This window comes from Aggregicoccus sp. 17bor-14, assembly GCF_009659535.1.
GTDB lineage: Bacteria > Myxococcota > Myxococcia > Myxococcales > Myxococcaceae > Aggregicoccus.
Genome location: NZ_VJZZ01000008.1, coordinates 1 through 55,986, shown reverse-complemented (window position 1 = coordinate 55,986; position 55,986 = coordinate 1). Strand labels below are relative to the sequence as shown.

Below are 55,986 nucleotides of genomic sequence, written 5' to 3'. Positions count from 1 at the left end.
GCGCGGCCCGCGTCCAGCGCGCACAGCATGCCGAGCCCCACGGCGTCTCCGTGCGAGAGGCGGAAGGCGCTGAGGCTCTCCAGCACGTGGCCGAAGGAGTGGCCGAAGTTGAGCACGCGCCGCAGGCCCGACTGCTCGTAGGGGTCCTGCGCGCAGACGCTCTCCTTGAGCCGGCGCGCGTCGCGCACCAGCGCGGGCAGGGCAGGCGGGCGGCGCAGGTAGCGCGCGAAGAGGGCGGCGTCGAGGCAGACCACCATCTTCCAGGCCTCGATGGCCCCCTCGCGCCGCTGGGCATCCGTCAGCGTGGTGAACAGCTCCGGGCACACCCAGGCCTCGTCCGCGTAGTGGAAGACGCCCGCGGGGTTCTTCACCACACGCCCGCGCACCGTGAGGTCCACCGCGCCCTTGCCACCGAGGCTGCTGTCCACCGCCGCGAGCAGCGTGCTCGGCACCTGCACCAGGCGCACGCCGCGCTTGAGCAGGTGCGCGGCGACCGTGCTCACGTCCCCCACGGTGCCGCCGCCGATGGCGAGCAGCGTGCCGGAGCGGGGCAGGGTGAGGCCCGCGGCGAGCACCTGCTCCAGCGCACGGAAGCTCTTCGCGCCCTCGCCGCCGGTGAGCGGCACGACCGCGCGGGGCTCCCGCGCGCGCAGGGCCGTCATGAGCGCGGGATGCAGGCGCGCCACCTTGCGGTCCACCACGACGAGGCTGCCCTCGGGCAGCGCGCGCGCGAGCCGGGGAAAGGGGCCCCAGCGGTCCTCGGCGGGGCGGTAGGCGCCAGGCGGGAGCGGGCTCATGCGTGGTGCGGGCGGGCGTCGAGGTGGAGGTGCAGGTCCGCGAGCACGAGGGAGGCCATCGCCTCGAGCACCGGGACGGCGCGCGGCAGGATGCAGGGGTCGTGACGGCCCGCCTTGGCGTGGTCCAGCAGCGTCGCAGGCGGCTTGAAGAGCACCCGCAGCTCCACCGGCTCTCCGTTGGCGAGCCCGCCCTGGATGCCGCCGTAGGTGTCCTTCCCGGAGTGGAAGACGGTGCCCGGCTGCTCGAGGCGGGTCATCAAGTCGGGCGGCCCCCAGAGCACGCCCGTCACCGCGCCCACGCTGCCCATGGCGTGCGCGAGCAGGCTCTTGAGCTTGCTGAAGATGGGCTCGCCGAGCCCCACGGGCAGCCCCTCGATGCGCAAGTCGATGGCGCCGCCGAGGCTGTCACCCGCCTGCTTCGCGGCGAGGATGCGCGCGGCCATCTGCTCGGCGGCCACCGGGTCGGGGCAGCGCGTCGCGTGCGCATCCACCTGGGCGCGCGTGAGCCCCACCGAGGGGGGCGCTGCGGCGAGCGGGCCCACCTGGCTCACCCACGCCACGGTGCGCAAGGAGGGCAGCGCCTGCGCGAGGTAGGCCTCCGCCACCGCGCCGCCGATGACGCGGCAGAGGGTCTCCCGGCCGCTGGTGCGCCCGCCACCGCGGTGATCGCGGTGCTTGAAGCGCTCGCGCCACACGGCATCCGCGTGGCCCGGCCGATCCTGCGCCTTGAGTGCGTCGTAGTCCTGCGAGCGCTGGTTCTGGTTGCGCACGATGGCGGCAAGCGGCGTGCCCAGGGTGCGCCCCTCGAAGACGCCCGAGAGGATCTCCACCTGGTCCGCCTCGGCGCGCGCCGTGGTGAGGGCCGACTGACCGGGGCGGCGCCGGTCGAGCGCGCGCTGGATGTCGGCCGTCTCGAGCGGCACTCCGGCGGGGCAGCCGTCCACCACGGCGCCCAGCGCCACGCCGTGGCTCTCGCCGAAGGTGGTGAGGCGGAAGAGGGTACCCAGCGTGTTCATGTGGCGGTCTCCCAGAGGCTGCGCTGCCGGCGGGCCTGCGCGACGAACCAGGCCGCGCCCAGGGGCACGGGCTCCCCGCCGCGGCGGCGGATCTCCGCGGCGATGCGCCGGCCCGGAGCACCGTAGGCGATCACCGCCACGCGCGCTCCCTCGAAGCGCAGGCCCGGGGGAACCTCCACGCGCTCGGGCCAGGTCCACACGCCCGCGCCGCGCAGGGGCGCGTCCACGTCCGCGCGCCGCAGCACCCGCAGTGCCGTCCCGACCTCTGGGGCCACCGCGCGCAGCGCCGCGCTCGCCCCGCCGTCTCCGAGCACGAAGGCCTCGGAGACGCGCAGCCGCTGCAGCACCTCGCGGGCGCCCTCGTGGTCCGTGTTGAAGGCCTCCCAGCGCTCGCCGCGGCGCACCAGCGTGTTCACCGCCTCGAGCGCGCTGCCCGCGTGCCGCGCGAGGTGCTTCTTGAAGGGGCTGGTGATGGCGAAGCCCGCGTAGTGGGGCCGCAGCGCGTCCACCAGCGCCTCCACGTCCGCGTCCTCCGGAAGGTCGATGCGATCGAAGGGCTGGCGGTGGATGCGCGGCGAGCGGGAGTGCGCGATGCCGGTGCCGAGGATGCCGCGGCGAAGGCCACCGGCGCCGCGCGCGCTCTCGCGCACCACGTCCTCGAGCAGGCGCTGCCCCACCGCGGCGCTCCAGGCGCCGCCCGCCGCCACGTAGTCGAGCGTGTTGTGCACCGCGAGCACCGCGCGCACCGGCAGGGCGAGCGGCCCCATCGCGAGCACCGTCACCCGGCCCTCGCCGAAGCGGGCCACGAGCCGGGCTTGCGTCTCGAGCAGCTCGGGTAAGCGCGAAGGAGCGCCGAGGGGCTCCACGTGCTTCACCTGCGCCCCGGGCGGCAGCGGGCGCGCCCAGAGCTGCAGCGCCTCCTCCGTCATGAGCGGACGCTCCGCGTGGTGCGAGGCGAGCAGCTGCGGCCCGCCTGCCTCCAGCGCCCCCTCCACCGGGAGGTCCACGAGCCGTGCGGCCTGAAGCCAGCGCGGTGGCACGGGCGCGCCGCGCTCGGACACGAGCAGGGGCAGCACGCGGGCGAGGGCGCCCGCGTCCACGTCCGCATCGTGGTGCAGGTCCGTGCGCAGCTCGAGCAGCTGTGCGCCGCGGCGGCGCGCCTCCTCGGCGAAGAGGCGGGCCGCCTCTGCGCGCACCGAGGGAGGAAGGGTGACGACGCGGCAGGAGCTCACGCGGACCTCGGGGGCAGCAGCGCGCGCAGCAGGTGCACGAGCGGGACGGTGGGCACGCGCGCGTGCAGCGCCTCGCGCTCGGCCCAGACGCGGGAAATCTCCTCCTCGAGGCTCAGCTCGGGACGCAGCCGCGGCCGCTCGCGGTCCGCCAGGAGGCGCTCGCGGTAGGTCTCCGCGCTCAGGGGCACCAGCACCGTGAAGGTGCCGGCGAGCGCGTCCGGGTGGTGCGAGAGGAAGCCCCCGCCCAGCGCCACGAGCGAGCCGGGCGGAAGCTGCGCGAAGGCGGCGCGCTCGGCGGCGCGGAAACCCGCCACGTCCTCGCGCACCCAGTCGCGCAGCGCGCGGCCGTGCTGGCGCGCGAGCTCGGCATCCAGGTCCACGCCCGGGCGCCCGGTGAGGGCCGAGAGCAGCGGCAGCAGCCGCGTCTTGCCCGCGGCGCGGTGGCCGGCGATGGCCAGGGTCTGGGTGGCGGCGGGCGCGAGCGCGGCGCCTGGCCGGGCGAGCTCCTCGCGCAGCGCGGGCGCGAGCCGCGGGTCCACCGCGTCGAGCACCGCGCTCACGAGGTGCGCGACGTCCCCGGAGAGGGAAGGGGGAGGCCCCTCAGCGCACCGTGCCGACATACACGTAGGCCGTCCCGAACGTGAGCGGGTGCGCCGCACGCTTGCGGTAGGCCCCCGAGCGGTCCATCAGCTCGAGGAACTTCTCGCCCGCGGGGAAGGCGGCGGCCGTGCGCGGCAGGTACTCGTAGGCGGCGCGGTTGCCGGTGATCAGGCCGCCCACGAAGGGCATCAGCACCTTGCTGTAGAAGCGGAAGAGGCCGCCGAAGAGCCCGCGCGGCTGGCCGAACTCCAGCACCACCACGCGCCCGCCCGGCTTCACCACCCGGGCCATCTCCTTGAGGCACTTCACCGGGTCATCCACGTTGCGGATGCCGAAGGAGATGGAGGCCACGTCGAAGGTGGCGTCCGCGTACTGGCGCAGGTCCATCGCGTCGGCGACCGCGAACTCGATCTCCAGCCCCTCGCGCGAGGCCTTCGCCGGCGCGCTGTCGAGCATCTCGGGGCAGAAGTCCGTGCCCACCACGCGCCCGTCGCCGCCCACGGTGTGCTTGAAGGCGATGGCCAGGTCACCCGTGCCGGTGGCGCAGTCGAGCACCGCGTCGCCCGGCTTCGCGCCCGAGAGCTGGATGGCCTTGCGGCGCCACAGGCGGTGGATGCCGAAAGACAGGACCTCGTTCGTCACGTCGTAGCGCGTGGCGATGGAGGAGAACATCTGGCGCACTTCGGTGCTCATCGGGCTCCCGCTGCGTGGGCCGGCTGCACCGGCCGCGTGAGGTGTCGGTTCATCGCCGCGAGGATGGGCGGCAGCCGCCGCATCACGGCGTCGAAGCGCTCGGGGGTGAGGGCCTGGTGGCCGTCACACAGGGCCTGCTCGGGGCGCGGGTGCACCTCGATGAGCAGCCCGTCCGCGCCCGCCGCCACGGCCGCCAGGGCCATGGGCAGGATGAGGTCCGCGTTGCCGGTCGCGTGCGAGGGGTCCACGATGACGGGCAGGTGCGTGCGCTGCTTGGCGAGCGCCACCGCCGCGAGATCCAGCGTGTTGCGCGTCTCGGTCTCGAAGGTGCGGATGCCGCGCTCGCACAGGATGACCTGCTCGTTGCCGCCCGCGAGCAGGTACTCCGCGGCGAGGAACCACTCCTGCACCGTGGCGGAGAGGCCGCGCTTCACCAGCACGGGCTTCCTCACCTTGCCCAGCGCCCGCAGCAGCGCGAAGTTCTGCATGTTGCGCGCGCCCACCTGCAGCACGTCCGCGTGCTCGAGCATCATCGGGATCTGCGCGGTGTCCATCACCTCGCTGATGACCGGGAGCCCGTTCTTGCGCCCCGCCTCGGCGAGGATGCGCAGGCCCGGCTCGCCCATGCCCTGGAACGCGTAGGGGCTGGTGCGCGGCTTGAAGACGCCGCCGCGCAGCAGGTGCGCGCCCGAGCGCGCCACCGCGGCGGCCGCCGTCTCGGTCTGCTCCACGCCCTCCACCGCACAGGGGCCCGCCATCACCACGAAGCCCGCGCCGCCGATCTCCAGCCCCTGCGTGCCCACGCGCACGCGGGTGTCCTCCGGATGGGCCTCGCGCCAGACGAGCCGCGGTCCCGGGTCGCGGACCTTGCCGCCCCCGCTCACCTGCGTGTCGTCTGCCCGCTTGCCGCTCACCGGTCGCTCCAGTTCAACGAGTTCAAGCCGTTTTGAACTCCGTGATGCATGTATAGCCGGATTGGAATAGAAGACAACCGATGGTGACGCGGGCCAGCCCGCCCATGAGGACCGCTGATGACGACGCACACTCCGCTTGACGGACGCCGCTACGTGGCCGGGACCCTGTCCCTGCCCGCGGTGGATCCGCTCGCGGGCGCGGACGTGCTGGGGCTGCCCTCGGTATACTGGGAGCGCCCGCTCGCGCAGGAGGCGGCCGCAGGGTGGGGCGAGGCAGCGGCCGTCGGCGCGGACGACGCCGCGGGCGCCCTGCGCGTGCTCGAGGCGCTCGCCTCGGATGGCGCGGTGCGCTGGCTGGGCGGTGCGGCCGAGGCGATGCCCGGTCCGTGGTTCGGCGGCATGCGCTTCGCGGCCTCGCAGGGGCCCGACTACGCGGGCGGCGCGCTGGGCTGGGACAGCTTCGGCCACGGGCGCTGGGTGCTGCCCGAGCTGCTGGTGTGGCGTGTGGAGGGCGGCCTGCGCGCCGCGGCCTTCGCCCCGGAGGACGCGGGCGGCGAGGACCGGGTGCGCTCGCGCCTCGAGCGCGTGCGCAATGCCTTTCCAGAGCGGTACCGGCACGCCAGAGAAGGCGCGCAGCACCTGCAGCTGCGCTCCTCGCGCGAGGGCTTCGAGGCGCGGGTGAGCCGGGCGCTCGAGGCCATCGGGTCGGGGGCGTTGCAGAAGGTGGTGATGGCGCGCGCCATCGACGCCCAGGCCGAGCAGCCCTTCTCTCTGGTGGACGTGCTCGCGCGGCTGCGCGAGCAGAACCCGCGCTGCGCGACCTTCCTGCTGCGCGCGCCGGGCGGCACCGCCTTCGTGGGGGCGACGCCCGAGACGCTGTGCCGCATGGAGGGCGCCCGCCTGAGCACCGAGGCGCTCGCGGGCTCGGCGTCGCCCGCGCAGGCGGGGGCGCTCGCGGGAAGCGACAAGGACCTGCGCGAGCACCGCTCGGTCGTGGACGGCATCCGCGAGGCGCTCGCGCCGCTGTCCAGCGCGGTGCACGCGGACGAAGCGCCCGCGCTGCTCGCGCTGAAGAACGTGGTGCACCTGCGTACGGGCATCGAGGCGGAGCTGAAGGAGGGTGTGGGCCCCGCGGCCCTGGTGTCCGCGCTGCACCCGACGCCCGCGGTGGGCGGCAGCCCTCGCGAGCGCGCGCTGCACTTCCTGCGCGAGCACGAGGCGCTGGATCGCGGCTGGTACGCGGGGCCGGTGGGCTGGGTGGGGCCGGGGCGCGCGCACCTGGTAGTGGCGCTGCGCTCGGCGCTGGTGGAGGGCGCGCGGGCGCGGCTCTTCGTGGGGGCGGGCATCGTGCGCGGCTCGGACCCCGCGGCCGAGTGGCGCGAGACGGAGATCAAGGGCGTGGCCATGCGGCGCGCGCTCGGAGAGGCGAATGTCTGACGCGAACCTGAATCAGCTCTGGGCCCGCGCGCTGGTGGAGGAGCTGGTGCGCGGCGGCGCGCGCGAGGCGGTGGTGTGCCCGGGCTCTCGGTCCACGCCGCTCGCGCTTGCCTGCGCGGAGGTGCCGGGGCTGCGGCTGTGGTCGGTCATCGACGAGCGCTCGGCGGGCTTCTTCGCTCTGGGCCTCGCGAAGGAGAGCGGTGCCCCGGCGCTGCTGGTCGCCACCAGCGGCACGGCGGGCGCACACTTCTACCCGGCCGTCATCGAGGCCGCGATGACGGGCGTGCCCCTGGTGGTGCTCACCGCGGACCGTCCGCTCGAGCTGCAGGGCTGGGGCGCACCGCAGACCATCCCGCAGGCGCGCCTCTTCGGAGACTTCGCGCGCGCGTACGCGGACGTGGGTCTGCCCGAGGCCACCACGGTCTCCCTCGCGCACCTGCGCGCCACGGCGGCGCGCGCGGTGGCCACCTCGCTGCGCGCCCCCCGCGGCGCCGTGCAGCTCAACGTCCCGCTGCGCGAGCCGCTCGCGCCGGTGCCCGAGCCCTTCGGCGAGGAGCGCCTCGCGCCGCTCGCCCGCGAGGGGAGGGGCGCTCAGCCCTTCGTGCGCATCCTGCAGTCCGCGCGCGCGCCGGACGCGGCCGCGCTCGCCGAGGTGCGTGCGCTCGTGGAGGCGAAGCCGCGCGGCGTCATCGTGTGCGGACCGCGCGATGCGGAGGACGGCTTTCGCGAGGCCATCGAAGTGCTGTCGCGCGCGAGCGGCTATCCGGTGCTCGCCGAGGCGAGCTCCCAGGTGCGCTTCGGCGGCAGCGGCGCTCCTGTGCTCTCGCTCTACGACGCGCTGCTGCGCCATCCGCCCTTTGCGCAGGCGCACCGTCCCGACGTGGTCCTGCGCTTCGGCGGAGGGCTCACGCCGAAAGTGCCGCAGGCCTGGCTGGACGCGTCGGGCGCGGACGTCGTGCTCTTCAGCGACGAGGGCGCGCTGGTGGACCCCGCGCACCGCGCCTCGCGCATCCTCGAGGGCTCCGCGGTGCTCGCCGCACGCGCGCTCGCGCAGGGCCTCTCGCGAGGCCTCGGGGCCTGGGCCTCCAGCTTCCAGCAGGCGGAGCGACGCGCCCTCGGCGCACTCGAGGCGGCGTTCGCCGCGCAGCAGGACCTGAGCGAGCCGCGGGTGGCGCGCGAGGTCGTGGCGGCGCTACCGGCCGGCGCCCAGCTCTTCATCTCCAGCAGCATGCCCATCCGGGACGTGGACGCCTTCGCGCCCGCCTCCGGCGCCGCGCTGCGCGTGCTCGCGAACCGCGGGGCGAACGGCATCGACGGCATCGTGTCCACGGCGCTCGGCGCAGCGGCTTCCTCCGGGCGGCCCACCGCGCTGCTCACCGGAGACCTCGCCTTCCTGCACGACGTGGGCGGACTGCTCACGGCGCGCCGCCAGGGCGTGTCGCTCACCGTCGTCGTGGTGAACAACGACGGCGGCGGCATCTTCAGCTTCCTGCCGCTCGCCGGCACCACCCGCCACTTCGAGCCGCTGTTCGGCACGCCGCACGGCGTGGACCTCGCGCACGCGGCGGCGCTGTACGGCGCCCGCTTCGAGCGCCCCGCCACGCCGGGCGCCCTGCGCGCCGCGGTGCAGGCGGGACTCGAGGGCGGGCTGCACCTGGTGGAGGTGCGCACCGAGCGCGGCGGCAACGTCGAGGCACACCGCGCGCTGTTCGCGAAGATGGCAGCCGCACTGGGAGACGGACCATGGGCGTGACGCTGGCGTACGAGACGTGGGGCGAGGGGACGCGGCCGCTGCTGCTGCTGCACGGCTTCACGGGCAACCGCAGCGCGTTCGATCACCTGCGCCCGCTGCTCGGCCCCTCCATTCGAGCCATCGCGGTGGACCTGCCCGGCCACGGCGAGACGCCGCTGCCCACCCGTACGGGGCGCGACGGCTTCATCGAGACGGTGGAGGCGCTGCTCGCGCTCGTCACGCGCCTGGGCCACCCCTCGGTGGACCTGCTGGGCTACTCGCAGGGCGCGCGGCTCGCGCTGGCCCTCGCGGTGCGGGCACCGGAGCGCTTCGGACGGCTCATCATGGAGAGCGGCTCGCCGGGCCTGCACCGTCGCCAGGAGCGCGCCGAGCGACGGCTCGCGGACGCGAAGCTCGCGGCCTTCATCCGCACCCAGGGCGTGGAGGCCTTCGTCGAGCGCTGGGAGGCGCTGCCGCTCTTCGACGGCTTGCGCCAGCTGCCGCCCGCGCTGCAGCAGGCTCTGCGCGCGCGCCGCGGCAGTGGCAACGCGGAGGGACTGGCGGGCGCGCTGGAGTGCCTCGGCCTCGGTGCGCAGCCGGACTACTGGCCCAGCCTGCACCGCCAGCGCTTGCCCACGCTGCTGCTCACGGGCGCGCAGGACGCGAAGTTCACGCAGATTGCCCGCCGCATGGCCGCGGACCTCCCGGTGGTGTGGCGCCACGCGCTCGCGGGCTGCGGCCACGCGCCGCACCTGGAGGCCCCCGAGGTGTACGCGCGCGAGGTGCTCTCCTTCCTGCAGACGCCCTGGTACGAAGCGCCGGCCGAGTTCGAACCGGCCGCCGTCAGCGTGCGCGCCTCCTAACCCCACAGCCCATGACCTCTTCCGCTCCCTCGATGCAGACGCTCTCCGCGAAGCCCCGCCCCACGCTCGGCACCTGGGTGATGGCCGCCCGGCCCAAGACGCTCACCGCTGCCGCCGCCCCCGTGGTGGTGGGCACCGGGCTCGCATTCGGCGAGGGCGTGGGCCACTGGCTTCCCGCGCTCGCGGCGCTGCTCGGTGCGATGCTGATCCAGATCGGCACCAACTTCACGAACGACTACTACGACTTCAAGAAGGGCGCGGACACGCACGAGCGGCTCGGGCCCACGCGCGTGACGCAGAGCGGGCTCATCGCACCTTCGACCGTGCTCGCCGCGGCGCTGGGCTGCTTCGCGCTCGCCATCGTCAGCGGCATCTACCTCGTCGTCATCGGCGGCTGGCCCATCGTGGCCATCGGCCTCGCCTCGGTGCTGTGCGGCTACGCGTACACGGGCGGGCCCTTCCCCCTCGCGTACAACGGGCTGGGGGACGTGTTCGTGTTCGTCTTCTTCGGCCTCGTGGCGGTGACGGGCACCTACTACGTGCAGGCGCTCTCCGTGAGCACCGCCGCGTGGTGGGCGGCGCTGCCGGTGGGCGCGCTGGGCACCTGCATCCTGGTCGCGAACAACCTGCGTGACGCGCGCACGGATGCGAAGGCGAACAAGCGCACGCTGATCGTGCGCTTCGGCATCCCGGCCGGGCGCGGCGAGTACGTGGCGCTGCTCCTGCTCGCCTTCCTCACGCCGGTGGCCATGCTCGCCCTGGGACTCGCGAGCCGCTGGGTGCTGCTGCCGCTGCTCTCGCTGCCTGCGGCCCTTCCACCCCTGCGGCTCGTCATGCGCGGCGAGGGCGGGGCGCTGGGCCCTGCGCTTGGCGGCAGTGCGCGCCTGCAGATGGTGTACAGCGTGCTCTTCGCCGTGGGCCTGTGCCTGAGGTGAGCCGGTGCGGCTGACGCGCCTCGAGCTCGCGCCGCTCGCGCTGGAGTTCCGCACGCCGCTGCGGACCGCGCGCGGTGCCTACGCGCGGCGCGAGGGCTTCGTCCTGCGCGTGCACGAGGTGGGAGGCGCGGTGGGGCAGGGGGAGGCGATGCCCCTGCCCGAGTTCGGCACCGAGTCGCTCGAGGCCTGTGGCCGCGCACTGCGCGAGGCGTGCGCGGCGCTCCAGGGCGCGAGCGTCGCGCCCGAGCTCGCGGCCATCACCGCGGCTCTCGGCACCGCGCTCCCCTCGGCGGCGCGCCACGCGCTGGAGCTCGCGCTGCTGGACCTCGGCGCCCAGGCCCGCGGCGAGTCCGTTGCGCGCTGGCTCTCGCCCACGGCGCGTGACGCAGTGGAGGTCAATGCGCTACTCGGCGCAAGCGAGCCAGGGGCGCTCGCTGCCGAGGCGCGCGACGCCGTGCAGCGCGGCTTTCGCACCCTCAAGGTGAAGGTCGGCCGCGCGGACGACGTCGCCCGTCTCTCGGTGGTGCGCGAGGCCGTGGGAAGCCGCGTGTGTCTGCGCGTCGACGCGAACGGGGCCTGGTCGGCGGACGAGGCCCTCGAGGCGCTCGCGGGCCTGCAGCCCCTGGGGCTCGAGCTGTGCGAACAGCCCGTGGCGGCGGATGACCTCGCGGGCTTCCGCAGAGTGGCGGCGGATTCCGCGTGCCGTCTCGCCGCGGACGAGTCCCTCGCCGTGCCCGACGCCCTCGAAGCACTGCTCGCCGAGCGCGTCGTGGATGTGCTGGTGCTCAAGCCAATGGTCCTCGGCGGACTTCTGCCGGCGCTCGCGCTCGCCCGGCGTGCATCCGCGCGGGGGCTCGAGGCGTACGTCACCAGCTCGCTCGACGGGGTGGTGGCGCGCGCCGGTGCAGCGCAGCTCGCCGCGGCACTCCCCTCCGGCGCGCTGGCCTCGGGGCTCGCGGTGGGTCACCTCTTCGTCGGCGAGCCCGTGCACGCCTATTCGCCCGTGCAGGGGCGTATCCCATTGCCGCCGGGCCCGGGGCTCGGACTGGAGCCGCCGCGGTGACGCCCACGCCCCACCTCTGTCCCATCCGCCAGGGCGCTGAGCGTCACCCCGAGGCCCTCGCGCTCAGCGCAGGCGCCCGGCGCTGGAGCTACGCGGCACTCGACGCCGACGTCGCGCAGTGGACGGCGCTGCTCGAGCGGCGCGGGGTGGGGGAGGGCGATCGCGTGGCAGTGCTCGCCGGCAGCCATCCGCTCGTCGTTCCGCTCTTCTTCGCGCTGGGGCGCCTGCGGGCGGTGGCGGCGCCGCTGAATGCGCGCCTCACCGCGAGCGAGCTCTCCCCGCTGCTGCAGCGCCTGCAGCCCCGGCTCACGCTGGCGCTCGAAGCACTGCGAGAGCGACTCCCCGGGGCCGAGTCGCTCGAGGCGCTCGCCGAGGAGGCGCGCGCCCTTCCGGGCTCTGCGCGCCGTGAAGCCCTGACGGACGATGCCGAGCGCGTCATCCTCTTCACCTCCGGCACCACGGGCGTGCCCAAGGGCGCGGTGCTCACGGAGGGAAACTTCCGCGCGGCCGCGCGCGCCTCGGCGGCGAACCTCGGCGCCCGGCCCGCGCCGCGCTGGCTGGGCCTGCTGCCGCTCTTCCACGTGGGCGGCCTCACCATGCTCACGCGCAGCGCCTACGCGGGCGGGGCGCTGCTCCTGCACGAGCGCTTCGACGCCGCGGCAGTGAACCGCGCCATCGACGAGGACGGGGCGAGCCACGCGAGCTTCGTGGCCACCACGCTGGAGAGGGTGCTCGACGCGCGCGGGGACCGACCCGTGCCGCCCAGCTTCCGGCTCGCGCTGCTGGGGGGAGGGCCGGTGCCCCCGCCGCTCGTGGCGCGCGCCCGCGCCGTCGGCCTGCTCGCGCTGCAGACCTACGGGCTGACCGAAGCCTGCGCCCAGGCGGCGACCGAGCGCCCGGACGAGGCCACGGGACAGAACGCGGGCCGGGCCCTGCCGGGGCTCGCCCTGCGCGTGGTGGGGGCGGACGGCGCCCCCCTGCCTGCCGGGGCAGAGGGGGAGATCGAGGTGCGCGGCCCTACCGTGATGAAGGGCTACTTCCGTCAGCCCGAGGCCACGCGCGAGGCCCTGCGCGACGGCTGGCTGCGCACGCGCGACGTGGGCGTGCTGGACTCCGAGGGGCGCCTCACGGTGCTCTCGCGGCGCACGGACCTGCTCGTGTGCGGCGGCGAGAACGTGTACCCGGCGGAGATCGAAGCGGTGCTCGCCGCGCACCCCGCGGTGCGCGAGGCGGCGGTGGGGGGCGTGCCGGACCCGCGCTGGGGCCAGGTGCCGGTGGCGGCGGTGGCCCTGCGCGAGGGGCACGCGTGGCCCGGCGCCGAGGCGCTCGAGGCCTTCTGCCGCGCGCGGCTCGCCGGCTACAAGGTGCCGCGCCGCTTCCTGCAGACGGGGGAGCTGCCGCGCAACGCGATGGGCAAGGTGGACCGGGTGGCGCTGCGCGCGCTGCTCGGCGCCTGAGCCGCCGGGCGCGATTTTCGGGCCCGCATTCGTTCCCTTCTCGACGCGTGGAAGCGATAAGCGCGGGCAAGGCGCACCCGGGCCAAACTCCTTGACGCAGGGAGTCCGGTTCCTGAGTATCCCCGCGCCTTCGAGAAACGCGACTCAAACACAGCCTCCAGGAGCTCCCGCGCATGGCGCCCAAGACCGGCGAGAAGATCACCCTGCAGAACGGCAAGCTGTCGGTGCCGGACCACCCGATCGTCCCCTTCATCGAGGGTGACGGCACCGGCCGCGACATCTGGCGCGCCTCCCAGATGGTGTTCGACGCCGCGGTGAAGAAGGCCTACGGCGGCAAGCGCCAGATCGCCTGGTACGAGGTGCTCGCGGGCGAGAAGGCCTTCAACCAGACGAAGAACTGGCTGCCGGACGAGACCGTCGAGGCGTTCCGCACCTACCTGGTGGGCATCAAGGGCCCGCTGACCACGCCGGTGGGCGGCGGCATCCGCTCGCTCAACGTGGCGCTGCGCCAGATGCTGGACCTCTACGTGTGCCTGCGCCCCGTGCGCTACTTCAAGGGCGTGCCCAGCCCGGTGAAGACCCCCGAGAAGGTGGACATGACCATCTTCCGCGAGAACACCGAGGACATCTACGCGGGCATCGAGTTCGAGGCGGGGAGCGAGCGCGCGGCGAAGGTGCTCGCGTTCCTGCAGAAGGAGTTCCCCAAGGACTACGCGAAGATCCGCTTCCCGCAGAACGTGGGCCTGGGCGTGAAGCCCGTCTCGAAGGAGGGCAGCGAGCGCCTCATCCGCGCCGCCATCGAGTACGCGGTGCTGCACAAGCGCAAGAGCGTCACGCTCGTGCACAAGGGCAACATCATGAAGTTCACCGAGGGCGCGTTCCGCCAGTGGGGCTACGAGCTCGCGGCGCGCGAGTTCGGCGACAAGGTCTACACCTGGGATCAGTGGGAGGCCACCAAGGCCGCCAAGGGTGAGGACGCGGCGAACGCCGAGCAGAAGGCGGCCGTCTCCGCGGGCAAGATCATCATCAAGGACTCCATCGCGGACATCACCCTGCAGCAGGTGCTCACCCGTCCGGACGAGTTCGATGTCATCGCCACGCTCAACCTCAACGGCGACTACCTCTCGGATGCGCTCGCCGCGCAGGTGGGCGGCATCGGCATCGCGCCGGGCGGCAACATCAACTACCTCACCGGCCACGCCGTCTTCGAGGCCACCCACGGCACCGCGCCGAAGTACGCGGACCAGGACAAGGTGAACCCGGGCTCCGTCATCCTCTCCGGGGACATGATGCTGCGGCACATGGGCTGGCACGAGGCGGCGGACCTGATCATCCAGGGCATGGACCGCGCCATCGCGGCGCGCACCGTGACCTACGACTTCGCGCGTCTGATGAAGTCGGACGGCAAGGGCGAGGTGCGCGAGGTGAAGTGCTCCGAGTTCGCGCAGGCCATCATCCAGCACATGTAGTCATTCCGGTACCCACACCCGAGGGACAACACATGCACCACAAGACCAAGAAGAAGATCGGCCTCATCGGCGGCGGACAGATCGGCGGCAACCTGGCGCTGCTCTCCGTGCAGAAGCAGCTCGGCGACGTGGTCCTCTACGACATCCCGGCCGCCGAGGGCATGGTCAAGGGCAAGGCCCTGGACATCAACCAGCTCTCCGCCGTGGACGGCTACGACGCGCGCGTGCTCGGCACCACGGACTGGAAGGACGTGGCCGGCTCGGACGTGATCATCATCACGGCGGGCGTCCCCCGGAAGCCGGGCATGAGCCGCGAGGACCTGCTCGAGATCAACCTCAAGATCATGCGGGACGTGGCGACCAACATCAAGCAGCACGCCCCGGACGCCTTCGTGATCAACATCGCGAACCCGCTCGACGCGATGGTGTACGCGCTGCACAAGATCTCCGGCCTGCCCAAGCACATGGTGGTGGGCATGGCGGGCGTGCTCGACACCAGCCGCTTCAAGTGCTTCGTGGCCGAGGCCCTGGGCTGCTCCATCCGTGACATCGAGGCGCTCGTCCTCGGCGGCCACGGCGACGACATGGTGCCCCTCATCCGCTACGCCACCGTGGGCGGCGTGCCCCTCACCGAGCTGCTCCCCAAGGAGAAGCTGGACCCCATCATCAAGCGCACCCGCGAGGGCGGCGCCGAGCTGGTGGGCCTGTACAAGACGGGCAGCGCCTACTTCGGCCCCGCGGCGAGCGCCATCGCCATGGCGGAGAGCTACCTGCTGGACCGCAAGCGTGTGCTGCCGGGCGCGGCCCTGCTCGAGGGCCAGTACGGCATCAACGGCTACTTCTTCGGCGTGCCGGTGACCATCGGCGGCCACGGCGTGGAGAAGATCCACGAGATCAAGCTCAACGCCGAGGAGAAGGCCGAGATGGAGAAGAGCTTCCAGTCGGTCAAGAAGACCGTGGACAGCGTGAAGCTCTAGTCCTCTCCGACCGGGGCTCCCGAGCGCTCGCTCGGGGCCACGGTGCGGTTCCAGGCCCCGGCCGCGCGCGGAATGAACCCCGCGTGGCCCGGGGCCTAATGTTGCAAATGGGGGGCACTAATCTCCCCCTGAACAGCCGTCTTTGCGGCAAAGTTCACCCAAGTTATCAAGCCTTTGTAGACCTGCGCGGCGAGGGCCGCCGCACAGGGCCCCGGGGGGCCAGACGCCGCGGGAGCAGGTGAGGGGACCTCCTCACCTGGGGGCGCGAGCGGCAGGCTCAGACCGCAGAAGGAGCGACACGCATGGCTGCAGCAGCGCGATTCACGGTGGTCGGCGGCGGACTCGCCGGACTGATGACGACCATCAAGCTGGCCGAGGCAGGGCACCACGTCGACGTGCTGTCGATCGTGCCGGTGAAGCGGTCCCACTCGGTGTGCGCGCAGGGCGGCATCAACGGCGCGGTGAACACCAAGGGTGAGGGCGACCACCCGGACATCCACGTGATGGACACGCTGCGCGGCGGCGACTTCCTCGCGGAGCAGGTGTCCGTGAAGGGCATGTGCTACGCGGCCCCCGGCATCATCTACATGCTGGACCGCATGGGCGTGACCTTCAACCGCACCAGCGAGGGCCTGCTCGACTTCCGCCGCTTCGGCGGCACCCTGCACCACCGCACCGCGTTCGCGGGCGCCACCACCGGCCAGCAGCTGCTCTACGCGCTGGACGAGCAGGTGCGCCGCTACGAGGCCGAGGGCAAGGTCACCAAGTACGAGTACTGGGAGTGGCTCGGCACGGTGAAGGACGAGGGCGGCCGCTGCATCGGCAGCGTGGCCATCGACCTGCGCACCATGGAGATCCGCACCTTCCCGGCGGAGGCCGTGTGCCTCGCCACCGGTGGCCCCGGCATCGTGTTCGGCCGCTCCACCAACTCCATCATCAACACCGGCACCGCGGCGGGCCGCGCCTACATGGAGGGCGCCGTCTACGCGAACGGCGAGTTCATCCAGGTGCACCCGACCTCCATCCCGGGCGAGGACAAGCTGCGCCTGATGAGCGAGAGCGTGCGCGGCGAGGGCGGCCGCGTCTGGGTGCCCAAGAAGAAGGCGGACCCGCGCAAGCCGGCGGACATCCCCGAGAGCGAGCGCTGGTACTTCCTCGAGGAGAAGTACCCCAAGTACAAGAACCTGGTGCCGCGCGACGTCGCGACCCGCGAGATCTTCGCGGTGTGCCGCGAGCTGGGCATGGGCATCAACGGCAAGGACGGCGTGTACCTGGACGTCACGCACATCCCGGCCAAGACCCTGGACGCCAAGATCAAGGGCGTCATGGAGATCTACGAGAAGTTCGTGGGCGATGACCCGCGCCACACCCCGATGGTCATCTTCCCGGGCATGCACTACTCGATGGGCGGCCTGCACGTCTCCTTCGAGGCGGACAGCAAGACCCAGACCCCGCTGGTGGGCAGCCCGAAGAACCAGTCCACCGCCATCCCGGGCCTCTACGCCACGGGCGAGGCGGACTACGCCTTCCACGGCGCGAACCGCCTGGGTGCGAACTCGCTGCTCTCCTGCATCTACTCGGGCCAGATCGGCGGGCCCGCCATGGCCGCCTACGCGTACAACAACGCGAAGAGCGCCACGGACGGCAACGAGCGCCACTTCCAGAGCGCGCAGAAGTACTGGAAGGAGCGCTTCGAGGGCATCCGCAAGATGAACGGCTCGGAGAACCCCTACGGCCTCGCCAAGGAGCTCGGCGAGCTCATGACCGAGAACTGCACGGTGGTTCGCTACAACGCGAAGCTCAAGAAGACCGTGGAGCAGATCCGCGAGCTGAAGGAGCGCTGGAGCCGCTGCAACGTGCTGGACACGGGCAACCTGGCCAACCGCTCGCTCTCCTTCACCAACCAGCTGTGGAACATGTTCGAGCTGGGCGAGGTGATCGCCAAGAGCGCGCTGCTGCGCGACGAGAGCCGCGGCGCCCACTACAAGCCGGACTTCCAGCTGCCCGAGCCCAAGACCAAGGACCCGCGCCAGGATCCGGCGTGGATGGAGCTGTGGAAGGCGCGCCACCAGAAGTGGGCGAAGACCACCATGGCCCGCCACGACGTCTCCGGCCCGCAGATCACCTACGACGAGATCCCGACCCCGGTCCTGGATCCCGAGCCGCGCTGGTACGCGTAAGCCACCCCTCTTAGGAAGCGAGAGCCAACCATGGACACTGCACAGGCGAGCGCCGTCACCACCAAGACCGTGACCTTCCGCATCTGGCGGCAGGAGGAGGGCAAGGAGGGGCGCTTCGACGAGTTCCGCATCCCGTATGCGAAGGGCGCGAACGTGATCTCCTGCCTCATGGAGATCCAGCGCAACCCCGTCACCACCGATGGCAAGCGCGTGCCGCCGGTGGTGTGGGACTCCGCGTGCCTCGAGGAGGTGTGCGGCAGCTGCGCGATGAACATCAACGGGCGCGTGCGCATGGCGTGCTCGGCCCTCATCGACAAGCTCGAGCAGCCCATCACGCTCGAGCCGATGAAGAAGTTCCCGGTGGTGCGCGACCTCGCCGTGGACCGCGAGCGCATGTTCGGCGCGCTCAAGCGGGTGAAGGGCTGGATCAACGTGGACGGCACCCACAACCTGGGGCCGGGCCCGCGCCAGAGCCCGAAGGATCAGTCCACGATGTACGTGCTCTCCACGTGCATGACCTGCGGCAGCTGCCTCGAGGCCTGCCCCCAGGTGACGCTGGACAACGACTTCATCGGCGCGGCCGCCATCAGCCAGGCGCGGCTCTTCAACATGCATCCCACCGGCAAGCTCAACGCCGAGGAGCGGGTGCGCGCGCTGATGGGCCCCGGCGGCATCCAGGAGTGCGGCAAGGCGCAGAACTGCGTGAAGGTCTGCCCGAAGGAGATCCCGCTCACCACCTCCATCTCGGTGATGAACCGCGAGGTGAGCAAGCAGCTCTTCAAGGACATCTTCTTCCAGGAAGGCGAGCAGAAGGCCTCGGCCGGTCCGGGCTAGGCGCTCGCGCTGCTGCAGTCCCCCGCGAGGAACGAGGGCCCCGCTCTCCGGCGTGTCGCCGGGGCGGGGCCTTCGCCTTTGCGGGCCTTCAAGATGCTTGCCATCGGGGCCGTATTGCGGGAGAGAGGGCCCCACGCGTAGGCGCCCCCTCCGTCGTGGCGGCGCCCCCCCCTCGATTCACCCGGAGCCCCGATGAAGATCCACGAGTACCAGGGCAAGGAACTCTTCAAGAAGTACGGTGTCCCCACGCCCAACGGCATCCTCGTCAGCTCGCCCGACGAGGCCGAGGCCGCGGCGAAGCAGCTCGGCACCGCCGTCACGGTGGTGAAGGCGCAGATCCACGCCGGTGGCCGCGGCAAGGGCGGCGGCGTGAAGCTGGCCAAGAGCCCCGCGCAGGCCAAGGAGCTGTTCGGCCAGATCATGGGCATGCAGCTCGTGACGCACCAGACCGGCCCCGCCGGCCAGAAGGTGCGCAAGATCTACATCGAGCAGGGCCTCGACATCGCGCGCGAGCTCTACCTCGGCCTCACCCTCGACCGCGCCACCAGCCGCATCACGTTCATGGCCAGCAGCGAGGGCGGCATGGACATCGAGGAGGTGGCGGAGAAGCACCCCGAGAAGATCCTCCGCGAGGCGGTGGACCCGGCGGTGGGCTACCAGGACTTCATCGGCCGCAAGCTCGCCTTCGGCCTGGGCCTCAGCGGCAACACGGTGAACAAGTTCACCCAGTTCTGCTCGGCGCTCTACCGCATGTACGTGGAGACGGACGCCTCCATCGTCGAGGTGAACCCGCTCGTGGTCCTCAAGGACGGCGGCGTGGTGGCGCTCGATGCGAAGGTGGACTTCGACGACAACGCCATGTACCGCCACCGCGACCTGGCCGAGTTCCGCGACATCAACGAGGAGGACCCCCGCGAGGCGGCCGCCAAGGAGCACGACCTCGCGTACATCGCGCTGGACGGCAACATCGGCTGCATGGTGAACGGCGCGGGCCTGGCCATGGCCACCATGGACACCATCAAGCTGGTGGGCGGCGCGCCCGCGAACTTCCTGGACGTGGGCGGCGGCGCGACGAAGGAGAAGGTGACGGCGGCCTTCAAGCTCATCCTCGCGGACCCCGCGGTGAAGGCGGTGCTCGTCAACATCTTCGGCGGCATCATGAAGTGCGACGTGATCGCCGAGGGCGTGATCGCGGCGGCGAAGGAAGTGCAGCTCAAGATCCCGCTCGTCGTGCGGCTCGAGGGCACGAACGTGAAGGAGGGCAAGGCGCTGCTGAGCAACTCCGGCCTCGCCATCACCCCCGCGGACAACCTGCGCCAGGCGGCCGAGAAGGCCGTGGCCGCGGTCAAGGGCTCGAAGTAATCGCCCGCGCTCCCTTCCCAACCCTTTCGACTCACCCCAGGTAGACCATGAGCATCCTCGTCAACCAAGACACCAAGGTCATCGTCCACGGCATCACGGGCTCGGCCGGCTCCTTCCACGCGAAGCAGATGCTGGAGTACGGCACGAAGATCGTGGCCGGCATGACCCCCGGCAAGGGCGGCACCACCTTCGAGAACAAGGTCCCCGTCTTCAACACCGTCAGCGAGGCGGTGAAGCAGACCGGCGCCAACACCAGCTGCATCTTCGTGCCCCCGGCCTTCGCCGCGGACTCGATCATGGAGGCCGCCGACGCGGGCGTGTCCCTGATCATCACCATCACCGAGGGCATCCCGGTGAACGACATGGTGCGCGCGAAGCGCTACCTCGCCGGCAAGAACGTGCGCCTGGTGGGCCCCAACTGCCCCGGCGTCATCACCCCCGGCGCCAAGTGCAAGATCGGCATCATGCCGGGCTTCATCCACAAGCCGGGCCGCATCGGCGTGGTGAGCCGCTCCGGCACGCTCACCTACGAGGCGGTGTACCAGCTCACGCAGCTGGGGCTCGGCCAGTCCACCGCGGTGGGCATCGGCGGTGACCCGGTGAACGGCACCGACTTCGTGGACGTGCTCAAGCTCTTCAACGCGGACCCCGAGACCGACGCGGTCATCATGATCGGCGAGATCGGCGGCAGCGCGGAGGAGGCGGGCGCCGAGTACATCGCGAAGGAGTTCACCAAGCCGGTGGCGGGCTTCATCGCCGGTGGCAGCGCCCCTCCGGGCAAGCGCATGGGCCACGCGGGCGCCATCATCTCGGGCGGCAAGGGCACCGCCGCCGAGAAGATCAAGGCGATGGAGGCCGCGGGCGTGGTGATGGCCGCGAGCCCCACCGAGCTCGGGACCACCCTGCAGGAGGCCGTGAAGCGCGGCCCCGCGAAGCGCCGCTAAGTCACTTCACCACCCACTACACAGGAGCCACACGAACATGGCCATTGAGCGCACGCTGTCGATCATCAAGCCGGACGGTCTCGAGAAGGGCGTCATCGGCAAGATCATCTCCCGCTTCGAGGAGAAGGGTCTCAAGCCCGTTGCCATCCGCCTGCAGCAGCTCTCGCAGAAGGAGGCCGAGGGCTTCTACGCGGTGCACAAGGAGCGCCCCTTCTTCAAGGACCTGGTGTCCTTCATGATCTCCGGCCCCGTGGTCCTCATGGTGCTCGAGGGCGAGGGCGCGGTGCTCAAGAACCGCGACATCATGGGCGCGACCAACCCTGCGAACGCCGCCCCCGGCACCATCCGCAAGGACTTCGCCACCAGCATCGACAAGAACACCGTGCACGGCTCGGACAGCCTGGAGAACGCGAAGATCGAGGTCGCGTACTTCTTCCGCGAGACCGAGATCCAGACCTACACGGTCCAGAAGTAGGCCCGTCCCTCCGGCCTGCGCGGCCCGGCCGCTCCGCTCCCCGCCAGGCGGGGGGCAGAGGCCGGGCCGCCGCCGTTTCAGTGCGCGGAGGGCAGGGGGCTTTGACGCCCGCCTCCCGCTGTGGGAAGCCTCTCCGTCACCTCGCCGTTAAGACTCCCGCGATGTCGCTCACCCTTCCTGACACCACGCCCATCCCCGCCCCGCCGCCGGCCAAGCGGGTGGACGTGTCTGCGCTCTCGCTCGAGGCGCTCACCCGCTACCTCACCGAGGAGCTGGGCGAGCGTCCCTTCCGCGCGGCGCAGCTGTTCCGCTGGATGCACCAGCGCGGGGCGGTGAGCTTCGAGGAGATGACGGACCTGTCCAAGGTGCTGCGCGAGAAGCTCAAGGAGCACGCGCAGATTGCCCCGCTCGTGAAGGACCTCGAGCAGCGCAGCGTGGACGGCACCATCAAGTTCCGCTTCAAGACGCACGACGGGCGCTACATCGAGAGCGTGTACATGCCCTCGGAGGACCGGCGCACCCTGTGCGTGAGCACGCAGGTGGGCTGCGCGATGGCGTGCACCTTCTGCATGACGGGCACCATGGGGCTCAAGCGCAACCTGACGGCTGGCGAGATCGTCGCCCAGGTGCACGCGGTGAACCGCGCGGTGCGCGAGGAGGAGGGGCACGAGACCTTCCGCCCCCTCTCGAACCTCGTCTTCATGGGCATGGGCGAGCCCCTGCACAACTTCGAGAACCTCAAGACGGCGCTCTCCATCCTGAAGCACAAGGAGGGGCCGAACTTCAGCCACCGGCACATCACCGTGAGCACGGTGGGCCTGGTGCCGATGATCGAGCGCTTCGGCGCCGAGACGGACGTGAAGCTCGCCATCAGCCTCAACGCGAGCACCGACGAGCAGCGCAGCAAGAGCATGCCGGTCAACCGCAAGTGGAACATCGCGGCGCTCATGGACGCCTGCCGCAAGTTCCCCCTGCGCCAGGGCCGGCGCATCACCTTCGAGTACGTGCTCATCAAGGGCTTCAACGACGCGGACGAGGACGCGCACCGGCTGGTGAAGCTGCTCGCAGGCATCCCGGCGAAGGTGAACCTCATCCCGTACAACGCGAACCCCGGCCTGGGCGTGGACGGGCAGCCCTTCGAGAGCACCCCGGAGCAGCGCGCCGAGGAGTTCCGCGCCATCCTCTCCGACGGCCACGTGGCGGCCTACATCCGCCGCAACCGGGGCCGAGACATTGCCGGCGCCTGCGGGCAGCTGGCCAACCGGGGTGATCAGAGCCCCACAGCACAGACCCAAGCACCCGTTGTTACTTGACAATCCGGGCGGCGCCGAATATGGACGCTGCCCCTTTCCCCAACTGGTTGGAGCAGACCATGGCCGTTGTTCTCCGTCTTGCCCGCGCGGGCGCCAAGAAGATGCCGTACTACCACGTGGTTGCGACCGACTCGCGCAACCCCCGCGACGGTAAGTTCATCGAGGCGGTCGGTGCGTACGACCCGAACCAGACCCCCGCGAAGGTGGAGTTCGACTACGACCGCCTCGAGTACTGGCTCAAGACGGGCGCGACCCCCTCCGAGACGGTGGCGGACCTCATCAAGCGCACGCCGAAGACGCAGACCCCGGCCTAACTCCCGCCCGGACTTCCGGACGTGGAGAGGCTTCTCACCTACCTGGCGCAGGCCCTGGTCGACAAACCCGACCAGGTGAGCCTCCGTGTGTCCGACGTGGAGGGTGCCCGGCTCTATGAGCTGCGGGTGGCCCCCGAGGACATCGGCAAGGTCATCGGCCGTGATGGGCGCACCGTGGGCGCCCTCCGGACGCTGCTCGGCGCCGCGGCCCAGAAGGACGGGCAGAAGGTGCGGCTGGAGATCGCGGACGACCGGCGCCCCGGCGGGGCTCCCGGTGCTGCTCCGGGCTCGCCGCCGTCCCCGGGTCCGGGCTCGGATTCAGGCTCGTGAGCCGCACGCCGGCGCCGCACCTCGCGCTGGGCTACGTGGCCCGCGCGCACGGCCTGCAGGGAGAGGTGGCGGTGCGCACCTTCGACCCCGCCTCGGATGCGCTCGACTACGTGCCGCGCGTGCTGGTGCGCCCGCGCGTGGGCCCCGAGCGCGTGCTGGCCATCGAGAGCGTGCGCGGCGCCTCCAAGGAGACCCTGGTCTCCTTCGAGGCGGTGCAGGGGCGCAGCGACGCCGAGGCCCTGGTGGGTGCCAGCGTGCTCGCGTTCCGCGAGGACCTGGAGGCCCCCGAGGAGGGCGAGTACTTCCAGGGCGACCTCGTGGGCCTGCGCGCCGTGGACGAGCAGGGCGCGGAGCTGGGCCAGGTGGAGGAGATCTGGGAGACGGGCGAGGTGCCCAACCTGGTCATCCGCAAGGCCGGCGACGCGGCTTCCGAGCTGGTGCTGCCCTTCGCGGACGACTTCGTGGTCAGCGTGGACCTGGAGCAGGGGCGGCTCGTGGTGCGCCCGCCCGAGTTCATCGAGGACAAGGGCTAGCGGCCCATGGATGACGCCAGCGCCCCGGTGAAGCCGTCCCCGTACCCGGTGGAGCTCGTCACGCTCTTTCCCGGGATGGTGAGCGGCTACCTCTCCTCGAGCATCCTGGGGAAGGCGCAGGAGCGCGGGCAGCTGGGCGTCACGGTGACGGACCTGCGCCAGTACGCGGAGGGCAAGCACCGCGTCACCGACGACACGCCCTACGGGGGCGGGGCGGGCATGGTGATGAAGGTGGACCCGCTGGTGGCGGCCCTGGAGGCCGCGCGTGCGCGCGCCCCGGGCGCCCTGGCGCTGCTGATGAGCCCGCGGGGGCCCACCTTCACCCAGGCCCGGGCGCGCGAGCTCGCGGCCCACGCGGGCGGCCTCATCCTCGTGTGCGGCCGCTACGAGGGCGTGGACGAGCGGGTGATGCCCTACCTCGACGGGGAGCTGTCGCTCGGGGACTTCATCCTGATGGGCGGGGAGGTCGCCGCCCTGGCGGTCGTGGATGCAGTCGCCCGCCTGCTGCCCGGGGTGCTGGGCAACGAGGTCTCCAGCGTGACGGAGAGCTTCGAGGAGGGGCTCCTGGAGCACCCCCAGTACACGCGCCCCGTGAGCTTCCGGGGGGCGGGGGTACCCGAGGTGCTCCAGAGTGGGGACCACGCCCGCATCGCCCGCTGGCGGCGCTGGAAGGCCCTGCAGCTCACCCGGGAGCGGCGCCCGGACCTCTACGCCCGCCTGACCCTCACCCCGGCGGACCTCAAGCTGCTCGCCCGGCGGGAGGAAGATCTCTAGCCCAGGCGTTGCCTCTCAAGTGCCAAGGGAGTGCCGAGGCATTCTGCACACTTGTCCACCCCGCGGGTCTCTGCTAGTACCCCCCGCCTCTTAGCTTTCGTACCTGCATAACCGGAGTGACATTCATGCGCCCCAGCGCCATCGCTTTCATCGAGTCGAAGAACCAGCGGACGGACGTGACCCAGTTCCGCACCGGCGACACCGTTCGCGTCCACTGGAAGGTCAAGGAGGGCGAGAAGGAGCGCGTGCAGCCGTTCGAGGGCATCGTCATCCGCAAGAAGGAGGGCCAGAACCGCGCCACCTTCACCGTGCGCAAGGTCTCCTACGGCATCGGCGTGGAGCGCATCTTCCCGACGCACAGCCCGCGCTACGAGAAGATCGAGGTGCTGAGCCGCGGCGACGTGAACCGCAACCGCCTCTTCTACCTCCGCGACCTCAAGGGCAAGGCGAGCCGCGTGAACACCCAGGAGGACAAGGCCTAAGGCCTCGTCCCCGGAAGGTGCGCTCCGGTCTCCGGAGCGCGCCCCCCGCAAGAGGAGGGTCCGCCCTGCGCGCGGACGCTCCTTTTTCGTTTCTGGACGCTAGGATGCCGGGGGCATGCACCTCCTCGAGCTCGCGGTCCAGAACGTGCGCGGCTTCACCCCGGCGGGCCGCCATCCGCTCAAGCTGGGCTACGTCGTGCTGCGCGGCCCCTCCGCCGAGACGGCGCCCATCGCGCAGCTGGCCATGGCGCTGCTCTACCCGGACGGGCGCGGCGGCGACGCCGCGCTGGTGGCCCCGGGACAGCGCACGGGCAAGGCCGCGCTGAGCCTGCAGGGCAACGACGGCGTCACCTACCGCGTGCTGCGCGAGCTGGGCGGTGCGGGCGGCCTGCACCGGCTCAACCCGGAGACGCAGAAGCCCGAGCTCGTCTCCCAGGACGCGGCCGAGATGGTGCAGGTGCTGCGCGCGCAGGCGGGCGCCCCCACGCGCGGCGTCTTCGAGCAGGTGTACTGCCTGCGCCCCGGGCAGCTGCCCTCGCGCAAGCCCCGCGCCGCGCCCGAGCCGCCGCCGCGCGCGAGCGCCTCGGGGCTTCCGGCCGTGGCGCCCGGGGGCCTCGGGACGCCGGTGACGCCGGCCCGCGACGTCCCCGCGGCCCAGGCGCGCGCGGGCGTGCTCGAGCAGGAGCTCACGCTCGCGCGCGAGGTGGAGGCGATGCAGTTCGAGGCGGACGGGATGACCTCGCAGCTCTTCGAGCTGGACCGGCGCTTCGAGGCGCACGAGGCCCTGCGGGCCCGCGCCGAGGCGGCGCGCGCCGAGGCCCAGGCCACGCCGGGTCCCGAGGCGCTGGGCCTGCCCCAGGACATCGTGGCGCGCGCCACGCGCTATCCCTCGGCGAAGAGCCGGCGGGACGAGGCGCTCGCCAAGGTGCGCGCCGAGCGCGACGAGCTGGACCCCTCGGCGGTGGGCAGCAAGGTGCCGCCGCTCTGGAAGGACCAGGCTTTCTGGGGCTGGACGGCCGCGGGCGCCGCGGCGCTGCTGCTGGGCTTCCTGCTGCAGGGCCCCGGCAAGTACGTGGCGCTGCTGGACGTGCCGCTCTTCGGCGTCGCGGCGGTGCTGGCGCTGCGCTACGTGGAGGAGCTGCAGTACCACGCGCGCGAGACGGGGCGCGGCGGGCGCAGCGCCGCGCGCGAGAAGAAGATCCTCGAGGACTTCGAGGCCGAGGTCTCCGCGGTGCTCAACGCCGTGCGGGCGCTCGACGTGGACGAGCCCAAGGACGTGGTGCCGGCGCTCGCGCGGCGCGAGGAGGTGCGCCAGCGCGCCCTGCAGCTCGAGGCCGAGTTCATGCGGGAGGAGCGCTCGCAGGAGCTCGCGCAGGCGCGTGCGCGCAAGGAGGAGCTGCGCGTGCAGCTCGCCGAGCTCAACGCCCGCATCGAGCAGCAGGGCGCCTACACCCGCGACGCGCGCGAGGTGGAGCGCGAGCTCGCCCGCACGCGCGAGTCCATCGCGCTCGCGCTGCAGCCGGCCGCGGGCGCGGCAGGGCCGGGCGCACCCGGCTCGGACGCGCTCGAGGACCCCACGCCCGCGCTGCTCGCGCTCGCCGCGGACCTGCTGGGCGTGGACGCGCGGGCGGCGGCGCAGCTGCTGCGCGATCGCTGCCTGCAGTACTTCACCGCCCTCACGGACCGCCGCTACCCGCAGGTGGAGTGGGATGCGGCGGGCCGCGCCCAGGTGCTGGTGGCCGCGGGCGGCCGCAAGGTGGGCGCGGGCGAGCTGCCCCCGCGCGACCTGGACCTCTACGCCATCGCGCTGCGCCTCACGGTGGTGGAGCGCGCGAGCGCCCGGGTGAAGGTGCCCTTCCTGGTGGAGGACGTGTTCCAGGGGCTGCTGGACGAGGTGAAGCTGCCGCTGGTGGCCCGCATGCTCAAGCACCTGGGCACGCTCACCCAGGTGGTGCACGCCACCGCGCACCCGGGCTTCGCCCAGATGGCAGACGCCTCCGCTAGCGTCTAGCGCCCGGAGCGGCGCGCGCACGGGGCGCGGGCCGCGAGGTGCACGGGCGGGGGTGGGAGATGGGGCTGGGAGCGCGGCGGGACGGCGGGCGGTGGGACCGGGGCGAGGCGGGCGAGGAGGCGGCGGTCGCGCTGCTGCTGCGGGAGGGCTACCGCATCGTCGCGCGCAACTTCACCTGCCGCTACGGGGAGCTGGACGTGGTGGCGGAGAAGGGCGAGGTGCTCGCGTTCGTGGAGGTGCGGATGCGCTCGAGCGCCGTGTGGGGAGACCCCTCGCACACCGTGTCCTTCGCGAAGCAGCGCCGCGTGGTGAAGGCCGCGCTGCACTTCCTCTTCCGCTCGGGGCTGCAGGGGCGCATGGTCCGCTTCGACGTGGTGACGGTGTTGGGGCGCGGAGAGCGCGCGCGGGTGGAGCACCTGCCCGCCGCCTTCGACGCAGGCATGTGACTCGAGCAGGGGAGACGCAAGGCATGGCAGGCAAGCTCTACCTGGTGGCGACGCCCATCGGGAACCTCGGGGACCTGAGCAGCCGGGCGCTGGAGACGCTGCGCCAGGTGGGCTTCGTGGCCTGCGAGGACACGCGCCACTCGCGCGTGCTGCTCGAGCACTTCGGGCTGCAGAAGGACACGGTGAGCCTGCCCGCCTTCGCGGAGGGCCAGCGCGCAGGCCGCATCCTCGAGCGGGTGGAGGCGGGCGAGGACTGCGCGCTCGTGACGGACGCCGGGAGCCCCGGCATCAGTGACCCCGGCGAGAAGCTCGTGGCCGAGGCGCTCGAGCGCGGGCTCACGGTGGTGCCCGTGCCCGGGCCCACCGCGCTGGTGGCCGCGCTCAGCGCCTCGGGGCTGCCCACCGGGCGCTTCCACTTCCTGGGCTTCCTGCCGCGAAAGGGGCCCGAGCGGCGCGCCATGCTCGAGGAGGTGGCGCCGCTCTCTGCCTCGCTCGTGCTCTACGAGAGCCCGCGGCGGCTCGGCGAGACCCTGGAGGACCTGAAGGAGGTGTGGGGCCCGGAGCGCCGCGCCTGCGTGGCGCGCGAGCTGACCAAGCTGCACGAGGAGTTCGCGCGCGGCACCCTCGGGGAGCTCGCCCAGCGCTACGCGGCGGAGGAGCCGCGCGGCGAGGTGGTGCTGGTGGTGGAGGGGCGCACCGGCTCCACGCGCTGGAGCGAGGAGGAGCTGCTGCGCGCGCTCGAGGCGGGGCTCGGGCGCGGCGAGAAGCTCAAGGCCCTGTCCACCGAGCTCGCGAAGCGCGCGGGCTGGCCCGGCCAGGAGGTGTACCGGCTGGGCCTGGGGCTCAAGCGCTAGAAGTTGAAGGCCAGCGTCAGGTCCACCGAGAAGTCGTACTCCGCGTTGATGCGGAAGCGGCGGCCCGGCAGGTCCGCGCGGAAGTCGAAGTCGGGGTTGAGCTCGTCGCTGCCCGCCGAGCTGTCCACCTTGCCGTCGCCGTTCACGTCCTTGCCCAGCTCGGCGCGGGTGAGATCGTGCGCGGTGTTGTAGACGAGCCCGGTGCCGAGCCGCAGCTGGAAGAAGTCGGTGGCGCTCGCGTAGAAGCCCACCCGGCCGCCCAGCTGCAGGTAGTCCTGGGTGTCCAGCAGCTTGTGCGCGAGCTGGCTCAGCTCGTTCGCGTAGCGGCCCGAGGACACGTAGTTGCCGATGAGCCGCGCATCCAGGCGCACCTTCTGCTGCTTCGCCGGGTTGTCCCACACGGCGAACTCCGAGCCGAAGAGCACGCCGGCCTCGTGGGGCATGCGGATGCCGGTGTCCTCGCGGGTCCATGCGGCGGTGTTGCAGTTCTCCGGGTGCGCCATGCGGCTCGGGTCCGGATCGTCGCAGTTCGAGTACCAGCCCGGCCCGCGGTAGGGCAGGGTGTAGCTCGCGCGGAAGTAGGGCTCGGCCACGCCGATGCGGCGCGAGAGCGCGGTGGAGAAGGTGTACTTGTGGGTGCGGTCGCCCACCCCGCCGCGCGAGTCCGCGTCCGAGGTGTCCTCGGTGGGGTTGAGCAGCGCGGCGGTGGGGGCCTCGTAGTCGAAGGCCACCACCCAGGTGGGCTTGGTCTCGTCGCGGTCCTGGTTGAAGAACGCGTAGGCGAGCCCGAAGGTCATGTTGCCCAGGCCGCCGCGGAAGCTCTCCGCGGGCACGCCGTACAGGGGCTGGCAGCCGGGCGCCGCCGACGTGCCGTCCGCGTTGAGGCAGTTGTTCGTGATGGTGGAGGTGGCCGCCGTGTTGCCCGCGGCGTAGTCCCAGCGCTGGTTCTGCTGGATGATCACCGGCAGGCGGAAGGACAGCTGCAGGTCGCGGTACAGCCCCACCTTCACGTCGATGTTCAGCCGCGAGTCCACGCCGCGGAAGTTCAGCTCGGCGCGGTCCGCGGGGGCGCCGCCCGCCTGGGTCTCGTGGGTGATGCTCGCGTTGCGCTGCGTGCGCTCGAAGCCCAGGTCCACGAACAGCCCGAATGGATCGTTTTCCTCGAAGGAGGACGCGAGCCGGGTGACCTCCGCGGCCCCTGCGGTGAGCGGCGCGCCCAGCACGAGCGCGGCGAGAACGACGCGAACCCCTTGCATCCGACCTCCACTGCCCAGACGTGGGCGAGGGACGCTAGCCAGGGGCTGCGGCGGATACAAGAAGAGGCTGCCCGCGCACACGCGCGGACAGCCTCCGGGGTGGGGCGGCGGGTGCCGCCCTGGGCTACGGGGTGCTCTTCGCCGTGGCGGTGGGCGCGGCCGCGGCGGTGGCGCCGCCCGCGGGCGCAGCCGGGCTCGGCGAGAGCAGCGCGTCCAGGCGGCGCACCTCGGCGTCGAAGGTCGCGCGCTGCAGGTTCGAGAGCGAGCGGCGGTAGGTGCGGTGGTTGTCGTAGGGATCGATGACCGCGTCCGCCGCGCTCATCATCTGGTAGTGCAGGTGGGGCGCGAAGCTGTGGCCGGTGTTGCCCGAGCGGGCGAGCACGGCGCCCTGGGTGAAGCGGTCGCCCACCTTGAGGGTCTTGGGCAGCTCCTCCAGGTGCAGGAAGAAGGCGTGGCGGCCCTTGCCGCCGCTCTCCTGGAGGTCCAGGCAGTTGCCGTTGGCGCGCCAGCTCCAGTTCTTGCGGACGATGACGCCGTTGAAGGGCGCCTTCACCGGGGTGCCCACGGCGGTCTTGAAGTCCACGCCCTTGTGGTGGCGGCCGTCCTTGAGCAGCGAGGTGATCTGCTCGAAGTCGTCCACCGGGCTGTGCTCGAGGCGCATCTCCAGCTCCTCGCCGGAGGGCTGGTAGTAGCGCGCGTACTTCTCACCCTCGGGCTGCACGCGGTAGGCGCGGTAGGTCTGGTTGTTCTTCAGGCTGGTGAAGCGCACCGCGTGCACCAGCGGCTCCTCGTTGGGGCGCTCCTGGTAGAGCACCTCGAGCTTGTCGCCGCGCAGCAGATCGCGCGGCACCTCCACCCACCACACCAGCGTGCGCGTCACCACCTGGGCGAGCGCGGGGCCGGTCTGGGCGCCGGCGGCGCCGACGAGCGCAGTCTCCAGCGGACCGTCGATGGAGATGACGGCGCGCTTCATGCCCGCCTGGGTGAGCGCGTCCGGGGGTGCGTGCGGCACCGGCGCCACGGTGGGGGCAGCTGCCGCCGTGGCCGAGCCCGCGTCAGGCGCAGCGCCGCTGCCCGCGTTCGCCTGCTGGCCCATGCCGGGCAGCGCGCCCGGACCCTTGTGCTTCCACCACCAGGCTCCACCGGCCGCCCCTCCGAGTACGAGAGAGACGAGGACGACGGACCCCATGGGACTCTTCTTGGGGGGGGCGCCGAGGGTGGGAAGAGACGGCCGCATGCATAGCTCCCGAGGGGGCAGAGGTGAAAAACTGGCGCGGGCCGAACCTCTGGCGCGCGCCGGATATTTCGCCGTCTTTACCCTTCGCGGAGCTACTCGTCAGCGCCGTCGTCGGAGGCGCCCGGCGCGCTGTCGCGCAGGCCGAACTCCTTCATCTTCGTCTGCAGGCTCTTGCGACTGATCTGCAGCAATTTTGCAGCCCGGGTGACGTTGCCGCCCGTCTCATCCAGGGCGCGCGCGATGAGGTCCCGCTCGAGCTCCGCGGCCTTCATCCGGATGATGTCCTTGAGGCCGCCCTCCAGGCTTCCTTCGAGGCTGCCCTCGCCGCCTGCCTCCCCGGTGTGCAGGAGGGGGAGCGCCAGGGCCTGGGAGGGGGCGGCGGACTGGGCGGTGGCGAGAGCAGCGCCGTGGCGCACCTGCTCGGGGAGATCCTTGAGCGTGATGAGGGGGCCGTCCGCGAAGAGCAGCACGCGCTCCATCAGGTTCTCGAGCTCGCGGATGTTGCCCGGCCAGGGGTAGGCCTGCAGCGCGGCGAGCGCGTCGTCGTCGAGCCCCTCGATGCGCTTGTTGAGCTTGCGGTTGTACTTCTCGAGGAAGTGGCGCGCGAGCATGGGCACGTCGCTGCGGCGCTCGCGCAGCGCCGGCAGCGCGATGGGCACCACCGCGAGCCGGTAGTACAGGTCCTTGCGGAAGCGCCCCGCCTCGATCTCCTGCTGCAGGTCGCGGTTCGTCGCCGCGACGAGCCGCACGTCCACGCGGGTGGTCTTGATGCCGCCCACGCGCTCGAACTCGCTCTCCTGCAGCGCGCGCAGCAGCTTCACCTGCATCTCCACCGGGATCTCGCCGATCTCGTCGAGGAAAAGGGTGCCGCCGTCCGCGAGCTCGAAGCGGCCGGGCTTGCTCGTCACCGCGCCGGTGAAGGCGCCGCGCTCGTAGCCGAACAGCTCGCTCTCCAGCAGGGTGGCGGGGATGGCGGCGCAGTTGATCTTGATGAAGGGCTTGTCGCGCCGGCCGCTCGCGCCGTGCAGCGCCGTGGCCACCAGCTCCTTGCCGGTGCCGCTCTCGCCGGTGAGCAGGACGGTGGAGGGCGTGTCCGCCACCTTGTCGATGATCTTGTAGACCTCCTGCATCTGCGGCGAGTCGCCGATGATCGCCGCGCGCGCCCGGGCGTCCGCGCGCACCGAGCGCTGGGCGATGGCGTGCGCCTTGGCCGCCTTGGCGATGACCGCCGAGAGCTCCGACTGGTCGAAGGGCTTGGTGATGTAGTCGAAGGCACCCAGCTTGATCGCCTCGACGGCCGAGTCCACCGTGCCGTGCGCGGTGATGATGATCACCGGCACGTCCGAGTTGGCGGCGTTCACCGCCTTGAGCAGCTCGAGGCCGCCCAGCTTGGGCATCACCAGGTCGGTGACGACGATGTCCGCGCCGCTCTTCTGGAACTCGGCGAGTGCCTGCTCGCCGTCCTGCGCCACGGTCACGTCGTAGCCGTCCCTGCGCAGCATGGTGGCCAGCACCTTGCGCAGGTTCGTCTCGTCGTCGACGACCAGGACCTTCGCCATGTACGTCACCGCTCCTAGCGCAGCGCCGCGGGCGCCGCTGCTGCCGGCTCGAGGGTGCAGATGGAGTCCGGGTGCTTGATGCGCAGGATGAGCGCCTCGAGCACGCGGAAGGGGTGGTTCATCTGGGCGGCACCGAGGTACGCCGCCACCATGTCCATGGACACGGCCAGGTCCATGTTCTCACGGCCCGTGGAAACCACCACGCCCGCATCGCCGCGCAGGCGGTTGGACTGGTACACGCCGTCCGCCGCGAGCTGGCGGATGGTCTCGATCTCCAGCACGCCCGTCTTCTCGTAGATGCGGTGCATGAGCGAGTAGAGGCGGGGGCTGACGACGACGGCGTAGGGCCCGTAGTGGCCGTGCTCGTTGAGCTGGCGCGTGGCCTCCACGATGGAGAGGTACGCGTTGCCCGGCTGGCTCCAGTCCCCGAGCGTCGCCGTGAGCCGCCCGGCCGCGTTCATCAGCCCCTCGTGGCCCAGCTTGGGGTCGCCGTAGAAGATGAGCTCGTCCTCCTGCTGCGCGCAGAAGGCGGCGGCGCCCGCGGCGGCCGAGACGTCCAGCGGCATGTTGTGCGTGCGCGCCGCCTCGATGTCGCGCCAGTGCAGCAGGAAGTCCTTGTAGATGAGCGGGATGGTCTTGAAGCGCCGCACGTCCGTGAACACCGGCGCCGTCTCCTGCTCGCCCACGATGTCCACCGCGCCCGGGGAGACGCCCTGGTACTCGTCGTGAGGCACCGTCTGCACCCCGGCGCCCAGCGGGCCGTAGATGTCCAGGATGCGGCGCCCCACGAGCGAGCGGCGGGCCACCTGGATGACGGTCTCGTTGAGGCGCGCCCACTCCTCCTCGCGCAGCGGGTTCTCGGCGTGTCCCAGGAAGTCAGGCATCGGCGTGCTCCTTCAGGCGGGAAAGGCGGGTCAGCGGCTGCCGCCGCGCGGCGGCTTGAGCGAGCCCACGGTGAGCGGCGCCGCGCGGGCGGCAGGAGGGGCGGCGAGCCCGTACACCACGCGCTGCGGCTGCAGCGCCACGCGCGAGCCCTCCAGGCCGGTGTCGGGCGCAGGGGCCGGGGCGGCAGGGGAGGGGGCCCCCTCGAAGTGGCCGGGAGCAAGGCCCCGGGCGAAGTGCGCTTCCTGGCCGGCGTCCAGGCGGCGGAGCATGGCGGTGGCCTCGGCCACGTGCTCCTTCTCTTCCTGGGCGAGGTGGCTGAAGAAGGCGCGCACCTCGGGGCTGCTCGAGCGCGCGGCGAAGGCCTCGTACTCGTTGATGGTCTCCAGCTCCCGCGCCAGCACCCGGCGCACCCGCGCGATGTCTTCCAGCAGCTCGCCGGGGAGCAGCTCGCCGAGCACGGGCATGTCGGAGGAGGCGGCCATGGCGCTCCTGACCTTCACTGCGCGAAGCCTCGCCCGTCAAGGGAAAGAGCCGGCAGATGACCGGCGGCGAGCTTCGCGCTTCTGGCGGCCGCGTTCGTGTGCGTACAGTCCGCGCTCCCGTGAGCACTTCGCCCTCCGAGCCCCAGCGCCCCTCGACCGCTTCGTCCCCTCCCTCCGCGCCCGCGCGCACCACGCCGCCTGCCGGCCGCGGCGCCCTGCTGGTGGCCGCGGGCATCATGGCCTCGCGCGTGATGGGCCTGGTGCGCGAGCGCGCGCTCGCGCACTACCTGGGCAACGGCCTGGTGGCGGGCGCGTTCCGCGCGGCGATCCGCATCCCCAACTTCCTGCAGAACCTGTTCGGCGAGGGCGTGCTCTCCGCGTCCTTCATCCCGGTCTACGCGCAGCTGCTCTCCAAGGAGGACCGCGAGGAGGCGGACCGGGTGGCGGGCGCGGTGTTCGGCCTGCTCGCGCTCGCCATGGGCGTGATGGTGGCGCTCGGGGTGCTCTTCACGCCCGCCTTCATCGACGTGGTGGCGCCGGGCTTCGAGGGCGAGGTGCGCGCGCTCACCATCCGCCTGGTGCGCATCCTCTTCCCGATGGTGGGGATGATGGTGCTCGCGGCGTGGTGCCTCGGCATCCTCAACAGCCACCGCCGCTTCTTCCTCTCGTACGCGTCCGGGGTGCTGTGGAGCCTCGCGATGATCGTGGCGCTGCTCGCGCTGGGCGGGCGGCTGGAACCGGAGCGGCTCGCCATCGCCGTGGCGTGGGCGAGCGTGGTGGGGAGCCTCTTGCAGTTCGGCGTGCAGCTGCCGCGGGTGCTCAGCCTGCTGGGGCGCTTTCGCCCCTCGCTGGACCTCGCGCGGGCGAGCGTGCGCCAGGTGCTGCGCAGCTTCGGCCCGGTGCTGGTGGGGCGCGGGGTGGTGCAGCTGAGCGCCTTCGTGGACACGGCCATCGCGACCGAGATCTCGGCGCGCGCCGTGTCCAGCATGGGCTACGCGCAGATCCTCTCCCTGCTTCCGGTGAGCCTGTTCGGGATGGCGGTGTCCGCGGCCGAGCTGCCCGAGCTCTCGCGCACCACGGGCGAGCAGGGTGAGGTGGCCCACAAGTTCCAGGCCCGCATCAACGCGGGCATGCGGCGCATCGCCTTCCTGGTGGTGCCCTCGGTGGCGGCCTTCGTCTTCGTGGGAGACGTGGTGGCCGGGGCGCTGTTCCAGACGGGGCGCTTCGACGCGCACGACACGCGCTACGTCTGGTACCTGCTGGTGGGCTCGGCCTTCGGGCTGCTCGCGTCCACTCTGGGGCGGCTGCAGTCCTCGGCGTACTACGCGCTCAGGGACACCCGGACGCCGCTCTACACAGCGACGTTGCGCGTGGCGATCACGATCGCGAGTGCGTGGGTGTTCGGGCTCTACGTGCCGGCGTGGCTGGGGCTGCCACGGGAGCTGGGCGGGGCCCTCATCCTCGCGACCACGGGGCTCGCGGGCTGGGTGGAGTTCCTGCTTCTGCGCCGTGGGCTGTCGCGGCGCATCGGGCGGATCGGCTTCGAGGCGGGCTATTCGCAGCGGCTCTGGGCCGCCGCGGTGGGGGCCGGGCTGCTCGGCCTGGGACTGAAGATGCTGCTCACGCGCTGGCGGGGGCTGGACCCGGCGGTGCTTCGCGAGTGGCACGGCGGCCTGCTCGCTCCCCCCCACCTGCACCCGCTGATCACGGCCGTGCTCGTGCTGGGGACCTTCGGCGCCGCGTACTTCGCGCTCACCGCGGCGCTGGGTATTCCCGAGTCCCGGGCGATGCTCGGCCGCTTCACCCGCCGCCTGCGCCGCTCGTAGGCGTCCCGGGGAAGCCGGGCAGCCGGCCCGGCGTTGCCAGAGGGTTCCCGGTGGGCTCCCGGGCGAGGTGTGCCCGAACCCGCTTCCGTCCGTCCGAGGTGTGCGTATAGAGTGCGCCGCCTTTTTCCCATGGTGGGGTTGCCAGCGTGGCCGCCTCGCCGAAACGCGTTCAGGAAGGTCCTCGCAGTGAGCGACGAGAAGAGCGGTTCCGGTTCCGGCGGCGGTGCAGGTGGGTTTGGTCCCAAGAAGCCGAAGGCCACCTTCGGCGACGTGATGCTGGGCATCCCGGCGGGCCGCGGCGGCGAGCGCGAGGAGCGCGGTGGACGCGGCGGCAAGCCCGAGGGGCGCTCGGCGCGTCCCGAGGGGCAGGCAGGCGGGCAGGGCGGTGAGCCCCGGCCCCCGCGCGAGGAGCGCAAGCCCCGCGAGGGTGGAGCGCGCCAGGGCGGCAGTGAGAAGCGCGGCCAGGGCCCCATGGTGGTGATCAAGCGCGCCTCGGGCGCCGTGGAGACGCGCGCCCCGGGCGAGAGTGTCACCCCGGCTGCCGAGGGCGGCAGCGAGGCCCCGGTGGAGGCGCAGGGCGAGACCCCGCAGCCTGCGCAGGCCGAGGCCCCCGCGCCGCGCCGCGCGCCGGCCCCTCCGCCCAAGCCGAGCCCCCTCTTCGAGGAGGTGCCGGAGACGGAGAGCTTCGCCGAGATGTTCGAGAGCTCCGCGAAGGAGGGCGGCCTCCCGGCGCGTCGCTCCGTGCGCGTGGGTGAGAAGGTCACGGGCACCATCTTCCAGCTCGGCGCGGACACCGCGTTCGTGAGCCTGGGCGGTGGCAAGAGCGAGGCGCAGATCGAGCTGCGCGAGCTCAAGGACGACGAGGGCATCCTGCGCTACGGCGTGGGCGACACGCTCGAGGCCCACGTGGTGGAGACGGGCGCGCGCGGCATCGTGCTCACCCGCACCCTCACCAAGGGCAGCGCGTCCATGGCCATGCTCGCCGAGGCGCGCGCCTCGGGCATGCCCGTGGAGGGCCTGGTGCTCAGCGTGAACAAGGGCGGCCTCGAGGTGGCGATCGGCGACGTGCGCGCCTTCTGCCCCGTGAGCCAGATCGACCTGCGCTTCGTGGAGAAGCCGGACCAGTTCGTGGGCGAGAAGCTCAAGTTCCGCGTGACGGAGGTGCGCGAGAAGAACGTGGTGCTCAGCCGCCGCGCGCTCCTCGAGGAGGAGCAGAAGGCGCTCGCCGCGCAGACGCGCAAGACGCTGGACGTGGGCAAGGTCGTCAAGGGCAAGGTCACCGGCGTGCGCGACTTCGGCGCCTTCGTGGACCTGGGCGGCGTGGAGGGCATGATCCCCGTCTCCGAGATGAGCCACACCCGCATCGGTCACCCCTCCGAGGTGGTCAACGTGGGCGACGAGGTGGAGGTGGAGATCCTCCGCATGGAGGCGGGCCAGCCCAACTCCCCGGACAAGAGCAAGCAGAAGGAGCGCATCACGCTCTCCATGCGCTCGCGCCAGGAGGACCCCTTCAAGGCGGCGCTGCAGGAGATCCACGAAGGCGACCGGCTCAAGGGCAAGGTGGTGCGCCTGCAGCCCTTCGGCGCGTTCGTGCAGCTGCGCCCCGGCGTGGACGGCCTCGTGCACATCTCGGCGCTCTCCGAGCGGCGCATCGCGCACCCGCGCGACGCGGTGCAGGAGGGTGAGGAGATCTGGGTCTCGGTCGAGAAGATCGACCCGGCGGACAAGCGCATCGGCCTGCGCCGCATCACCGAGGAGGAGGCCTCCGGGCCTGCGCCCGAGCGTCCCGCTCCGGGGGCTGCTGCCGCGCCGCGCGAGCAGGCGCCTCGCCCGCAGGTGGGCCAGGTGGTGGTGGGCAAGATCGACCGCATCGAGCCCTACGGCGTCTTCCTCTCGTTCCCGGGCGGCAAGGGCCTGCTCCCCGCGAGCGAGACCGGTACCGAGCGCGGCACCGACATGAAGAAGCACTACAAGATGGGCCAGGAGCTCAAGGTCGCGGTGCTCGACGTGGACCCGGCCGGCAAGGTGCGCCTCAGCGTCACGGCCGCCGAGCGGGCGGAGGAGCGCGCCGACATGGAGGCCTGGAAGAAGAGCCAGCCCCAGGGCGGCGGCGCGAAGGGCTTCGGCACGATGGCCGACCTCTTCGCCAAGTTTAAGAAGTAGCGCGGGCGTCAAAGTTGTTGACGCTCCCGTGGGAGGCGCGTAGAAGCACTCCCACGTCGCCGCGGGGTGGAGCAGCCTGGTAGCTCGTCGGGCTCATAACCCGAAGGTCGCAGGTTCAAATCCTGCCCCCGCAACCACGAAGAAGGCCCCGGATACCGCAAGGTACCGGGGCCTTCGCCTTTTCGGGGTTCGCCCTAGCGCGAGGGGCGCACGAGCCGCGCGACGCGGCCGCCCTCGCCCACGGCCCACGCGGCGCCTGAGGGCGCGGCGCTCACCGCGTGGAAGCCGGTGTGGCCCCAGGGCGTCCAGCGCTGGCCCCCGTCCTCGGAGAGGTCCGCGCCGCTGGGGCCCACGGCGAGGAGCACCGGGCCGCGTCCGCCCGGCAGCCGCGCGACGGCGGAGCGGTAGCCCGCGGGCCCTGCACCCGAGATGCGCGTCCACGTGCGGCCGCCGTCGCGGGTGAGGGCGAGGTTGCCGGCAGGGTCCGCCTCGCGGTGGTAGTTGCCGCCCACGGCGATGCCCTGGCGCTCGTTCCAGAAGCTCAGCGAGAAGATGCCCGCGCCGTCGCCCGTGGCGAGCGGCGTGGTGACCACGCCCCAGCTGCGGCCGCGGTCCGCGGAGTGGAAGACGCGGGCCTGGGGACCACCGGTTCCGAACCACACGTGCGTGTTGCCGTAGACGGCGAGGCTGGTGCCGCTCGCCGCGAAGCCACCCTCACCGGGCAGCGCGGGCGGCAGGGCCGCGGGAGGCAGCAGCCGCCAGGTGGTGCCACCGTCCTCGGTGACGGCCACGCGGAAGCGGCCATCCACCGGGTCGCTGAAGGCGGCGCCGTGGCGCTCGTCCCAGAAGGCCATCGCGTCGAAGAAGCCGGTGGGCAGGGGGTTGGTGAACTGCAGCGTCCAGTGCGCCCCGCCGTCGGTGGTCTTGTAGATGCGGCTCGCCGCGCCTGGCCCGATGGACAGCAGGTACGCGGTGCTCGCGCTGAAGGCGTCCACGTCGCGGAAGTCGAGCCCCTCGGCGTCCGGGACCACGCCCGAGTGCCACGTCTTTCCGCCGTCCACCGTGCGCAGGAAGGTGCCCTTGTCGCCGCTCGCCCAGGCGACCTGGTCGCTCACCGCGCTCACTCCGCGCAGCCGCACGGTGACGCCGCTGGGCTGAACGCTCCACGCCGTGTCCTCCTCCGCCCCTGCCTTCGCGGCCCCGAGCGCCATCAGCGCGGCGAGCCACCAGCTCCACGTCGTCATCGGTTGCGCTCCTCGGCGCCCCCTCGTGGGGCCCTGGGCTGCGCACGCTAGCGCGTGCCGCGGGAGATTCGTCAGCGCGCGTGCGAATGCGGTTGCGCCGGCGCGCTGCGGCCTGTATCTCCCGCGCCGCGGGGTGGAGCAGCCTGGTAGCTCGTCGGGCTCATAACCCGAAGGTCGCAGGTTCAAATCCTGCCCCCGCAACTCGGTTCGGCCCGGTCTTCCTCTCTGGAGGACCGGGCCGAGATCTTTCGGGAGCCCGCTCGCACGCCGGGCCGACGGGCTCGCTGCGCAGGCGTACACCGGACCTTGAGGACCCCTGTGCGCAGCGCTCAGTGTGCCCTGCCATGACCCGCGGACCTTGGTGGATCGAGCGGGTGCACGCGCTCCTCGCGCCTTCGGAGTTGAGCGCGCTCGAGCTGGGGGCGCTGTGGCACCTCGCCGAGCGCCTGCAGTTCGTTCGCGAGAACGTGGAGCCTGCGCTCCTCGCGCTGGACGTCCTCGCACACCCAGCGGCCGAGGCCGTGTGGGCGGCGTTCGTCCGGCGCGAGGATGACGTGCGCGATGCGCTGACGCAGGAGGGCGGGCGGCTCGCCGGCTGCGTGCGGCGCGGCGAGCTCGGCCCCGCGCTCTTTCGCGCGGGGTGGGAGACACTCGGGTTCATCCCGAATGCGGAGGGCGGCGGGACGCCCGCGGACGACTACCTGGACGCGCTCTTCCAGCTCGCGCGCTACACGCTGGGTGAGGAACGCCCAGCCTTCGGCATGCCGAACATGTCGTCGCGCGCGAGCCGCGTCTCGGACTTCCTCGCGGTGACGCAGCCCACGGCCGACGACGTGGTGTTCGATCTGGGCTCGGGTGGGGGCAAGGTGGCGCTCACCGTGGCTGCGAGCACTGTCACGCGCGTGCTCGGCGTGGAGTACGGCGGCGCGTACGTCGCCTCCGCACGGAGCGTCGCGGCGCAGCTGGGGCTGGGCAACGCACACTTCGAGCACGCGGACGTGCGCGAGGTGGACCTCTCGCGCGGCTCGATCTTCTACCTGTACTACCCGTTCCACGGCGAGGTGGCGCAGGCCGTCGCGCAGGCGCTGGGCAGGCTCGCGTGCGAGAAGGACATCACGGTGTACGCGTCCGGGCCCCGCAACGGCTTCGGCGAGCACTTCCTCGGCGAGGTCGAGGGCGGAGCGCTCGCGCTGTCCGAGCTCCGCGGAGAGCACTCCGAGGTCATGGTGCTGCGCAGCGCGCGCGCCTGAGCCGTCTGCCCTCAGGGCTTCAGGTCGATGCGCGCCTGGCCGTTGGTCATGTCGAAGGGGACCGAGCTGTGCTGGTGGACGACGCTCCAGCGGCCGCCCTGCTTGCGGTAGCCCACCGTCTCGCGAAACCACATGTCGATGCGCTGGCCCGTGCGGTGGGTGCCGTGCACGTGCGTGAGGTGGGTATCGAAGGCGAGGTCCCCCGCGCACTGCAGCCGGAGGTCCCTCAACTCGTAGCCGATGTCCGTGGTGAAGGAGCCGAACCACTCGGTGAGGCGGCGGCGCACGGCGTCCACGCCGCTGTTCTCGAGCGGGAGCACCAGGTCGAAGGTGGTGACGTCCGCGGCGTACTGGGCGAGGACGCCCTCGAGGTCCTTCTTCCGCACGGCGCGCACGCGCTCGTCGATGAGCGCGTGGAGCGCAGCCTCGTCATTTGCCTCGGCCATGGTCGCTCCTTCGTTGGGTGGGGCCTTCAGCCCCGGGCAAAGGCCTCGCTCACGATCTGCCGGGCCTCCTGCACCACGGCGTCGAGGTGCGCCTCGCCGCGGAAGCTCTCCGCGTAGATCTTGTAGACGTCCTCGGTGCCCGAGGGGCGCGCGGCGAACCAGCCGTTCTCGCTCACCACCTTGAGGCCGCCGATGTCCGCGCCGTTGCCCGGAGCGCGCGTGAGCCGCTGGGTGATGGGCTCGCCGGCGAGGGTGGTGGCGCGCACGGCCTCGGGCGAGAGCTTCTTGAGCGCGGCCTTCTGCGCAGGCGTGGCGGGCTGATCGATGCGCGTGTAGTGCGGCGCGCCGAAGCGCTGCGCGAGCTCCTGGTAGTGCACGCCCGGGTCCTTGCCCGTGCGCGCGAGGATCTCCACTGCGAGCAGGTCCAGGATGATGCCGTCCTTGTCCGTGCTCCACACGCTGCCGTCGCGGCGCAGGAAGCTCGCGCCTGCGCTCTCCTCGCCGCCGAAGCCGAGCGAGCCGTCCAGCAGCCCGTCCACGAACCACTTGAAGCCCACCGGTACCTCCACCACGCGCCGGCCGAGGCTCGCGGCCACGCGGTCGATGAGGCTGCTGCTCACCAGCGTCTTGCCCACCGCGGCCTCGCGGCTCCAGCCGGGGCGGTTCTGGAAGAGGTAGCTGATGGCCACCGCGAGGTAGTGGTTCGGGTTCATCAGCCCCTGCGAGCGGGTGACGATGCCGTGCCGGTCGCTGTCCGCGTCGTTGCCGAAGGCGATGTCGAAGTCGTCCTTGAGCTTGACCAGGTTCGCCATTGCGTAGGGCGACGAGCAGTCCATGCGGATCTTCCCGTCGTGGTCCAGCGGCATGAACCCGAAGGTGGGATCCAGCCGCGGGTTCACCACCTTGAGGTGCAGCCCGTAGCGCTGCGCGAGCGGCTCCCAGTAGTCGAGGTTCGAGCCACCCAGCGGGTCCGCGCCGATGGAGAGCTTCGCGCCGCGGATGAGCTCCAGGTCCACCACGCTCGCGAGGTCCGCGACGTAGGGCCCGATGAAGTCGTGGCGCTGCACGCCCGCCGTCTTCAGCGCCCGCTCGTAGGGCACGCGCTGCACCCCGGCGTTGCCGCCTGCGAGCAGCTCGTTGGCGCGCTTCTCCACCCATCCGGTGATGCGCGTGTCCGCGGGGCCGCCGTTGGGCGGGTTGTACTTGATGCCACCGTCCTCCGGCGGGTTGTGCGAGGGCGTGATGACCACACCGTCCGCGAGCCCCGCGCTGCGGCCGCGGTTGTAGGTGAGGATGGCGTGCGAGATGACCGGCGTGGGCGTGGCGCGCTCGGCGTAGCGCACCTGGATGCCGTGCGCGGCGAAGACCTCGAGCGCGGTGCGCTGCGCGGGCTCGGAGAGCGCGTGCGTGTCCATGCCCAGGAAGAGCGGCCCGTCGATGCCCTGCTGCTTGCGGTACTCGCACACCGCTTGCGTCACCGCGAGGATGTGCGGCTCGTTGAAGCTGCGGCGCGCGGCGGAGCCGCGGTGGCCCGAGGTGCCGAAGCTGACGCGCTGCTCGGCGACCGCGACGTCGGGGGCATCCGAGTAGTACTGCGCGCGCAGCGCCTCGGGGTCGATGAGGAGGGAGCGGGGGGCGGGCTGTCCGGCGAGTGGATGGGGCACGGGGCGAAAATAGAGAGCCGCGCGTGCCCTGGGCATGTCCCGTGAGGAAGCTGTCCAGCCGTCTACGCTTGCCTGGCCGGAGTCGACTCGTACGGCCACTCGAACGGTGGCTGGCGCACGAGCTCTGGCGCGCTGCGCCCCCGCCAGCGGAAGGCCTCGCCGGGACGGAGCAGGAGCGGGCGGGGGCCGGCCCCGCGCGCCTTCGCCACGTCCTGCAGGCGCTCGGGGAAGGGGTCGGCGTCGGGGTTCTCGTCGAGGTGGCTCGCGCCCTCGACGGGGCTGCCGGCGTAGCCGGGGTAGCGCGGGCCCATTCCCTCGCGCCAGTACCAGGGCGCGCCGCCGTCCGCGCAGGGCACCACGTAGCGCGCGCCGAGCAGCTCGCCGAAGTGCAGCGCCTCCTCGGGCCCCGCCATGAGCTGCTGGGGCCGCGTGAGCGCGTCCGCGGGCACGTTGACGAGGAAGGCCTCGAGCGTGGTGAAGCCGAAGAACAGGGGCTTGAGGCGAAAGCCCCGGATGCCGCAGAAGAGCACGTCCACGGGCGCCTCCTCGCGCACGCGGCGGGACACCTCGCGCATGTCTCCGCGCACGTCGTGCCCCGCGTCCGCGTAGAAGGCCGCCGAGAAGTCCGGCGTGCGCACGAGCCAGGCGTTGCCCTCGTTGAAGAGGCCCGGGTAGAGCCCCTCGCCGTCCGTGGGCTGCTCGCCGTGGAAGGGCAGGGCGCGCACCAGGCTGTCGCCCACCTGCCGCGACTCGCCCCAGCGCAGGGGCTCCACGCGCGTGAAGCCCAGCTGCTGCAGCCGCAGCGCGCAGTCGGTGGAGAAGAGGCTCTCGCGCTCCACCGCGGGCACGAGGATGCGCGTGTCGCGCGGCAGCTGCAGCAGCGAGCCCAGGTGGAAGTGGTCCCCATGCGAGTGGGTGATGAGCACCGCGTCCACGCGGCCCAGGTCGCGCGGCTGCGCGGGCTGGTAGCCGGGAAGGTCGAGCACGTCCGCGGGCCGGAAGTAGGGGTCCACGAGGATGCGCGCGCCCGGGCTTCCCAGCAGGACGGTGTTGTGGCCCACGAAGAGGGCGCCCGGCGTGGGCAGCTGCGCGTCGCCCTCGTGGCGCTCGAGCCAGCCGGCCTCGGAGAGGTCCGCGAGCAGCGCGTCCAGCGCGGGGTGCTGCGCGTGCGCGCGCAGCTCCGCGTCCGTCAGCCCCCGCGCGAGGCCGGAGAGGAGATCCGCCACGTGCGGCCAGTCGCGCTGCGCGACCGGCACGTCGAGCCCGAGGCCTCCCTGGCGCAGGTGCAGGATGCGCGGGCGGTGCTGGGTGGCGTCGGGAAAGAGCACCTCGGGGCGCAGGGGGCGGCGGCCTGCGCGCCGGCGACCGTCCGTGCAGAGCGCGGCGTAGCGCGGGCTGTCCTCGAGCGCCCGCACGAGCTCGCGGGCCTGGGCGATGGCGCGCTCGGGCCCGAGCCGGGCGATCTCCCGCTTGAAGGCCGCGTGCGCGCGGCGCACCGGACGGGCCGTGGGGCCCTGGATGCTGCAGCCGAGGTCCTCGTGGTGCTCCGCCTCGGTGCGCGCGGAGGCGAGCACCGCGAGGCTCACGCCCCGGTGGAGGGTGAGGCGCGGGCGGCTGCGAGGGCGTGAGGAGGGCATGGGGCTAGGGAGCGCGGAGCACGGCGAGGGCGCGCTGGAAGTCCTCGGGCAGGGACGCCTCGACGGCGATGTGACCCTTCGCGCTGAGGCCCTCGATGCGCAGGCGGGCCGCGTGCAGTGCGAGGCGGCCGAGGGCCTGGGCAGCCGGGTGCGCGCGGGCCTCGAGCGGGCCGTAGAGCGGATCTCCGAGCACCGGGAAGCCGGCCTCGGAGAGCTGCACGCGGATCTGGTGCGTGCGGCCCGTCTCCAAGTTCACCTCCACGAGGGCCGCGCCCGCGAAGCGCTCGCGCACCTCGTAGGTGAGGGCCGCGCGGCGCGCGGACTCCACCCGGGTGGTGAAGAGGCGCGGGTTGTCCGGAGAGCGCGCGTAGGGCCCCTCGAGGCGGGCGGAGTCCGGCGGCGCGCCCAGCACCAGCGTGAGGTAGCGCTTGTCCACGCGCTTCTCCTGGAAGGCCGCCTGCAGCTGCGCAAGGCCCGCATCCGTGCGCGCGAGCGCGAGGCAGCCCGTCGTCTCCCGGTCCAGCCGATGCGCGACGCCCGGCAGCGCCTGGCCGCCCACGTCGAAGCCGCCCATCTGGCTCGCGAGCAGCGTCACCACGGAGGGGGCCTTGCCCTCGGGCTCCACCGTATAGCCGGAGGGCTTGTTCACGATGACGAGCGCGGGGGCCTCGTAGAGCAGCGGCAGGCGCGGCCCCTCCGCGCGCTGCGAGAGGGCGCGGGGGGCGGGGAGGTCCACCTCCACCTCCTCGCCGTCCCACAGGCGGCGCAGCGGCTTCACCTGCTTGCCGCGGATGCGGACGCGGCCCTGGGTGATGAGCTCGCGCGCGCGGGCGAGCGCGGTGCCCGGCAGCGCCACCATCAGGAACTGGTCCAGGCGCTTGCCGGCGTTCTCTGCGGTGACTGTGAGCTTGCGGATCGTCATCGGGGCCTTCGCTGCGACCCCATAGCGGCATCCGCCGGCACGGTGCAATGGGCATGGCGCCGCGTGTGGGCCTCCGTGCGACTGCGGAATCCGCAGCGCCCCGCTTGCGGGAGCCGCAGTCCGTCGAGGAGCGGAGGCCGCAAGTGCCCGAGAGCACGGGTGGCACCGCGCTTGCTCTTCCGGTCCTGCGTCACCCGAAGCCCAGGAGGTGCCCCGTGATGCGCAAGTCCCTGATGGTTGCAGCCCTCGTCTTCAGCTCCGTCGTCTCCGGTGTCGCAGCGGCCTCGACGCCGCCCCCGCAGGCGCGCGCCCACGCCGCGAGCCCCGTCGTCGCGGAGCGCAACACGATCCGCGAGGAGCGCTGGGAGCGCAGCGACCTCGGGGCCCTGAAGGCGCGCTTCGAGCGTGCGCGGCGCACCGTGGACCGCCGTGAGCTGCGTGCGGTGGATGCCGAGCTGGCGCGCTACCTGGACTCCGAGCTGCGCGAGACGCGGGGCGAGGTGTCCGAGGCCACCTGGAGCACGGGGCGCCGCGGCGCAGGCGAAGTGCGCCGCGAGTCGCGCGAGCTCACGCGGCTGCGCGCCATTGCGAGCGAGCTGCGGCCGCTCGAGGGGCGCACCGACCGCGCGAGCCTCGCGCGCAAGAGTGGCCTCCTCGCGGAGCTGATCGAGCTCGCCCGGCGTGACGTGCGCTCGGCCCCTGTGGCTCGCCGCTGAAGCGACGTCCCCGGCGTCCCGCCAGACTCCGGCCCACGCCCCGCGCGGCGCGCGGGCCCGGCGCCTCAGGTCTCGCCGCTCGCCGCCGGCAGGGTGAGCTCGAAGCGCGCGCCGCCGCCCTCGCGTGGGCCGGCGCGCACGCTGCCGCCCTGGGCGAGCACCACCCGGCGCACCACCGCGAGCCCCAGCCCGGTCCCGGTGGCGCGGGTGGTGAAGAAGGGCTCGAAGGCGCGCAGCGCATCGCTCGCCGCCACCTCGGGCCCACGGTCCTCCACGGACAGGCACACGCCGCCGGGCGCGCGCGCGAGCCGCACCTCCACCGGGCTCGTTTCGGGCGAGGCCTGCAGGGAATTGCGCAGCAGGTTCTCCAGCGCGAGCTCCAGCAGCGCCGGGTCCGCCGACACGGGCGGCAGGCCCGGCTCCTCGCCGTAGGTGAGCCGGCCGGGGCCCGCCTCGCCGCGCTGCTCGGCGGCCTCGAGCGCGCGCCGCACGTGCTCGCCGAGTGGCAGCGGGCGCAGCCGCGGCTCCAGCGGACGCACCACCTCGAGCAGGTCGCGCACCACGGCCTCCAGCCGCAGCGCCTCCTCCTCCAGCATCTGCACCGCGCTCGCCGAGGCGCTGCCGGGGCGCGCCTCGCGGCGCAGGATGGCGGCCGCGTTCAGGATGGCACCCAGGGGGTTGCGCACCTCGTGGGCCACGACCGCGCCCACCTCGCCGAGCAAGGCGAGCCGCTCGCGGTCCACCAGGTCACGCTGCAGCTGGTTCAGCTCTGCGAGGCGCGCGGCCGCTGCCCGGTGGTGGCGCACGTTCTCCAGGGCCGCGCCCACCTGCTGCGCGAAGAGCCCCAGCGTGGCGGCGCTCGTCGGGGTGAGCGCCTGGCTCTGCACCGCGATGACGCCGCGCACGCGGCCCTCCACGAAGAAGGGCGCGCTCAGCCCGCGGATGCTCGGGTAGCTCTGGCGGAAGAGCGCGATGAGCTCCGGCGGGTGGAAGCCCTCCAGCTCGCGCAAGTAGTCCTGGTGGTAGCAGGCCTTGCCCGTCTCGAGCACCTTCGCCAGGTAGGGCAGCGAGGCGCGCGGGAAGGGGACCTGGGGGATGGGCCGGCCGTAGAAGCGCTCGCCCAGGCGCACCATCTCCGGGTCGTGGCGCATGGGGCCGTGGTGCAGGAGCTCGCCCTCGAGCAGCAGGGTGGCAGCGAGGAAGCCCTCGCGGTGCATGACCTCCACTGCGGCCTCGAGCACCGCCTCCTCCGTGCGGCAGCGCATCAGCTGCCCGGCTGTGGTCGCAAGCGCCTCGGTGAGCCGCCTTGCGCTCGCCTCGCGCTCGGCATCCAGGATGAGCAGGGTCTGCTCACCGGTTCCCGGTCCCGGCAGCGCGCGGCACCAGAGCGAGCGCTCGCTCCCGTCGGCCACCCGGATGCTCAGCCACACGTCGTCCGGGAGGGGCTCGCCGCGGGTGCTTGCGGCGTGCCGCGGCTCGAGCCAGGCCCGCTCCGCCGGGAGGAAGCGCGCGAAGAGGTCGCCGGCGGTGAGCTCGAGCAGCTCCTCGCGCGAGATGCCCACCAGCGCCTCCAGCGCCGGCGAGGCGTGCACGACCCGCCCGGTGCGCACCACCAGCAGCGGAAGGGGGAGGCCGTCGAGGGCCTGGTGCTCGGAGGCGACCGTCATGGGAGCTCCGCGGTGCGGAGCGGCCACTCTCGCGTCAGCGCGTCCGCGAAGTCCACCCCGCAGCGCGCGGTCTGTCGTTCTCCCGCGTGCCTCACGCCGGCCGGGACATCGCGCGCCAGAGGATGTCGAAGAGCGCGTCGAACTGCTCGATGAGCGGGCGCTTCTCGCGCCGCACGATGTGCATCAACACCACCCGGCCGATGACCCCCATGAACACGTCCAGCAGCACCTTGCTCGAGACCCGGTCGTTGAGCACGCCGCGCCGCTGGCCGTCCTCGAGCACGCCGCGGAACGCCCCCATCAGCTCCGGGCTCTCGTAGCTGCGGATGTTGCCGTAGCGCGAGGCCGGCACCGCGTTGGACAGGAGCATCATCGCGGCGGGGTGCTTGTCCATGAAGTCCAGCGTCACCCAGCAGGTCTTGCGCAGGCGCTCGCGCGGCTCGTCGATGCCCTGCAGGTGATCCACCATGCGCTCGGCAAGGCGGCCCAGCGCGATGTCCAGCACCGCGTAGACCAGCTCCTCCTTGCCGCCGAAGTACTTGTAGAGCGTCTGCAGGCTCACGTTCGCCGCGCGCGCCACCTCCACCAGGCCCACGTCGTGGAAGTCGCGGCTCGAGAACAGCGCGAGCACCGCCTCTTCCACGCGGCGCAGGGCGTCCGGGCGCATCTCGGCCAGGGCGGCGCGGCGGTCGGGCGGGGGAGTGGGGCGGTGTGCGCGAGAGGGCATGTGGGTCTTCCGGTGGTAATCTGGATTACCATATTCCGACTCCGAGTGCCATTGCGAGCAGCGCGGCTTGACGCGGGGAGCGCCGCCCGCCAGCATGCACATCGCGCTGCGTCACGCCGCCACTGCGGTAATCAAGATTACCGAAGAGAGCCCCATGCCCATCAGCAGCTTCGCCTCCAGCTGGATGACCGACGAGCACCGGATGATCCTCGAGACGGCCACGCGCTTCTTCAAGGAGCAGTGGGCGCCGCGGGATGCGGCCTGGCGCGCACAGGGGAGCCTGGACCGCGAGGCCTGGCGCGAGGCGGGCGCGCAGGGCTTCCTCTGCGCGTCCACCGCGGCGGAGTACGGCGGGGGCGGCGGGGACTTCGGCCACGAGGCGGCGCTCATCCTCGCGCAAGGAGCCGCCGGCATCAGCGGCTTCGGTGGCTCGCTGCACTCGGGCATCGTGGCGCCGTACATCTCGCACTACGGCACCGAGTCGCAGAAGAAGCGCTGGCTTCCCAAGCTCGCGTCGGGCGAGCTGGTGGGCGCCATCGCGATGACCGAGCCGGGCACGGGCTCGGACCTGCAGGGCATCCGCACGACGGCGCTGCGCGAGGGCGACTTCTACCGGCTCAACGGCGCGAAGACCTTCATCACCAACGGGCAGCTGGGCAACCTGGTCATCGTCGCGTGCAAAACGGACAAGGCGCAGGGCGCGCATGGCATCTCGCTGCTGGTGGTGGAGACGGACGGGGCCGAGGGCTTCCGCCGCGGGCGCCACCTCGAGAAGATCGGCATGGAGTCTCAGGACACCGCGGAGCTGTTCTTCGAGGACGTGCGCGTCCCCGCGGCCCACCTGCTCGGCGCCGAGGAAGGGCAGGGCTTCGTGCAGCTGATGGAGCAGCTGCCGCAGGAGCGGCTCATCGTCGCGCTCGCCGGCATCGCCGCGATGGAGCTCGCCGTGCAGGAGACGGTGGCCTACACCAAGGAGCGCACCGCCTTCGGCAAGCCGGTGTTCGCGTTCCAGAACACGCGCTTCAAGCTCGCCGAGTGCCAGGCCACCGTGCTGGCCGCGCGCGCGATGGTGGACGGCGCCATCGCGGCGCACCTGCAGGGCCAGCTCGGCGTGGAGCAGGCCGCGCTCGTGAAGTACTGGGTGACCGAGCAGCAGTTCCGGGTCATCGACGAGTGCCTGCAGCTGTTCGGCGGCTACGGCTACATGAAGGAGTACCTCATCGCCCGCCTGTGGACGGATGCGCGCGTGCAGCGCATCTACGGCGGGACCAATGAGATCATGAAGGAGCTCGCCTCGCGCTTCCTCTAGCAGCACCCCCCTCGGAGCCCCCATATGAACGACATCTACATCTACGACGCCGTGCGCACTCCGCGCGGCAAGGGCAAGAAGGACGGCAGCCTGCACCAGGCGACGCCGGTGTGGCTGCTGCGCACGCTGCTGCAGGCGCTGCAGCAGCGCCACGCGTTGGACACCTCCCAGGTGGACGACGTGGTGCTCGGCTGCGTGACGCCGGTGGGCGAGCAGGGCGCGGACATCGCGCGCACCGCCGTGCTGGACGCGGGCTGGCACGAGTCGGTGGCGGGCGTGACGCTCTCGCGCTTCTGCGCCTCGGGGCTCGAGGCCGTGAACCTCGCCGCAGCGAAGGTGGCGAGCGGCATGGAGAGCCTCGTCGTCGCGGGCGGCGTCGAGTCGATGAGCCGCTGGCCCATGGGCTCGGACGGCGGCGCGTGGGCCATGGACCCGCGCGTGAACACTGCGCTCGGCTTCATTCCCCAGGGCATCAGCGCGGACCTCATCGCCACGCTCGAGGGCTTCGGCCGCGAGGAGCTGGACGCGTACGCGGCGCGCTCGCACGAGCGGGCCGCCCGCGCGCGCGCCGCGGGCCTGTTCAAGAGCTCCGTGGTGCCGGTGAAGGATCTCAACGGCATGACGCTGCTCTCCGAGGACGAGACCATCCGCCCGGGCACCAGCGTGCAGTCGCTCGCGAAGCTCAGCCCCTCCTTCGAGGCGATGGGGCAGATGGGCTTCGACGCCACCGCGCTCGGCAAGTACACGACCGTGGAGCGCATCCAGCACGTGCACCACGCGGGCAACTCGTCGGGCATCGTGGACGGGGCGGCGCTGGTGTTGCTCGGCAGCAAGGACGCGGGCGCTCGCGCGGGCCTCAAGCCGCGGGCCCGCGTGCGCATGTGCGCCGTCACCGGCTCCGAGCCCACCATCATGCTCACCGGCCCCACGCCCGCCTGCCGCAAGGCGCTGGGCAAGCTCGGGATGACGCCGGGCGACATCGACCTGTACGAGATCAACGAGGCCTTCGCGACCGTGCCCCTCAAGACGGCGCGCGACCTCGGCGTGCCGCTGGAGAAGGTGAACGTGAACGGCGGCTCCATCGCCATGGGGCACCCGCTCGGGGCCACCGGCGCCATCATCCTCGGCACGCTGCTGGACGAGCTGGAGCGCAGCGGCCAGGGCACCGGCCTCGCCACGCTGTGCGTCGGCGGCGGCATGGGCATCGCCACCATCATCGAGCGGGTCTGAAGGGGACAACGACCATGAGCCACACCCAGACTGCCGTGACGATCGACGTGGATGCCCAGGGCCTGGGCCTGGTCACCTTCGACCAGCCCGGCCGGGCAATGAACGTCCTCAACCCCTCGCTGCTCGAGCCGCTCTCGGCGCTCGTCGAGCGCCTGGAGAAGGACGCGGAGCTCAAGGGCCTCGTCCTCACCTCCGCCAAGCCCCAGTTCATCGTGGGCGCGGACATCGACCAGCTCGCGCGCATCCAGAGCGCCGAGGAGGCCTTCGCGCTGTGCGAGCAGCTCAAGGGGCTGCTGCGCCGCCTGGAGAAGAGCGGCAAGCCGGTGGTCGCGGCCCTCAACGGCACCGCGCTGGGCGGCGGCCTCGAGGTCGCGCTCGCCTGCCACGCGCGCTTCGCGCTGGACGACCCCAAGCTCAAGCTCGGCCTGCCCGAGGTGAAGCTGGGCCTGCTGCCCGGCGGCGGCGGCACCCAGCGCCTGCCGCGCATGGTGGGCATCCAGAAGGCGCTCGAGCTCATCACCCAGGGGGACGAGCTCTCCGCGCAGAAGGCGAAGGAGCTGGGGCTGGTGAACGGCCTCGCCTCCACGCGTGAGGAGCTGATCGCCCAGGCGCGCGCGTGGGCGCTGGCGAATCCCAGCCCCAAGCAGCCCTGGGACACCTCCGGCTTCCGCTTCCCCGGCGGGGACTCGAAGCACCCGGCGATCGCGCAGCTGTGGGCCATTGCCCCCTCGGTGGCGAACGCCAAGAGCCACGGCAACTACCCGGCCATCACGCACATCCTCTCGAGCGTCTTCGAGGGCGGGCTGATGGACATCGACAACGCGCTGAAGGTGGAGAGCCGCTACTTCGCCGCCTGTGTCATGTCGCAGCAGTCGCGCAACATGATCGGCACGCTGTGGTACCAGCTCAACGCCCTCAAGAAGGGCCAGTCGCGCCCGAAGGATGTGCCCGTCAACCCCGTGCGCAAGGTGGGCATCCTTGGCGCCGGCATGATGGGCGCGGGCATCGCGTACGTGAGCGCGAAGGCGGGCATCGACGTGGTGCTGCTCGACACCAGCCTCGAGAACGCCGAGCGCGGCAAGGGCTACTCGAAGGGCCTGCTCGACAAGGCGGTGAGCCGCGGCAAGAGCACGGAGGCGAAGCGCGATGCGCTGCTCGCCCGCATCAAGACGACGACGCGCTACGAGGACCTCGAGGGCTGCGACCTGGTCATCGAGGCGGTGTTCGAGGACCGCAGCATCAAGGCGGAGTGCACCCGCAAGGCGGAGGCGGTCATCCCCTCCGGCGCGGTGTACGCGTCGAACACCTCCACGCTGCCCATCACGGGCCTCGCGCAGGCGAGCGCCCGTCCGGAGAGCTTCATCGGCCTGCACTTCTTCTCGCCCGTCGACAAGATGCAGTTGGTGGAGATCATCATGGGCGAGCGCACGAGCGACGCCACGCTCGCGCGCGGCTTCGACTACGTGCTGCAGATCGGCAAGACGCCCATCGTCGTGAACGACTCGCGCGGCTTCTACACCTCGCGCGTCTTCGCCACCTACCTCATGGAGGGCATGGCGATGCTGGGCGAGGGCGTGCACCCGCGTTCCATCGAGATGGCGGGGCTGAAGGCAGGCATGCCGATGCCGCCGCTCGCGCTGCAGGACGAGGTGTCGCTCAGCCTCTCGCTGCACATCGGCGAGCAGACCCGTAAGGACCTCGAGGCCGAGGGCAAGCGCGCGCCGGAGCACCCCGGTGAGGGGCCGCTGCGCGCCGTGGGCGCGACCCACGGGCGCGTGGGCCGCAAGGCAGGGAAGGGCTTCTACGACTACGAGGGCAAGGAGAAGGCTCTCTGGCCGGAGCTCACCCGGCTCTTCCCGCCCGCAGCGCAGCAGCCCGCCCAGGCGGAGCTCATCGACCGGCTGATGTACGCCCAGGCGAACGAGGCGGCCCGCTGCCTCGAGGAGGGCGTGCTGCGATCGGTCGCGGACGGCAACATCGGCTCCATCTTCGGTTGGGGCTTCGCGCCCTTCCAGGGCGGCGCGCTGCAGTTCATCAACTCCGTAGGCGCCCAGCGCTTCGTCGAGCGCTCGCGCGAGCTGGCGCGGCGCTACGGGGCGCGCTTCGAGCCCGCGGCGATCGTGGTGAAGCAGGCGGAGACCGGCGGCCGCTTCGAGGACGCGGCCTAGGCCCGTGGAGCTCCCGCAGCAGGTACAGGTCGCCATCATCGGCAGCGGCTTCGGCGGCCTCTGCATGGCCATCCGCCTGCGCCAGGAGGGCCTCGAGGACTTCGTGGTCCTCGAGAAGGAGGAGGCGCTCGGCGGCTGCTGGCGGGACAACACGTACCCGGGCGCCGCCTGCGACGTGCCCTCGCACCTGTACTCGTTCTCCTTCGCGCCGAAGGCGGAGTGGTCGCGGCGCTATGCCCCGCAGGAGGAGATCCTCGTCTACCTGCGGGACTGCGCGGAGCGATTCGGCGTGCGGCGTCACGTGCACCTGCGCACCGAGGTGACGGGAGCGAGCTTCGACGCCGAGGCCGGCCTGTGGCGCCTCTCGCTGCAGGGAGGGCGCACGCTCGCGGCGCGGGTGCTGGTGTCCGCGTGCGGCCAGCTCAACCGCCCCGCGTACCCGCGGCTCGCGGGGCTCGAGCGTTTCGAGGGCACGCGCTTCCACTCGGCCCGGTGGGATCACAGCTACCCGCTGGAGGGCAAGCGGGTGGCGGTCGTCGGCACCGGCGCGAGCGCCATTCAGTTCGTGCCGCAGATCGCCCCGCGCGTGGCGCAGCTGCACGTGTTCCAGCGCTCGCCCGCGTACGTCATCCCCAAGCCGGACCGCGCCTACTCCGCCACCGAGCGGGCCCTGTACGCGCGCGTCCCGGGGGCGCAGGCGCTCAGCCGCTGGGCGCAGTACTGGAGCCACGAGTCGCGGGTGGTGGCCTTCCAGGGCCCGGGCTGGGTGCGCGCGTGGCTGGAGCGCGGCTTTCGCAAGCGCCTCGCGCGCGAGGTCCCCGACGCGCAGCTGCGTGCGGCCCTCACTCCCGCGGACCCCATCGGCTGCAAGCGCGTGCTGCTCACCAACGACTACCTCCCGGCGCTCAACCGCCCCAACGTGGAGCTGGTGACGGACGGCATCCGCGAGGTGACGGCGCACGGCATCGTCACCGAGGACGGGCGCGAGCGCACCGTGGACGCGCTCATCTTCGGCACCGGCTTCCAGGCGACCGACTTCCTCGCCCCCATGCGCATCACCGGGCTGGAGGGGAAGGAGCTCAACGCCGCCTGGCGCGAGGGTGCCGAGGCCTACCTGGGCATCAGCGTCTCCGGCTTTCCGAATCTCTTCCTCCTCTACGGGCCCAATACCAACCTCGGCCACAACTCCATCGTCTTCATGCTGGAGAGCCAGGTGCGCTACGTGCTCGGCTGCATCCGCGCGCTGCAGCAGCGCGGGCTGCGCTCGCTCGACGTGCGCCCCGAGGTGCAGCGCGACTTCAACGTGCGGCTGCAGCGGGGGCTCGCGCACTCGGTGTGGGGCGCGGACTGCACGAGCTGGTACAAGACGGCGGAGGGCAAGAACACCAACAACTGGCCCGGCTTCACCTTCCGCTACCGCCAGCAGACGCGCGCGCCGAAGCTCGAGCACTACGAGGCCACGTGAAAGGGCCCGAGGGGCTCGCGCAGCGGCTGCTCGCGCGCGTGCTGCGCACACTGCTCCGGGGCCTGCTCAGGCCGGCGCTGCATCCGCGCGTGCCGGTGCGGTGGCAGCGCCGGTGGATGGGGGCGATGGCCCGCCTCACACTGCCTGCTGCGGGCGCGCGCGTCCTGCGTGAGGAGAGGGGAGAGCGCGTCCTGCCGCGGGGACCCCCTGCGCGCTCGCTGCTCTACCTGCACGGCGGAGCCTACGTCTCCGGCGCCGCGCGCACCCATCGCGCCATCACCACGCAGCTCGCGGTGCGCTGCGACGCGGAGGTGCTCGCGCTGGACTACCGCCTCGCGCCCGAGCATCCCTTCCCCGCCGCACTCGAGGACGCTGTTGCCGCGTACCGCGTGCTGCGAGCGAGCGCTCCGCAGCGCCCGCTCTGCATCGCCGGGGACTCCGCCGGCGGAGGGCTCGCGCTGGCGACCGCGCTTCGACTGCGCGAGCTGGGCGAGTCCCTGCCGCAGTGCCTCGTCCTCTTCTCGCCGTGGGTGAATCTGGAGATCGCGCACCTGCCCGCAGCCGCGCCCGCGGGCGAGGCGATGCTCGACCCGGCGTGGATCCGCGCCTCCGCGGCGGCGTACCTCGCGGGGCAGCCGGCAGCGCACCCGCTGGCCTCGCCCCTCTTCGCGGACCTGCGCGGTCTGCCTCCGCTGCTGGTGCAGGTGGGCACCGACGAGCTGCTCCTTCCTCAGGTGCAGCAGCTCGCCGCCCGTGCCGAGGCAGCGGGTGTGAGCGTCCGGCTGGAGGTGTACGAAGGCCTCTGGCACGTCTTCCAGCTGCACGCGGGAATGCTGCGCGCTTCTGGGGAGGCCCTGCAGGCCGTGGCCGAGTTCGTCCGCGCCGCGCAGCGCTGAGCGCCCGAGGTCGTTGCAGCGAGTCCCTGCCGTGGCGTTGGTCCCGCGCGGAGGTGCGTTCGTCCCAGCGCGCCGGAACTTCATCCCTTGGCGGTGGAGCGCACGCCGCGAACCGGGAGACCGTGGCCCCGCAGTCCCACGTCAACGGAGGGGTCCATGCCTCGCTTCCTCGGTCTCTTGTCTGCCGCCTCACTGGCCTTCTGTGCCACCGCCCACGCCGCCGCACCGCTCCGCGGCTGCCCGGCCATCGAGAAGTTCGGTGACGGGACGATCTCGCGCCCCGGCGTCTATGCGGGGCACATCACCTTCTCGGAGGACCGCCGGGTCGCGGTGTGGTCGGCCCAAGACCCGGCCAACGGCTTCCTGCTGACCCTGTACATCTCGTACTGGCGCGGCGCCGCCTGGAGCGAGCCCGAGGTGCTGCCGTTCAGCGGCACGTACCTGGACACGGACCCGACCTTCGCTCCGGATGGGGGGACCCTCTACTTCAACTCGATGCGTCCCACGCATCCCGGCGAGGAGAAGGCGGACTTCGACCTGTGGATGGTGCGCTACAGCCGGCGCGGCTGGGAGAAGCCCGTGCACCTGGAGGGGGACGTGAACAGCCCGAGCATGGAGCTGTCCTCGAGCTTCGATCGCGCCGGGACGCTCTATTTCGCGAGCAACCGCGACAACGACCAGTGGGACATCTACCGGGCGGAGCGCCGCTGGGACGGAGACTTCCGCCCGGCCGAGAAGGTGGGCGGTGGGGTCAACACGCCGGACTACTGGGAGTACAACCCGCAGATCTCTCCGGACGGCCGCACGCTCGTCTTCACCTCGCTGAGCCGTCCCGACTCGCACGGCTACGGCGACCTGTACGCGAGCCACGCGCGCCGCGGTGACTTCGAGCCCGCGCGCAACCTCGGGCCCTGCGTGAACTCCGGCGCGGATGACTACAGCCCCACCGTCCTCTGGGACGCGGGACGCCTGGTCTACGTGCGCAACTTCATCGAGGACCCGGACTGGACGCCGGCCTTCTTCACCCTCGACCTGCAGTACCTCCTGCGGGACTGAGAAGGGGGGCGCGGGGCGGGGCGCCTAAGCGCCCGGACACGGATGTTGTCCAGGGTAGCGCAGGCGTAGGTGGTGGCGGCGCAGTGCGCGCCGCACCGCCGCGAGCAGTTCGTCGAGGGTGCTGAAGCTGCGCTCGGGCAACTC

At 72.3% G+C, this 55,986-nt stretch carries 50 protein-coding genes and 2 tRNA genes (1 of these 52 only partly in view); 34 read left to right on the top strand and 18 right to left on the bottom strand.

Annotated features, from left to right (window positions below):
• The 6 genes in view from FGE12_RS16345 to aroF are tightly spaced (at most 40 nt apart) and all read right to left on the bottom strand, a layout consistent with a single transcriptional unit that may run on beyond the window.
• Positions 1 to 797, bottom strand: partial view of a 3-dehydroquinate synthase family protein gene (locus FGE12_RS16345; protein WP_153867425.1) — the 5' portion only. The gene continues 274 nt to the left of window position 1, outside the view; 797 of the gene's 1,071 nt are visible here — the first part of the coding sequence; its start codon is at positions 795 to 797; its stop codon lies beyond the left edge, outside the window.
• On the bottom strand, positions 794 to 1,813 hold the full coding sequence (aroC, locus tag FGE12_RS16340; RefSeq protein ID WP_153867424.1) for a chorismate synthase: 1,020 nt from the start codon (positions 1,811 to 1,813) through the stop codon (positions 794 to 796). The genes FGE12_RS16345 and aroC overlap by 4 nt, the downstream gene beginning before the upstream one ends.
• Complete coding sequence (locus FGE12_RS16335; RefSeq protein ID WP_194797938.1) at positions 1,810 to 3,045, bottom strand: shikimate dehydrogenase; 1,236 nt, start codon at positions 3,043 to 3,045, stop codon at positions 1,810 to 1,812. The genes aroC and FGE12_RS16335 overlap by 4 nt, the downstream gene beginning before the upstream one ends.
• Entirely contained in the window at positions 3,042 to 3,605 is a 564-nt protein-coding gene (locus FGE12_RS16330) for a shikimate kinase (protein WP_370459020.1), read from the bottom strand. The genes FGE12_RS16335 and FGE12_RS16330 overlap by 4 nt, the downstream gene beginning before the upstream one ends.
• Positions 3,606 to 3,645: 40 nt before the next feature.
• Positions 3,646 to 4,338: a bifunctional demethylmenaquinone methyltransferase/2-methoxy-6-polyprenyl-1,4-benzoquinol methylase UbiE gene (ubiE, locus tag FGE12_RS16325; RefSeq protein WP_153867421.1), complete on the bottom strand. Its 693-nt coding sequence runs from the start codon at positions 4,336 to 4,338 to the stop codon at positions 3,646 to 3,648.
• Positions 4,335 to 5,252: a 3-deoxy-7-phosphoheptulonate synthase gene (gene aroF / locus FGE12_RS16320; RefSeq protein ID WP_370459019.1), complete on the bottom strand. Its 918-nt coding sequence runs from the start codon at positions 5,250 to 5,252 to the stop codon at positions 4,335 to 4,337. Before aroF ends, ubiE begins: the two co-directional genes overlap by 4 nt.
• A 117-nt stretch (positions 5,253 to 5,369) precedes the next feature.
• On the opposite strand from aroF, the gene FGE12_RS16315 reads away from it, so the two are divergent.
• The 22 genes from FGE12_RS16315 (at position 5,370) to rsmI (ending at position 28,037) form a co-directional block, all read left to right on the top strand.
• The gene (locus tag FGE12_RS16315) at positions 5,370 to 6,689 is read left to right on the top strand and encodes an isochorismate synthase MenF (RefSeq protein ID WP_153867420.1); all 1,320 of its coding nucleotides are present in this window, start codon (positions 5,370 to 5,372) and stop codon (positions 6,687 to 6,689) included.
• Positions 6,682 to 8,442 (top strand): 2-succinyl-5-enolpyruvyl-6-hydroxy-3-cyclohexene-1-carboxylic-acid synthase, encoded by a 1,761-nt coding sequence (gene menD / locus FGE12_RS16310; protein WP_153867419.1) that lies wholly within the window; start codon positions 6,682 to 6,684, stop codon positions 8,440 to 8,442. The genes FGE12_RS16315 and menD overlap by 8 nt, the downstream gene beginning before the upstream one ends.
• Positions 8,433 to 9,284, top strand: coding sequence for a 2-succinyl-6-hydroxy-2,4-cyclohexadiene-1-carboxylate synthase (gene menH, locus FGE12_RS16305; protein WP_153867418.1), 852 nt, complete (start codon positions 8,433 to 8,435; stop codon positions 9,282 to 9,284). Before menD ends, menH begins: the two co-directional genes overlap by 10 nt.
• 11 nt (positions 9,285 to 9,295) lie before the next feature.
• Positions 9,296 to 10,219: a 1,4-dihydroxy-2-naphthoate polyprenyltransferase gene (locus FGE12_RS16300; protein WP_153867417.1), complete on the top strand. Its 924-nt coding sequence runs from the start codon at positions 9,296 to 9,298 to the stop codon at positions 10,217 to 10,219.
• A gap of 4 nt (positions 10,220 to 10,223) precedes the next feature.
• Positions 10,224 to 11,282 (top strand): o-succinylbenzoate synthase, encoded by a 1,059-nt coding sequence (gene menC / locus FGE12_RS16295; RefSeq protein WP_194797937.1) that lies wholly within the window; start codon positions 10,224 to 10,226, stop codon positions 11,280 to 11,282.
• Positions 11,279 to 12,739 (top strand): o-succinylbenzoate--CoA ligase, encoded by a 1,461-nt coding sequence (menE, locus tag FGE12_RS16290; RefSeq protein WP_194797936.1) that lies wholly within the window; start codon positions 11,279 to 11,281, stop codon positions 12,737 to 12,739. Before menC ends, menE begins: the two co-directional genes overlap by 4 nt.
• Positions 12,740 to 12,912: 173 nt before the next feature.
• Positions 12,913 to 14,208, top strand: coding sequence for an NADP-dependent isocitrate dehydrogenase (gene icd, locus FGE12_RS16285; RefSeq protein WP_153867416.1), 1,296 nt, complete (start codon positions 12,913 to 12,915; stop codon positions 14,206 to 14,208).
• 32 nt (positions 14,209 to 14,240) lie between these two features.
• Entirely contained in the window at positions 14,241 to 15,185 is a 945-nt protein-coding gene (gene mdh / locus FGE12_RS16280) for a malate dehydrogenase (protein WP_153867415.1), read from the top strand.
• A 302-nt stretch (positions 15,186 to 15,487) separates the two neighbouring features.
• Complete coding sequence (sdhA, locus tag FGE12_RS16275; RefSeq protein ID WP_153867414.1) at positions 15,488 to 17,365, top strand: succinate dehydrogenase flavoprotein subunit; 1,878 nt, start codon at positions 15,488 to 15,490, stop codon at positions 17,363 to 17,365.
• A 30-nt stretch (positions 17,366 to 17,395) separates the two neighbouring features.
• The gene (gene sdhB, locus FGE12_RS16270; protein WP_153867413.1) at positions 17,396 to 18,199 is read left to right on the top strand and encodes a succinate dehydrogenase iron-sulfur subunit; all 804 of its coding nucleotides are present in this window, start codon (positions 17,396 to 17,398) and stop codon (positions 18,197 to 18,199) included.
• 192 nt (positions 18,200 to 18,391) lie between these two features.
• Positions 18,392 to 19,561: an ADP-forming succinate--CoA ligase subunit beta gene (gene sucC, locus FGE12_RS16265; RefSeq protein WP_153867412.1), complete on the top strand. Its 1,170-nt coding sequence runs from the start codon at positions 18,392 to 18,394 to the stop codon at positions 19,559 to 19,561.
• Positions 19,562 to 19,608: 47 nt separating this feature from the next.
• Positions 19,609 to 20,505, top strand: a complete 897-nt coding sequence (gene sucD / locus FGE12_RS16260) for a succinate--CoA ligase subunit alpha (protein WP_153867411.1) — start codon at positions 19,609 to 19,611, stop codon at positions 20,503 to 20,505.
• Positions 20,506 to 20,542: 37 nt separating this feature from the next.
• Entirely contained in the window at positions 20,543 to 20,980 is a 438-nt protein-coding gene (ndk, locus tag FGE12_RS16255) for a nucleoside-diphosphate kinase (protein WP_153867410.1), read from the top strand.
• A gap of 161 nt (positions 20,981 to 21,141) precedes the next feature.
• On the top strand, positions 21,142 to 22,293 hold the full coding sequence (rlmN, locus tag FGE12_RS16250; protein WP_153867409.1) for a 23S rRNA (adenine(2503)-C(2))-methyltransferase RlmN: 1,152 nt from the start codon (positions 21,142 to 21,144) through the stop codon (positions 22,291 to 22,293).
• Between the two features lie 59 nt (positions 22,294 to 22,352).
• A complete protein-coding gene (rpsP, locus tag FGE12_RS16245; RefSeq protein WP_153867408.1) occupies positions 22,353 to 22,607 on the top strand; it encodes a 30S ribosomal protein S16 in 255 nt (84 codons plus the stop codon).
• A 21-nt stretch (positions 22,608 to 22,628) separates the two neighbouring features.
• Positions 22,629 to 22,937 (top strand): KH domain-containing protein, encoded by a 309-nt coding sequence (locus FGE12_RS16240; RefSeq protein ID WP_194797935.1) that lies wholly within the window; start codon positions 22,629 to 22,631, stop codon positions 22,935 to 22,937.
• Positions 22,934 to 23,470: a ribosome maturation factor RimM gene (gene rimM / locus FGE12_RS16235; protein WP_370459017.1), complete on the top strand. Its 537-nt coding sequence runs from the start codon at positions 22,934 to 22,936 to the stop codon at positions 23,468 to 23,470. The genes FGE12_RS16240 and rimM overlap by 4 nt, the downstream gene beginning before the upstream one ends.
• Positions 23,471 to 23,476: 6 nt before the next feature.
• A complete protein-coding gene (trmD, locus tag FGE12_RS16230) occupies positions 23,477 to 24,244 on the top strand; it encodes a tRNA (guanosine(37)-N1)-methyltransferase TrmD (protein WP_153867407.1) in 768 nt (255 codons plus the stop codon).
• 125 nt (positions 24,245 to 24,369) lie between these two features.
• Complete coding sequence (gene rplS / locus FGE12_RS16225; protein WP_153867406.1) at positions 24,370 to 24,726, top strand: 50S ribosomal protein L19; 357 nt, start codon at positions 24,370 to 24,372, stop codon at positions 24,724 to 24,726.
• A gap of 115 nt (positions 24,727 to 24,841) precedes the next feature.
• A complete protein-coding gene (locus tag FGE12_RS16220; RefSeq protein WP_153867405.1) occupies positions 24,842 to 26,737 on the top strand; it encodes a chromosome segregation protein SMC in 1,896 nt (631 codons plus the stop codon).
• Between the two features lie 59 nt (positions 26,738 to 26,796).
• Positions 26,797 to 27,183: a YraN family protein gene (locus FGE12_RS16215; RefSeq protein ID WP_153867404.1), complete on the top strand. Its 387-nt coding sequence runs from the start codon at positions 26,797 to 26,799 to the stop codon at positions 27,181 to 27,183.
• Positions 27,184 to 27,206: 23 nt separating this feature from the next.
• Positions 27,207 to 28,037 carry a 16S rRNA (cytidine(1402)-2'-O)-methyltransferase gene (gene rsmI / locus FGE12_RS16210; protein ID WP_153867403.1) on the top strand — a complete coding sequence of 277 codons (831 nt, stop codon included), beginning with the start codon at positions 27,207 to 27,209 and terminating at the stop codon, positions 28,035 to 28,037.
• Here rsmI and FGE12_RS16205 read toward each other — a convergent pair.
• The 5 genes from FGE12_RS16205 to FGE12_RS16185 all read right to left on the bottom strand — a co-directional run bounded on the left by FGE12_RS16205 (position 28,034) and on the right by FGE12_RS16185 (position 33,456).
• Positions 28,034 to 29,293 (bottom strand): hypothetical protein, encoded by a 1,260-nt coding sequence (locus FGE12_RS16205; RefSeq protein WP_153867402.1) that lies wholly within the window; start codon positions 29,291 to 29,293, stop codon positions 28,034 to 28,036. The two genes, rsmI and FGE12_RS16205, sit on opposite strands and share 4 nt — an antisense overlap.
• Before the next feature lie 124 nt (positions 29,294 to 29,417).
• Entirely contained in the window at positions 29,418 to 30,482 is a 1,065-nt protein-coding gene (locus tag FGE12_RS16200; protein WP_228530854.1) for a M23 family metallopeptidase, read from the bottom strand.
• A gap of 140 nt (positions 30,483 to 30,622) precedes the next feature.
• Positions 30,623 to 32,089: a sigma-54 dependent transcriptional regulator gene (locus FGE12_RS16195; RefSeq protein WP_153867400.1), complete on the bottom strand. Its 1,467-nt coding sequence runs from the start codon at positions 32,087 to 32,089 to the stop codon at positions 30,623 to 30,625.
• A gap of 14 nt (positions 32,090 to 32,103) precedes the next feature.
• Positions 32,104 to 32,973, bottom strand: coding sequence for a family 1 encapsulin nanocompartment shell protein (locus FGE12_RS16190; protein WP_153867399.1), 870 nt, complete (start codon positions 32,971 to 32,973; stop codon positions 32,104 to 32,106).
• A 30-nt stretch (positions 32,974 to 33,003) separates the two neighbouring features.
• Positions 33,004 to 33,456 (bottom strand): ferritin, encoded by a 453-nt coding sequence (locus tag FGE12_RS16185; protein ID WP_228530853.1) that lies wholly within the window; start codon positions 33,454 to 33,456, stop codon positions 33,004 to 33,006.
• Between the two features lie 119 nt (positions 33,457 to 33,575).
• Between FGE12_RS16185 and murJ the strand changes: the two genes are divergently transcribed.
• The 3 genes from murJ (at position 33,576) to FGE12_RS16170 (ending at position 37,582) form a co-directional block, all read left to right on the top strand.
• Complete coding sequence (gene murJ / locus FGE12_RS16180; protein ID WP_370459016.1) at positions 33,576 to 35,282, top strand: murein biosynthesis integral membrane protein MurJ; 1,707 nt, start codon at positions 33,576 to 33,578, stop codon at positions 35,280 to 35,282.
• Between the two features lie 186 nt (positions 35,283 to 35,468).
• Positions 35,469 to 37,445 carry a S1 RNA-binding domain-containing protein gene (locus tag FGE12_RS16175; protein WP_370459015.1) on the top strand — a complete coding sequence of 659 codons (1,977 nt, stop codon included), beginning with the start codon at positions 35,469 to 35,471 and terminating at the stop codon, positions 37,443 to 37,445.
• A 60-nt stretch (positions 37,446 to 37,505) separates the two neighbouring features.
• A tRNA-Met gene (locus FGE12_RS16170) sits at positions 37,506 to 37,582 on the top strand.
• Between the two features lie 57 nt (positions 37,583 to 37,639).
• On the opposite strand, the gene FGE12_RS16165 is transcribed toward FGE12_RS16170, so the two are convergent.
• Entirely contained in the window at positions 37,640 to 38,689 is a 1,050-nt protein-coding gene (locus FGE12_RS16165; RefSeq protein WP_153867398.1) for an oxidoreductase, read from the bottom strand.
• Positions 38,690 to 38,816: 127 nt separating this feature from the next.
• On the opposite strand from FGE12_RS16165, the gene FGE12_RS16160 reads away from it, so the two are divergent.
• Positions 38,817 to 38,890: transfer RNA gene (locus FGE12_RS16160), tRNA-Met, on the top strand.
• A gap of 143 nt (positions 38,891 to 39,033) precedes the next feature.
• Entirely contained in the window at positions 39,034 to 39,939 is a 906-nt protein-coding gene (locus FGE12_RS16155) for a class I SAM-dependent methyltransferase (protein ID WP_153867397.1), read from the top strand.
• An 11-nt stretch (positions 39,940 to 39,950) separates the two neighbouring features.
• Here FGE12_RS16155 and FGE12_RS16150 read toward each other — a convergent pair whose 3' ends face one another.
• The 4 genes from FGE12_RS16150 to FGE12_RS16135 form a co-directional block, all read right to left on the bottom strand.
• Positions 39,951 to 40,385, bottom strand: coding sequence for an SgcJ/EcaC family oxidoreductase (locus tag FGE12_RS16150; protein ID WP_153867396.1), 435 nt, complete (start codon positions 40,383 to 40,385; stop codon positions 39,951 to 39,953).
• A gap of 26 nt (positions 40,386 to 40,411) precedes the next feature.
• Positions 40,412 to 42,049, bottom strand: a complete 1,638-nt coding sequence (gene pgm, locus FGE12_RS16145; RefSeq protein ID WP_194797933.1) for a phosphoglucomutase (alpha-D-glucose-1,6-bisphosphate-dependent) — start codon at positions 42,047 to 42,049, stop codon at positions 40,412 to 40,414.
• Positions 42,050 to 42,111: 62 nt separating this feature from the next.
• A complete protein-coding gene (locus FGE12_RS16140) occupies positions 42,112 to 43,686 on the bottom strand; it encodes an MBL fold metallo-hydrolase (protein ID WP_153867394.1) in 1,575 nt (524 codons plus the stop codon).
• A 4-nt stretch (positions 43,687 to 43,690) separates the two neighbouring features.
• Positions 43,691 to 44,608, bottom strand: a complete 918-nt coding sequence (locus FGE12_RS16135; protein WP_153867393.1) for an RluA family pseudouridine synthase — start codon at positions 44,606 to 44,608, stop codon at positions 43,691 to 43,693.
• Between the two features lie 215 nt (positions 44,609 to 44,823).
• On the opposite strand from FGE12_RS16135, the gene FGE12_RS16130 reads away from it, so the two are divergent.
• Positions 44,824 to 45,324 carry a hypothetical protein gene (locus FGE12_RS16130; RefSeq protein WP_153867392.1) on the top strand — a complete coding sequence of 167 codons (501 nt, stop codon included), beginning with the start codon at positions 44,824 to 44,826 and terminating at the stop codon, positions 45,322 to 45,324.
• A gap of 65 nt (positions 45,325 to 45,389) precedes the next feature.
• Here FGE12_RS16130 and FGE12_RS16125 read toward each other — a convergent pair whose 3' ends face one another.
• Together FGE12_RS16125 and FGE12_RS16120 are read right to left on the bottom strand one after the other, a co-directional pair.
• On the bottom strand, positions 45,390 to 46,991 hold the full coding sequence (locus FGE12_RS16125) for an ATP-binding protein (protein ID WP_153867391.1): 1,602 nt from the start codon (positions 46,989 to 46,991) through the stop codon (positions 45,390 to 45,392).
• A gap of 91 nt (positions 46,992 to 47,082) precedes the next feature.
• Complete coding sequence (locus tag FGE12_RS16120) at positions 47,083 to 47,718, bottom strand: TetR/AcrR family transcriptional regulator (RefSeq protein ID WP_153867390.1); 636 nt, start codon at positions 47,716 to 47,718, stop codon at positions 47,083 to 47,085.
• Positions 47,719 to 47,872: 154 nt separating this feature from the next.
• On the opposite strand from FGE12_RS16120, the gene FGE12_RS16115 reads away from it, so the two are divergent.
• The 6 genes from FGE12_RS16115 to FGE12_RS16090 all read left to right on the top strand — a co-directional run bounded on the left by FGE12_RS16115 (position 47,873) and on the right by FGE12_RS16090 (position 55,842).
• The gene (locus FGE12_RS16115) at positions 47,873 to 49,027 is read left to right on the top strand and encodes an acyl-CoA dehydrogenase family protein (protein WP_153867389.1); all 1,155 of its coding nucleotides are present in this window, start codon (positions 47,873 to 47,875) and stop codon (positions 49,025 to 49,027) included.
• A gap of 24 nt (positions 49,028 to 49,051) precedes the next feature.
• Complete coding sequence (locus tag FGE12_RS16110; RefSeq protein WP_153867388.1) at positions 49,052 to 50,257, top strand: acetyl-CoA C-acetyltransferase; 1,206 nt, start codon at positions 49,052 to 49,054, stop codon at positions 50,255 to 50,257.
• A gap of 14 nt (positions 50,258 to 50,271) precedes the next feature.
• On the top strand, positions 50,272 to 52,425 hold the full coding sequence (locus tag FGE12_RS16105; protein ID WP_153867387.1) for a 3-hydroxyacyl-CoA dehydrogenase NAD-binding domain-containing protein: 2,154 nt from the start codon (positions 50,272 to 50,274) through the stop codon (positions 52,423 to 52,425).
• 4 nt (positions 52,426 to 52,429) lie between these two features.
• Positions 52,430 to 53,890 (top strand): flavin-containing monooxygenase, encoded by a 1,461-nt coding sequence (locus tag FGE12_RS16100; RefSeq protein ID WP_370459013.1) that lies wholly within the window; start codon positions 52,430 to 52,432, stop codon positions 53,888 to 53,890.
• Positions 53,887 to 54,786, top strand: coding sequence for an alpha/beta hydrolase (locus FGE12_RS16095; protein ID WP_194797932.1), 900 nt, complete (start codon positions 53,887 to 53,889; stop codon positions 54,784 to 54,786). Before FGE12_RS16100 ends, FGE12_RS16095 begins: the two co-directional genes overlap by 4 nt.
• A gap of 156 nt (positions 54,787 to 54,942) precedes the next feature.
• Positions 54,943 to 55,842: a PD40 domain-containing protein gene (locus FGE12_RS16090; protein WP_153867386.1), complete on the top strand. Its 900-nt coding sequence runs from the start codon at positions 54,943 to 54,945 to the stop codon at positions 55,840 to 55,842.
• Positions 55,843 to 55,986: the final 144 nt, after the last annotated feature.

Excerpts from the sequence above, each read along its gene's own strand:
- FGE12_RS16190 (WP_153867399.1), bottom strand. The coding sequence starts at position 32,973 with ATGCCTGACTTCCTGGGACACGCCGAGAACCCGCTGCGCGAGGAGGAG.
- sdhB (WP_153867413.1), top strand. The coding sequence starts at position 17,396 with ATGGACACTGCACAGGCGAGCGCCGTCACCACCAAGACCGTGACCTTC.
- menD (WP_153867419.1), top strand. The coding sequence starts at position 6,682 with ATGTCTGACGCGAACCTGAATCAGCTCTGGGCCCGCGCGCTGGTGGAG.
- FGE12_RS16195 (WP_153867400.1), bottom strand. The coding sequence starts at position 32,089 with ATGGCGAAGGTCCTGGTCGTCGACGACGAGACGAACCTGCGCAAGGTG.
- ndk (WP_153867410.1), top strand. The coding sequence starts at position 20,543 with ATGGCCATTGAGCGCACGCTGTCGATCATCAAGCCGGACGGTCTCGAG.
- rpsP (WP_153867408.1), top strand. The coding sequence starts at position 22,353 with ATGGCCGTTGTTCTCCGTCTTGCCCGCGCGGGCGCCAAGAAGATGCCG.
- FGE12_RS16155 (WP_153867397.1), top strand. The coding sequence starts at position 39,034 with ATGACCCGCGGACCTTGGTGGATCGAGCGGGTGCACGCGCTCCTCGCG.
- FGE12_RS16205 (WP_153867402.1), bottom strand. The coding sequence starts at position 29,293 with ATGCAAGGGGTTCGCGTCGTTCTCGCCGCGCTCGTGCTGGGCGCGCCG.
- FGE12_RS16220 (WP_153867405.1), top strand. The coding sequence starts at position 24,842 with ATGCACCTCCTCGAGCTCGCGGTCCAGAACGTGCGCGGCTTCACCCCG.
- FGE12_RS16105 (WP_153867387.1), top strand. The coding sequence starts at position 50,272 with ATGAGCCACACCCAGACTGCCGTGACGATCGACGTGGATGCCCAGGGC.
- sucC (WP_153867412.1), top strand. The coding sequence starts at position 18,392 with ATGAAGATCCACGAGTACCAGGGCAAGGAACTCTTCAAGAAGTACGGT.
- sdhA (WP_153867414.1), top strand. The coding sequence starts at position 15,488 with ATGGCTGCAGCAGCGCGATTCACGGTGGTCGGCGGCGGACTCGCCGGA.
- mdh (WP_153867415.1), top strand. The coding sequence starts at position 14,241 with ATGCACCACAAGACCAAGAAGAAGATCGGCCTCATCGGCGGCGGACAG.
- FGE12_RS16120 (WP_153867390.1), bottom strand. The coding sequence starts at position 47,718 with ATGCCCTCTCGCGCACACCGCCCCACTCCCCCGCCCGACCGCCGCGCC.
- icd (WP_153867416.1), top strand. The coding sequence starts at position 12,913 with ATGGCGCCCAAGACCGGCGAGAAGATCACCCTGCAGAACGGCAAGCTG.
- rlmN (WP_153867409.1), top strand. The coding sequence starts at position 21,142 with ATGTCGCTCACCCTTCCTGACACCACGCCCATCCCCGCCCCGCCGCCG.
- FGE12_RS16140 (WP_153867394.1), bottom strand. The coding sequence starts at position 43,686 with ATGCCCTCCTCACGCCCTCGCAGCCGCCCGCGCCTCACCCTCCACCGG.
- FGE12_RS16165 (WP_153867398.1), bottom strand. The coding sequence starts at position 38,689 with ATGACGACGTGGAGCTGGTGGCTCGCCGCGCTGATGGCGCTCGGGGCC.
- aroC (WP_153867424.1), bottom strand. The coding sequence starts at position 1,813 with ATGAACACGCTGGGTACCCTCTTCCGCCTCACCACCTTCGGCGAGAGC.
- FGE12_RS16115 (WP_153867389.1), top strand. The coding sequence starts at position 47,873 with ATGCCCATCAGCAGCTTCGCCTCCAGCTGGATGACCGACGAGCACCGG.
- FGE12_RS16135 (WP_153867393.1), bottom strand. The coding sequence starts at position 44,608 with ATGACGATCCGCAAGCTCACAGTCACCGCAGAGAACGCCGGCAAGCGC.
- rsmI (WP_153867403.1), top strand. The coding sequence starts at position 27,207 with ATGGCAGGCAAGCTCTACCTGGTGGCGACGCCCATCGGGAACCTCGGG.
- FGE12_RS16150 (WP_153867396.1), bottom strand. The coding sequence starts at position 40,385 with ATGGCCGAGGCAAATGACGAGGCTGCGCTCCACGCGCTCATCGACGAG.
- menH (WP_153867418.1), top strand. The coding sequence starts at position 8,433 with ATGGGCGTGACGCTGGCGTACGAGACGTGGGGCGAGGGGACGCGGCCG.
- sucD (WP_153867411.1), top strand. The coding sequence starts at position 19,609 with ATGAGCATCCTCGTCAACCAAGACACCAAGGTCATCGTCCACGGCATC.
- FGE12_RS16300 (WP_153867417.1), top strand. The coding sequence starts at position 9,296 with ATGACCTCTTCCGCTCCCTCGATGCAGACGCTCTCCGCGAAGCCCCGC.
- FGE12_RS16090 (WP_153867386.1), top strand. The coding sequence starts at position 54,943 with ATGCCTCGCTTCCTCGGTCTCTTGTCTGCCGCCTCACTGGCCTTCTGT.
- rplS (WP_153867406.1), top strand. The coding sequence starts at position 24,370 with ATGCGCCCCAGCGCCATCGCTTTCATCGAGTCGAAGAACCAGCGGACG.
- FGE12_RS16110 (WP_153867388.1), top strand. The coding sequence starts at position 49,052 with ATGAACGACATCTACATCTACGACGCCGTGCGCACTCCGCGCGGCAAG.
- FGE12_RS16125 (WP_153867391.1), bottom strand. The coding sequence starts at position 46,991 with ATGACGGTCGCCTCCGAGCACCAGGCCCTCGACGGCCTCCCCCTTCCG.
- FGE12_RS16200 (WP_228530854.1), bottom strand. The coding sequence starts at position 30,482 with ATGGGGTCCGTCGTCCTCGTCTCTCTCGTACTCGGAGGGGCGGCCGGT.
- trmD (WP_153867407.1), top strand. The coding sequence starts at position 23,477 with ATGGATGACGCCAGCGCCCCGGTGAAGCCGTCCCCGTACCCGGTGGAG.
- FGE12_RS16315 (WP_153867420.1), top strand. The coding sequence starts at position 5,370 with ATGACGACGCACACTCCGCTTGACGGACGCCGCTACGTGGCCGGGACC.
- ubiE (WP_153867421.1), bottom strand. The coding sequence starts at position 4,338 with ATGAGCACCGAAGTGCGCCAGATGTTCTCCTCCATCGCCACGCGCTAC.
- FGE12_RS16185 (WP_228530853.1), bottom strand. The coding sequence starts at position 33,456 with ATGGCCGCCTCCTCCGACATGCCCGTGCTCGGCGAGCTGCTCCCCGGC.
- FGE12_RS16215 (WP_153867404.1), top strand. The coding sequence starts at position 26,797 with ATGGGGCTGGGAGCGCGGCGGGACGGCGGGCGGTGGGACCGGGGCGAG.